This window comes from Streptomyces sp. NPDC000404 (assembly GCF_040300365.1).
Taxonomy (GTDB): Bacteria; Actinomycetota; Actinomycetes; order Streptomycetales; family Streptomycetaceae; genus Streptomyces; species Streptomyces ramulosus.
This window is the reverse complement of the sequence record NZ_JBEPDN010000006.1, coordinates 54,720-110,664: the sequence shown is the minus strand read 5'-3', so window position 1 is coordinate 110,664 and position 55,945 is coordinate 54,720. Positions and strand designations below refer to the sequence as shown.

Annotated in this window: 51 protein-coding genes and 1 pseudogene (2 of these 52 only partly in view); 24 read left to right on the top strand and 28 right to left on the bottom strand. The window is 72.9% G+C overall.

Features of this window, described 5'->3' with window-relative positions; translation table 11 throughout:
• Window positions 1-375, bottom strand: the beginning of a protein-coding gene (arsB, locus tag ABT345_RS12860; protein ID WP_345078219.1) for an ACR3 family arsenite efflux transporter. 747 nt of this gene lie to the left of the window's left edge; only the first 375 of its 1,122 coding nucleotides appear in the window; its start codon is at window positions 373-375; its stop codon lies beyond the left edge, outside the window.
• Window positions 375-686 (bottom strand): ArsR/SmtB family transcription factor, encoded by a 312-nt coding sequence (locus tag ABT345_RS12855; RefSeq protein ID WP_345078222.1) that lies wholly within the window; start codon window positions 684-686, stop codon window positions 375-377. Before ABT345_RS12855 ends, arsB begins: the two co-directional genes overlap by 1 nt.
• Window positions 687-763: 77 nt before the next feature.
• On the opposite strand from ABT345_RS12855, the pseudogene ABT345_RS12850 reads away from it, so the two are divergent.
• Window positions 764-957 (top strand): annotated as a pseudogene (locus ABT345_RS12850) (low molecular weight phosphatase family protein); the annotation flags it as partial.
• Between the two features lie 5 nt (window positions 958-962).
• Here the strand turns inward: ABT345_RS12850 and ABT345_RS12845 are convergent.
• Window positions 963-1,310: an ArsR/SmtB family transcription factor gene (locus ABT345_RS12845; RefSeq protein WP_345078225.1), complete on the bottom strand. Its 348-nt coding sequence runs from the start codon at window positions 1,308-1,310 to the stop codon at window positions 963-965.
• A gap of 182 nt (window positions 1,311-1,492) precedes the next feature.
• Here ABT345_RS12845 and ABT345_RS12840 point away from each other — a divergent pair, with 182 nt between their 5' ends.
• On the top strand, window positions 1,493-2,905 hold the full coding sequence (locus ABT345_RS12840; protein ID WP_345078228.1) for an NAD(P)-binding domain-containing protein: 1,413 nt from the start codon (window positions 1,493-1,495) through the stop codon (window positions 2,903-2,905).
• 205 nt (window positions 2,906-3,110) lie between these two features.
• Here ABT345_RS12840 and ABT345_RS12835 read toward each other — a convergent pair whose 3' ends face one another.
• On the bottom strand, window positions 3,111-3,734 hold the full coding sequence (locus ABT345_RS12835; protein ID WP_345078231.1) for a type III effector protein: 624 nt from the start codon (window positions 3,732-3,734) through the stop codon (window positions 3,111-3,113).
• Window positions 3,735-3,862: 128 nt separating this feature from the next.
• Between ABT345_RS12835 and ABT345_RS12830 the strand changes: the two genes are divergently transcribed.
• Entirely contained in the window at window positions 3,863-4,294 is a 432-nt protein-coding gene (locus ABT345_RS12830) for an Hsp20/alpha crystallin family protein (protein WP_345078234.1), read from the top strand.
• 98 nt (window positions 4,295-4,392) lie between these two features.
• Window positions 4,393-4,797: a DUF2267 domain-containing protein gene (locus ABT345_RS12825; RefSeq protein ID WP_345078237.1), complete on the top strand. Its 405-nt coding sequence runs from the start codon at window positions 4,393-4,395 to the stop codon at window positions 4,795-4,797.
• A gap of 121 nt (window positions 4,798-4,918) precedes the next feature.
• Here ABT345_RS12825 and ABT345_RS12820 read toward each other — a convergent pair whose 3' ends face one another.
• Window positions 4,919-5,596 (bottom strand): TetR/AcrR family transcriptional regulator, encoded by a 678-nt coding sequence (locus ABT345_RS12820; protein WP_345078240.1) that lies wholly within the window; start codon window positions 5,594-5,596, stop codon window positions 4,919-4,921.
• 225 nt (window positions 5,597-5,821) lie between these two features.
• Between ABT345_RS12820 and ABT345_RS12815 the strand changes: the two genes are divergently transcribed.
• Complete coding sequence (locus ABT345_RS12815; RefSeq protein ID WP_345078243.1) at window positions 5,822-6,997, top strand: MFS transporter; 1,176 nt, start codon at window positions 5,822-5,824, stop codon at window positions 6,995-6,997.
• Between the two features lie 191 nt (window positions 6,998-7,188).
• Window positions 7,189-7,632, top strand: a complete 444-nt coding sequence (locus ABT345_RS12810) for an acyl-CoA thioesterase (RefSeq protein WP_345078246.1) — start codon at window positions 7,189-7,191, stop codon at window positions 7,630-7,632.
• 6 nt (window positions 7,633-7,638) lie between these two features.
• Here ABT345_RS12810 and ABT345_RS12805 read toward each other — a convergent pair whose 3' ends face one another.
• Window positions 7,639-10,323, bottom strand: coding sequence for an AAA family ATPase (locus ABT345_RS12805; protein WP_345078250.1), 2,685 nt, complete (start codon window positions 10,321-10,323; stop codon window positions 7,639-7,641).
• A gap of 281 nt (window positions 10,324-10,604) precedes the next feature.
• Between ABT345_RS12805 and ABT345_RS12800 the strand changes: the two genes are divergently transcribed.
• A complete protein-coding gene (locus tag ABT345_RS12800; RefSeq protein ID WP_345078253.1) occupies window positions 10,605-13,379 on the top strand; it encodes an ATP-binding protein in 2,775 nt (924 codons plus the stop codon).
• Window positions 13,380-13,399: 20 nt separating this feature from the next.
• Here ABT345_RS12800 and ABT345_RS12795 read toward each other — a convergent pair whose 3' ends face one another.
• Window positions 13,400-16,264, bottom strand: coding sequence for an ATP-binding protein (locus ABT345_RS12795; protein WP_345078256.1), 2,865 nt, complete (start codon window positions 16,262-16,264; stop codon window positions 13,400-13,402).
• A 362-nt stretch (window positions 16,265-16,626) separates the two neighbouring features.
• On the opposite strand from ABT345_RS12795, the gene ABT345_RS12790 reads away from it, so the two are divergent.
• Window positions 16,627-18,615: an AfsR/SARP family transcriptional regulator gene (locus ABT345_RS12790; protein ID WP_345078259.1), complete on the top strand. Its 1,989-nt coding sequence runs from the start codon at window positions 16,627-16,629 to the stop codon at window positions 18,613-18,615.
• Here ABT345_RS12790 and ABT345_RS12785 read toward each other — a convergent pair.
• On the bottom strand, window positions 18,609-19,055 hold the full coding sequence (locus tag ABT345_RS12785; RefSeq protein ID WP_345078262.1) for a hypothetical protein: 447 nt from the start codon (window positions 19,053-19,055) through the stop codon (window positions 18,609-18,611). The genes ABT345_RS12790 and ABT345_RS12785 overlap by 7 nt on opposite strands.
• Before the next feature lie 164 nt (window positions 19,056-19,219).
• Between ABT345_RS12785 and ABT345_RS12780 the strand changes: the two genes are divergently transcribed.
• Together ABT345_RS12780 and ABT345_RS12775 are read left to right on the top strand one after the other, a co-directional pair.
• Window positions 19,220-19,915 (top strand): DUF4232 domain-containing protein, encoded by a 696-nt coding sequence (locus ABT345_RS12780; protein ID WP_345078265.1) that lies wholly within the window; start codon window positions 19,220-19,222, stop codon window positions 19,913-19,915.
• A gap of 185 nt (window positions 19,916-20,100) precedes the next feature.
• Window positions 20,101-20,544 (top strand): cupin domain-containing protein, encoded by a 444-nt coding sequence (locus ABT345_RS12775; RefSeq protein WP_345078268.1) that lies wholly within the window; start codon window positions 20,101-20,103, stop codon window positions 20,542-20,544.
• A gap of 78 nt (window positions 20,545-20,622) precedes the next feature.
• Here ABT345_RS12775 and ABT345_RS12770 read toward each other — a convergent pair whose 3' ends face one another.
• The 9 genes from ABT345_RS12770 to ABT345_RS12730 all read right to left on the bottom strand — a co-directional run bounded on the left by ABT345_RS12770 (window position 20,623) and on the right by ABT345_RS12730 (window position 28,442).
• Entirely contained in the window at window positions 20,623-21,042 is a 420-nt protein-coding gene (locus tag ABT345_RS12770; protein ID WP_345078271.1) for an SRPBCC family protein, read from the bottom strand.
• 45 nt (window positions 21,043-21,087) lie between these two features.
• Entirely contained in the window at window positions 21,088-22,098 is a 1,011-nt protein-coding gene (locus ABT345_RS12765) for an aldo/keto reductase (RefSeq protein WP_345078274.1), read from the bottom strand.
• A gap of 603 nt (window positions 22,099-22,701) precedes the next feature.
• Window positions 22,702-23,475 carry an SDR family NAD(P)-dependent oxidoreductase gene (locus tag ABT345_RS12760; protein ID WP_345078276.1) on the bottom strand — a complete coding sequence of 258 codons (774 nt, stop codon included), beginning with the start codon at window positions 23,473-23,475 and terminating at the stop codon, window positions 22,702-22,704.
• A 126-nt stretch (window positions 23,476-23,601) separates the two neighbouring features.
• Window positions 23,602-25,047 carry an NADP-dependent phosphogluconate dehydrogenase gene (gnd, locus tag ABT345_RS12755; RefSeq protein ID WP_345078279.1) on the bottom strand — a complete coding sequence of 482 codons (1,446 nt, stop codon included), beginning with the start codon at window positions 25,045-25,047 and terminating at the stop codon, window positions 23,602-23,604.
• 85 nt (window positions 25,048-25,132) lie between these two features.
• On the bottom strand, window positions 25,133-25,564 hold the full coding sequence (locus ABT345_RS12750) for a DUF7144 family membrane protein (RefSeq protein ID WP_345078282.1): 432 nt from the start codon (window positions 25,562-25,564) through the stop codon (window positions 25,133-25,135).
• Window positions 25,565-25,774: 210 nt separating this feature from the next.
• Window positions 25,775-26,473 (bottom strand): scabin-related ADP-ribosyltransferase, encoded by a 699-nt coding sequence (locus tag ABT345_RS12745; protein ID WP_345078286.1) that lies wholly within the window; start codon window positions 26,471-26,473, stop codon window positions 25,775-25,777.
• A 221-nt stretch (window positions 26,474-26,694) separates the two neighbouring features.
• Window positions 26,695-26,997 (bottom strand): hypothetical protein, encoded by a 303-nt coding sequence (locus tag ABT345_RS12740; RefSeq protein ID WP_345078289.1) that lies wholly within the window; start codon window positions 26,995-26,997, stop codon window positions 26,695-26,697.
• A 246-nt stretch (window positions 26,998-27,243) separates the two neighbouring features.
• Window positions 27,244-27,756 carry a hypothetical protein gene (locus tag ABT345_RS12735; protein WP_345078292.1) on the bottom strand — a complete coding sequence of 171 codons (513 nt, stop codon included), beginning with the start codon at window positions 27,754-27,756 and terminating at the stop codon, window positions 27,244-27,246.
• Window positions 27,757-27,773: 17 nt separating this feature from the next.
• A complete protein-coding gene (locus ABT345_RS12730) occupies window positions 27,774-28,442 on the bottom strand; it encodes a hypothetical protein (RefSeq protein WP_345078295.1) in 669 nt (222 codons plus the stop codon).
• Between the two features lie 175 nt (window positions 28,443-28,617).
• On the opposite strand from ABT345_RS12730, the gene ABT345_RS12725 reads away from it, so the two are divergent.
• Window positions 28,618-29,262, top strand: a complete 645-nt coding sequence (locus ABT345_RS12725; protein ID WP_345078298.1) for a hypothetical protein — start codon at window positions 28,618-28,620, stop codon at window positions 29,260-29,262.
• A 40-nt stretch (window positions 29,263-29,302) separates the two neighbouring features.
• On the opposite strand, the gene ABT345_RS12720 is transcribed toward ABT345_RS12725, so the two are convergent.
• Entirely contained in the window at window positions 29,303-31,384 is a 2,082-nt protein-coding gene (locus ABT345_RS12720; RefSeq protein ID WP_345078302.1) for a serine/threonine-protein kinase, read from the bottom strand.
• Between the two features lie 489 nt (window positions 31,385-31,873).
• On the opposite strand from ABT345_RS12720, the gene ABT345_RS12715 reads away from it, so the two are divergent.
• The 3 genes from ABT345_RS12715 (at window position 31,874) to ABT345_RS12705 (ending at window position 33,799) form a co-directional block, all read left to right on the top strand.
• Window positions 31,874-32,464 (top strand): TetR/AcrR family transcriptional regulator, encoded by a 591-nt coding sequence (locus ABT345_RS12715; RefSeq protein ID WP_345078305.1) that lies wholly within the window; start codon window positions 31,874-31,876, stop codon window positions 32,462-32,464.
• 174 nt (window positions 32,465-32,638) lie between these two features.
• A complete protein-coding gene (locus ABT345_RS12710) occupies window positions 32,639-33,250 on the top strand; it encodes a TlpA family protein disulfide reductase (RefSeq protein WP_345078308.1) in 612 nt (203 codons plus the stop codon).
• 252 nt (window positions 33,251-33,502) lie between these two features.
• Window positions 33,503-33,799: a helix-turn-helix domain-containing protein gene (locus tag ABT345_RS12705; protein WP_345078311.1), complete on the top strand. Its 297-nt coding sequence runs from the start codon at window positions 33,503-33,505 to the stop codon at window positions 33,797-33,799.
• 138 nt (window positions 33,800-33,937) lie between these two features.
• Here the strand turns inward: ABT345_RS12705 and ABT345_RS12700 are convergent, their stop codons facing one another.
• The gene (locus ABT345_RS12700) at window positions 33,938-34,312 is read right to left on the bottom strand and encodes a hypothetical protein (protein WP_345078315.1); all 375 of its coding nucleotides are present in this window, start codon (window positions 34,310-34,312) and stop codon (window positions 33,938-33,940) included.
• A 197-nt stretch (window positions 34,313-34,509) separates the two neighbouring features.
• Window positions 34,510-34,788, bottom strand: coding sequence for a hypothetical protein (locus ABT345_RS12695; protein WP_345078318.1), 279 nt, complete (start codon window positions 34,786-34,788; stop codon window positions 34,510-34,512).
• 266 nt (window positions 34,789-35,054) lie between these two features.
• On the opposite strand from ABT345_RS12695, the gene ABT345_RS12690 reads away from it, so the two are divergent.
• A complete protein-coding gene (locus ABT345_RS12690; protein WP_345078321.1) occupies window positions 35,055-36,239 on the top strand; it encodes a hypothetical protein in 1,185 nt (394 codons plus the stop codon).
• 94 nt (window positions 36,240-36,333) lie between these two features.
• Here the strand turns inward: ABT345_RS12690 and argG are convergent, their stop codons facing one another.
• Both argG and ABT345_RS12680 read right to left on the bottom strand, forming a co-directional pair.
• Complete coding sequence (gene argG / locus ABT345_RS12685) at window positions 36,334-37,779, bottom strand: argininosuccinate synthase (RefSeq protein ID WP_345078324.1); 1,446 nt, start codon at window positions 37,777-37,779, stop codon at window positions 36,334-36,336.
• A 160-nt stretch (window positions 37,780-37,939) separates the two neighbouring features.
• Window positions 37,940-38,446 carry a hypothetical protein gene (locus tag ABT345_RS12680; protein ID WP_345078327.1) on the bottom strand — a complete coding sequence of 169 codons (507 nt, stop codon included), beginning with the start codon at window positions 38,444-38,446 and terminating at the stop codon, window positions 37,940-37,942.
• Between the two features lie 611 nt (window positions 38,447-39,057).
• Here ABT345_RS12680 and ABT345_RS12675 point away from each other — a divergent pair.
• The 5 genes from ABT345_RS12675 to ABT345_RS12655 all read left to right on the top strand — a co-directional run bounded on the left by ABT345_RS12675 (window position 39,058) and on the right by ABT345_RS12655 (window position 43,140).
• Entirely contained in the window at window positions 39,058-39,222 is a 165-nt protein-coding gene (locus ABT345_RS12675; RefSeq protein WP_345078330.1) for a hypothetical protein, read from the top strand.
• 58 nt (window positions 39,223-39,280) lie between these two features.
• On the top strand, window positions 39,281-39,574 hold the full coding sequence (locus tag ABT345_RS12670; protein ID WP_345078333.1) for a Dabb family protein: 294 nt from the start codon (window positions 39,281-39,283) through the stop codon (window positions 39,572-39,574).
• 311 nt (window positions 39,575-39,885) lie between these two features.
• A complete protein-coding gene (locus ABT345_RS12665) occupies window positions 39,886-40,695 on the top strand; it encodes an RNA polymerase sigma factor SigF (RefSeq protein ID WP_030286018.1) in 810 nt (269 codons plus the stop codon).
• A 200-nt stretch (window positions 40,696-40,895) separates the two neighbouring features.
• Window positions 40,896-41,732: an RNA polymerase sigma factor SigF gene (locus ABT345_RS12660; protein ID WP_345078343.1), complete on the top strand. Its 837-nt coding sequence runs from the start codon at window positions 40,896-40,898 to the stop codon at window positions 41,730-41,732.
• Between the two features lie 1,108 nt (window positions 41,733-42,840).
• On the top strand, window positions 42,841-43,140 hold the full coding sequence (locus ABT345_RS12655) for a hypothetical protein (protein WP_345078346.1): 300 nt from the start codon (window positions 42,841-42,843) through the stop codon (window positions 43,138-43,140).
• 247 nt (window positions 43,141-43,387) lie between these two features.
• Here the strand turns inward: ABT345_RS12655 and ABT345_RS12650 are convergent, their stop codons facing one another.
• On the bottom strand, window positions 43,388-43,606 hold the full coding sequence (locus tag ABT345_RS12650; RefSeq protein ID WP_345078349.1) for a hypothetical protein: 219 nt from the start codon (window positions 43,604-43,606) through the stop codon (window positions 43,388-43,390).
• Window positions 43,607-44,118: 512 nt separating this feature from the next.
• Between ABT345_RS12650 and ABT345_RS12645 the strand changes: the two genes are divergently transcribed.
• From ABT345_RS12645 to ABT345_RS12635, 3 genes are all read left to right on the top strand, one after another.
• The gene (locus ABT345_RS12645) at window positions 44,119-44,592 is read left to right on the top strand and encodes a MarR family winged helix-turn-helix transcriptional regulator (RefSeq protein ID WP_345078352.1); all 474 of its coding nucleotides are present in this window, start codon (window positions 44,119-44,121) and stop codon (window positions 44,590-44,592) included.
• Window positions 44,593-44,681: 89 nt separating this feature from the next.
• Window positions 44,682-47,177: an MFS transporter gene (locus ABT345_RS12640; protein ID WP_465270459.1), complete on the top strand. Its 2,496-nt coding sequence runs from the start codon at window positions 44,682-44,684 to the stop codon at window positions 47,175-47,177.
• A 182-nt stretch (window positions 47,178-47,359) separates the two neighbouring features.
• Window positions 47,360-48,205: a YceI family protein gene (locus ABT345_RS12635; protein ID WP_345078358.1), complete on the top strand. Its 846-nt coding sequence runs from the start codon at window positions 47,360-47,362 to the stop codon at window positions 48,203-48,205.
• A gap of 155 nt (window positions 48,206-48,360) precedes the next feature.
• On the opposite strand, the gene ABT345_RS12630 is transcribed toward ABT345_RS12635, so the two are convergent.
• The 3 genes from ABT345_RS12630 to ABT345_RS12620 form a co-directional block, all read right to left on the bottom strand.
• The gene (locus ABT345_RS12630) at window positions 48,361-49,137 is read right to left on the bottom strand and encodes a TetR/AcrR family transcriptional regulator (protein ID WP_345078361.1); all 777 of its coding nucleotides are present in this window, start codon (window positions 49,135-49,137) and stop codon (window positions 48,361-48,363) included.
• A gap of 58 nt (window positions 49,138-49,195) precedes the next feature.
• A complete protein-coding gene (locus ABT345_RS12625) occupies window positions 49,196-50,773 on the bottom strand; it encodes an MFS transporter (RefSeq protein WP_345078364.1) in 1,578 nt (525 codons plus the stop codon).
• A 635-nt stretch (window positions 50,774-51,408) separates the two neighbouring features.
• On the bottom strand, window positions 51,409-52,227 hold the full coding sequence (locus ABT345_RS12620) for a response regulator transcription factor (RefSeq protein ID WP_386461009.1): 819 nt from the start codon (window positions 52,225-52,227) through the stop codon (window positions 51,409-51,411).
• Between the two features lie 875 nt (window positions 52,228-53,102).
• On the opposite strand from ABT345_RS12620, the gene ABT345_RS12615 reads away from it, so the two are divergent.
• Window positions 53,103-53,684, top strand: coding sequence for an NADPH-dependent FMN reductase (locus tag ABT345_RS12615; RefSeq protein WP_345078370.1), 582 nt, complete (start codon window positions 53,103-53,105; stop codon window positions 53,682-53,684).
• A gap of 261 nt (window positions 53,685-53,945) precedes the next feature.
• Here ABT345_RS12615 and ABT345_RS12610 read toward each other — a convergent pair whose 3' ends face one another.
• The gene (locus ABT345_RS12610; RefSeq protein ID WP_345078573.1) at window positions 53,946-54,965 is read right to left on the bottom strand and encodes a DUF2797 domain-containing protein; all 1,020 of its coding nucleotides are present in this window, start codon (window positions 54,963-54,965) and stop codon (window positions 53,946-53,948) included.
• A gap of 256 nt (window positions 54,966-55,221) precedes the next feature.
• On the bottom strand, window positions 55,222-55,945 hold the 3' portion of the coding sequence (locus tag ABT345_RS12605; protein WP_345078576.1) for a GlxA family transcriptional regulator. It continues 446 nt past the right edge of the window; only the last 724 of its 1,170 coding nucleotides appear in the window; its start codon lies off the right edge, out of view; its stop codon occupies window positions 55,222-55,224.

Below are 55,945 nucleotides of genomic sequence, written 5' to 3'. Positions count from 1 at the left end.
GGGCAGGTCGGGCAGGAAGATCCAGGCGAGCGCGAACATGACCGCCGGGCCGACGAGCCAGTTGATCACCAGCGAGGAGATCATGAGTTTCTTGTCGCCGGTGACGGTGTCGAGGCGGTCGTAGCGGACCTTGGCGAGGACCGGGTACATCATCACCAGCAGTCCGATCGCGATCGGCAGGGAGATGCCGCCGATCTCGACCTTCGCCAGTGCGTCGCCCATGCCGGGGATGACGCGCCCGAGGCCCAGACCGATGACCATGGCGAGCAGGATCCACACGGCCAGGTAGCGGTCGAGGGTGGAGAGCTTCGCGACGATCGACGCCTCCGCGCCTGCCTGCGCGGTCTTCGTCGCGGGTTCGTTCGCCGTCTTCATCAACAGGCTCGCTTCCGGCCGGTCTCGGCAGTCGTACGGGCGGTTTCGGCGAGGTCGGAGAACTGGCCGGCCAGGCGCGCGAGGACGTCGGGCCGGAGCCGGTAGTAGGTGAAGCGCCCGCACGGCTCCGTCTCGACGACTCCGGCCTCGCGCAGCACCTTGAGGTGGTTGGAGAGGTTGGTCTGCCGCGCGCCGGTCTCCTCGACCAGGTGTGTGGTGCACAGGGTCTCGTGGGCGAGCAGGTTCACGATCTGGAGCCTGAGCGGGTCGGAGAGCACCCGGATCAGATCAGTGTCGACTGATGTCAGCATGCGCTGACACTCTCACATCATTGGCAAGTGATACCACTGGAGGCTGATGCGACGGGTGTCCGCCCCGCCTGAAGTAGTCCGACGTCTGCATCACCATGGGCTGCGGAGACGCCTGCCCGATCCCCCCGGCAAGCGCTATCCGGACTGGAAGCTCGACGACCCGGCAGGCCAGGGCGTCGAGGCCGTCCGCCCGATCCGCGACGAGATCAGGAAGCTGATCGAGGGGCTGATCGAGGAGATCGCCCCGCGGGGGCCGCGGCCCGCCGGGTGAGTGCGTTACCTGGGGGCCGGCGGGCCCAGCAGGCTCCCCATGGCCGCCAGGACCGACGGCTCGACGCGGTAGTAGACCCAGGTGCCGCGCCGCTCGGAGGTCAGCAGCCCGGCCTCCTTGAGCTTTTTCAGGTGATGGGAAACGGTCGGCTGGGACACGCCGACATCGGAGATGTCGCACACGCACGCCTCGCCGCCCTCGTGCGAGGCCACCGCGGAGAACAGCCGCAACCGCACCGGATCGCCGAGCGCCTTGAACATCCGCGCGCCCGTCTCGGCTTCCTCGGCGGTGAACGGCCGCTCCGTCAGCGGCGGGCAGCACGGGATCACCGGCAGCGGCTTGGCGTTCGACATACGCCTATGTTCACACATGTCGAATCAAGCGAATCAAGCCTTGGTGCGGTTCGCGGGGCGGGGTATCCCGTGGGCCAGGCGTGGACCAATTCGATGAATATCTATGTTGACGATTATCGAATTGCTTTGTCATGCTGGCCGTGCAGCCCATCGACGAACGTCGAAACACGCAAGGAGTCGCCGTGAACGTGCCCCCCACCGCTGACCTGCCCGTCGTCGTGATCGGAGCCGGGCCCGTCGGCCTGGCCGCTGCCGCCAACCTGGTCGATCGCGGCATCGAGCCTCTGGTGCTGGAAGCGGGCCCCACGGCCGGCGCGGCGGTGCGGGAGTGGGCGCACCTGCTGCTGTTCTCCACCTGGAGCGAGGTCACCGACCCCGCGGCCGAGAAGCTGCTCGCGCCGACCGGCTGGACCAAGCCGGACGCGGGCGCCTACCCGTCCGGCGGGGACTGGGTCGAGCGCTACCTCCGGCCGCTCGCCGATGTCCTCGGCGAGCGGGTCCGCACCGGCGCCCGGGTGACCGGCGTCTCCCGCGTCGGCCGGGACCGGATCGTCGACGCCGACCGCGAGAGCCAGCCCTTCGTCGTCCACGTCACCCGCGCCGACGGCACCGAGGAGCAGTTGCTCGCCCGCGCCGTGATCGATGCCTCCGGCACCTGGGCCACGCCCGGCCCCGCGGGCGGCAGCGGCCTGCCCGCTCTTGGCGAGCGTGCGGCCGCCGACCGCGTCGCCTACCGCGTGCCCGACCTCAAGGACCCGGCCGTCCGGGCCCGTTACGCGGGCAGGCGCACCGCCGTCATCGGCTCCGGCGCCTCCGCGTTCACCGCGCTCGCCCACCTCGCCGACCTGGCCAAGGCCGACGACGGCGCCGGCACGAAGGCGGTCTGGGTCCTGCGTCGCGGTATCTCCGGCGCCACCTTCGGCGGCGGCACCGCCGACCAGCTCCCCGCCCGCGGCGCCCTCGGCCTCGCCGCGAAGGCCGCGGTCGACGACGGGCACGCGGACGCGGTCACCGGCTTCCGTACCGAGGCCATCGCACGCGACGGCGACGGGCGTCTGGTCCTCGTCGCCGAGGACGGCCGACGGCTGGAGAACGTCGACGAGGTGATCGTGCTGACCGGCTTCCGCCCCGATCTGTCCTTCCTCTCCGAGATCCGCCTCGGCCTCGACGACCGCCTCCAGGCACCGGCCGCGCTCGCCCCGCTCATCGACCCCAACCAGCACTCCTGCGGCACGGTTTACCCGCACGGCCACCGCGAACTGGCCCACCCCGAACAGGGCATCTACCTGGTCGGCATGAAGTCCTACGGCCGCGCCCCCACCTTCCTCGCCATGACCGGCTACGAGCAGGTCCGCTCCGTCGCGGCCGCCCTCGCCGGTGACCTGGACGCCGCCGACAAGGTCGAACTCACCCTCCCCGAAACCGGGGTGTGCGGCGGCGCCGGCCTCTTCGACACCCCCGAAACCGACCAGGGCGGCGGCTGCTGCACCCCGGCGCCGCAGCTCGTCCAGCTCGGCGCACCGGCCACCACGGCCACGGCCACGGCCACGGCCACGGCCGAGGATGCCGCGGAAGGCGGCTGCTGCGGCTCCTGATCCGCCTCGGCACCTGACAGGGCATCTCGCCGACCACGACGAGCCCGGTCTCCCCTACTTCCGGTCCTTGCGCCGCGGCGTTCGGCTGCCGGGTGGCGGTCCGCCGGGGCGGCACACCGGCCCCGGAACGACCGGGGTCCAGCTCTCCCCTCGTTTGCCCGGGGCGGACGTTGACGGGGTTGCTGTTGCGGTGCGCCGGGCGGGGTCAGGGAGGCGTGAGGGTGTCGAGCCGGGCGGTGAGGTCGGGGTGGGCGGCGGCCAGGTGCGGGCGGGCGGCGGTCAGGGGGGCGATGAGGTCGGCGGGATCGTCGTGGGCGAGGGCCGCGTGGAGTTCGCCGATCGGGCGGCGGGCGGCGGGGGGAAGGTCGGTGAGCGCGGTGATCTGGCCGGCGAGGCGGCGCAGGTCGGCCGCGTTGCGGCGGGCCCAGGCGGCGGTGCTGCGGTCGGCGGCCCGGGCCTGACGGGTGGCCTGGACGCGCTGCTCGCCGGTGGTCCCGGCCGGGCCGGGACGGCCGCGCAGGTAGCGGCGTTCGGCGGCCTGGCGGCTGGCGACGCCGAGGGGGTGGGCGAGGTCGGCCCAGCTGGCGCCCGCGTCGCGGGCCGTTTCGATCAGGCCGGTCTCCCATCCGGCGAGCTGCTCGCGCACCTGCCGCAGCAGCGACAAGGAGGCCAGGGCCTGTTCCGGACCGGGCGCCGGGGCGGTCGGGGCTTCGTGCCGGGCCTCGCGCAGGGCGGCGTCTATGGCGTCGAGAGCCGCCGCGGCGGCAAGGAACGACACCGGACCGTGGGCGTCGGTGCGGGACGAAGACGGCTGGTCGGCCGGGGTCACGGGCACCCCTCTCGGGTTGTCATCAGATTGATGACATCACGTTTGTCATCCATTGGATGACATGCTACAACGGTTGCAGTGAGGCGCATTGGCAGTAACTGCCTGAACCTGCTGGAGGTGTTTTCACGATGTTGATGCGCACTGACCCCTTCCGTGAGCTGGACCGGCTGGCACAGACGCTGGTGGGCCCGGGCACCTGGTCGAAGCCGTCGGCGATGGCGATGGACGCCTACCGCGAGGGCGACGAGTACGTGGTGGCCTTCGACCTTCCCGGCGTCAGCGCGGACGCGATCGACATCGACGTCGAGCGGAACATGCTCACCGTCAAGGCCGAGCGGCGGCCGGCGGCGAAGGCCGACGACGTGCAGATGGAGCTGTCCGAGCGGCCGCTGGGCGTCTTCTCCCGCCAGATCGTGCTCGCCGACACCCTCGACACCGAGCGCATCCAGGCCGACTACGACGCGGGCGTGCTCACCCTGCGCATCCCGATCGCCGAGCGCGCCAAGCCCCGCAAGATCTCCATCGGCGTCGGATCCGGACACAAGGAGATCTCCGGCTGACACCGGACGGACGGGTGCGGAGGGCACCTGATCTCCCCCTCAATCCGCCCTCCGCACCCCGTGGGCAGTCCGAAGGACAAGAAGGGGTGGCGGTTGACATGGCTCTGCGGCACGAGGCGTTCCTCGGCCACGTGAAGGAACGCGGCGAGTACGGCACGGTGGAGGAAGCCGAGCGCGCGGCTCGCGTGGTGCTGGCCCTGCTCGGCGCGCACCTGGTCGGCGAGGTCCGCGCCCAGCTCGCGGCACGCCTGCCGGAGGACTTCGCCCTGATCCTCCTCAACCCGCTCCAGAGCGCCGAACCGCTGTCGCCGGAGCGCTTCGTACGGGCGACAGCGGCCTGGATCGAGGGCGCCACCGAACAGACCGCGACCTGGGACGTCAGCGCCGTACTGTCCACGGTCGCCGACACGGCCGGCGACGACCTGCTGGGACAGATCCTCCTCCAGCTCCCCGTCGGCTACGACCTCCTCTTCGGTCACCCCCAGCACTCCTCCGACCACTGAAAGCGCAAGGCCGCGGGCCGCCGCCCGCGGCCCGCGCCGGCAGTCATCGATTCGGGCCGAGCAGCCGTGCGCCGACCGGCCGGGACCCGCCGGATGCGGTAGCGGTGCGTCTTCCGGACGTTCAGGCCGGTACGCCCGATGCCCGTTCGGGCGTCGGGAGGCCGGTGTCCAGTGCCTGACGGGCCGGGGCGAGGAGGGCGGGGTCGCCGAGGGCGCGGTGGGTGAGTTCGAGGACTTGGGCGATGACCTGGTCGGTGTCGATCGGGTCGCCGGTGGAGATGAGGTCGTCCAGGAGGCCGTGGGTGGCGTGGTAGATCATGCGGAACGCCGTCCCGGGGTCGGTGGCGTGGAAGGCGCCGGCCTGTGCTCCCCGGGCGACGAAGTCGCAAATGGCGTCGATCACCCGCCGGTTGGCCTGCTTGCAGATGTCGAGGGCCGTGGCGTTGGCCTGCCCGTACACGATGCGGTGAAGGTCCGCGTTGCGGACGGAGTGCCGGATGAGAGTGCCGAGCAGGCGGTCGATGGTCGGCCACCAGGCGGATCCTTCTTCCAGGATGTCCTGCGCGGTGGTGACGATGGCGTCGGTGTAGCGGTCCCACAGGGCGCCGAGCAGGTGGTCCTTGGAGTCGAAGTACAGGTAGAAGGTGCCCTTGCCGATCTCCGCGGCGGCGGCGAGATCGGTGATGGTGGCGCGGTCGAAGCCGATGCGCGCGAAGACCTTCTCGCCTGCTCGCAGGATGTCTTCGCGGCGGTCTTCCCGCTTCTTGGTGACCCTCTTGCGTCGCGTGCCCGGTGGCATCGGCGCCCCTCCGTCCGGTTTTTGCGCACCCTATACGGCTGACCGCCGGTCAGTCATCCGTTGACCTCGTACGACCTCCGCTGATTGACTGACCGTCGGTCATTCGGTGGTTCACTGCTGCCGAGGCGGCCCTCGGCCGGTCCGTTCCCCGGGGCCGGCCGGTTTCATCACCCGCTCCGTGACGACGAGGACGAGATGACAACCGCGCAGACAGCACCTCCCGCCGTGGCTGCTCAGCCGGCCGGGAGCCGCGGCAGGTTCTGGGCCATCGCCTACACCCTGCTGTTCTTACTGACCGGGACGAACGTCCCCACCCCCCTCTACCGCGGCTTCCAGGAGAAGTTCGGCTTCTCGCCGCTCATGGTGACGCTGATCTTCGCGGTCTACGTGGCGGCCCTGGTCCCCTCTCTGCTGATCTTCGGGCCGCTCTCCGACGCCATCGGCCGACGCAAGGTCCTGGTCCCGGCCGTCGTCGTGGCCGCTCTGGGCTCGCTCGCCTTCGCCCTGGCGACCAACGTCACCTGGCTCTTCGGCGCACGCCTGCTGCAGGGCCTGGCCGTCGGCGCCGCCTCCGGCGCCCTGACCGCCGCGCTGAACGAGGCCGAGCCCACGGGCAACCGCCGCCGGGCCGCCCTGGTCTCCACCGTGGCATCCGTCGGCGGCCTCGGAACCGGACCGCTGCTGGCCGGCGTCCTGGCCCAGTACGCGCCCGCTCCGTACGAGCTGCCGTTCCTCGTCGAGATCACCCTTCTGGTGCCGGCGTTCCTCGCCATGGCACTCCTGCCCACGACCCTCCCCACGGTCAAGTGGCGGCCGCGGCGGCCGTCGATCCCGCCGTCCGTACGCGGCGTCTTCGGCACCAGCGGCACGGCCAGCTTTCTCGCCTTCACCGTCGTGGGCCTCTTCCTGGCTCTCGTACCGGCCTACGTCACCAAGCTCTCCGGCAGCCACAACCTGGCCCTGGCCGGCGGCGCCGTCACCCTGATGCTGGCCTGCTCCTGCCTGGCCCAACTCGCCGCGTACGGCGGGAAGGCGCGCACCCTGCAGATCACGGGGCTCGCCCTGCTCGCCGTCGGCCTGGTTCTGCTGGCCGTCGCGGGCGGCATCTCCAGCCTGGCGCTGCTCCTGGTGGCCACCGTCATCGGCGGAGCCGGCCAGGGCATGGCCTTCCTGGGCAGCATCACCGAGGTCAACCGCACGGCACCGCCCGGCCGTCACGCCGACGTGATCTCCAGCTTCTACGTCGTGGTCTACCTCGGCGTCGGCGTCCCGGTCATCGGCGTCGGTTTCCTGGCCCGGGTGATCAGCCTGCTGGAGGCCGTCCAATGGTTCAGCGCGGTCGTGGCCGTGCTGTGTCTGATCGACCTGATCGCTCTGTCGCGCCGCGCCGGGACGTCCTGAGGAGGGGCCGTGCGGCGGCGCCTCTGCCGAGGTGCCGTCCCGCCTGGCCACCGTCAGCCGGGCGATGGACACCGCCGGTTTTGTGCGGCGTACCGCGTATTCAGCGCGGGGCGGAAGTGTGCGGTTCCGGGGTGGTCGGGGGGCGGCCTAGCTTGGCGGTGTCGATGTGCCGCGTTTTCAGGGAGAACCAGGTGAGCACCGTGAAAGACCCCGGACAGTTCGAGCAGCTCTCGGTCCACCTCGATGATCTGGACCCCATGGGGATGCTCCACAACTCCCGTTACGTGGCCCTCGCCGAGCGGGCAATCAATGCGTACTGGAGTCGGCGCGGGTGGTCCCCGGATGCCGCGGTGTCCACGTTCCCGGACTTCTTCATGACCATCCGCGAGGTCAAGGTGGTCTTCCACCGGCCGATCACCGGAATGTGCGCGCCGGTCGTCCACTTCTGGATCGAGCGGGTGGGCACGACCAGCTGTGTGCACGGCTTCCGCGTCCTGTCCGAGGACCGGTCGGTGGTGCACGCGGAAGGCCACCGGGTGATCGTCAACCTCGATCCCCAGACGCTGCGTCCCGCCCCCTTCAGCGAGGCGTTGCGAGCCGCCGCCGGGCTGGAGCCGCAGCCGCAGGCCGCGTGACGGGCCTCAGCCCGCCGTCTCTTCGGCCCGCATCGCGGGGGCCAGCCCGGCGCGCCCCGCGATGCCCAACTTCCGGTAGGTGCGCGTCAGATGCTGTTCGACCGTGCGCGGCGCCAGATGCAGCCGGGCACAGATCGCCGCGTTGGTCAGCCCGCCGGCCGCCAGCTCGGCCACCGCCCGCTCGCCGCGGGTCAGCGCGGTGACCGGTCGGGTGCCCGGGCGCCGGCCGTGGGCGCGCAGCGCCTCACGGACCGCGGGGGCGACCGCACCCCACCCGTTCCGCTCGGCGAGCCGCAAGGCCTCGGTCAGTGCGTCCGGTTCGTCGAGCGCCAGCAGCGCCCACATCGACGCGGCGCGGGCCGGGGTGGAGCGGGTGATCTCGACGGCCTCGCGCAGCGGCGCCTTGTCGCCGTGGACGATCCCGGCCGTGGTCAGCGCGAGGCCCAGGGTGTGCGGGGTGCCCCAGCGGCGGGCGAGGTGCAGCTCGGCGTCCGCCAGCCGCTGCGCCTGCTCGGCGTCGCCGAGGCCGTGCGCGGCCAGCGCCGCGAGGGGGCGCCACGGTGCGATCAGCGGGTTGGCCACCGTGCCGGGCAGCAGCCGGCCGCACATGAGCGCGTCCGCGAGCGCCTCCTGCCAGCGGTGCTGCGCCAGCCGCAGGGCGGCCCGGGTGGCCGCCGCGATGAACTGGTCCGCCGCGCGCAGCTCGCCGTGGGCGAGCGTCCCCAGCGCCGCTTCCGCCTCCTCAAGGCGGCCCGCCGCGAGGAGCGCGCCCGCGACGTAACCGTGCGAGTAGGGCAACGGCTTGCCGCTGCCCAGGGCGACGCCGGACGCCTCGAAGTCCCGGGCGGCGGCCAGCGCGTCATCGGTGTGCCCGGTCAGCAGCGCGCACGCGTACCGCGTCCAGGCCGCGCCCCGCAGCACCTTCGGCCAGCCGCGGCGGGCCGCGAGCTCCTCCGCCCGCGCCGCCCAGGCCAGGGCCTCGTCGAACCGTTCGGCCACCAGCAGGCCCTGGACCGCCCCGAGCGGGATGGACATGTCGGCGGCCTCGGGTTCGCCGGAGTCCCAGAAGAGTTCCAGCGCCCGCGTCGCCTGATCGGCGGCGGCCGAGGCGTCCGACATGATCTCCCCGGCGAGCTGGGCCCGGGCCGCGGCGACGATCGCCGGGCCGTGCTGGTGGCTGCCCGCCACGGTCTCCACCCGGGCGAGGAGCGCGCGGACCGGGCTGTCGGACAGCCAGCCCGTGCCCATCGAGCGGGCGATCAGCGGCAGGGCGGCGGCCGGATCGTGCTCGGCCACCTCGTCGATGACGCTGCCCACGAGCTTCGTCCCGGCGATGAACCCCTCGGTGTTCAGCGTGGCGAGGAGCAGATCGGAGGCCACCTGGGCATGCAGCCGGCCGCTGGTGCGGGGCAGTACCTCGGTCAGCATCTCGCGCGAGGCCGCCGCGTCGTCGAAGATCAGGGCGGCGCCGAGCCCGGCGCGCAGCCGCAGCCGCAGGTCGCCGGGGAGGCCGGGGGCGCTCAGCGCGTGCCGCAGCAAGGTGGCGGCCGACTCGAACGCGCCCATCCGGTGGGCGGCCTCCGCCTCTTCGGCCAGCACGTCGACCTGCCAGCGGGCGCGGGGCGGCCCGGCCTGCAGCAGATGGGCGGCGGTCCGCTCGCGCCGGAGGAAATGGCGGTGGCTGAGTTCCGCCGCCTTCGCGTGCCAGGCCCGGGTGCGCAGCGGGTTGAGCGTGGCGGCCACCGCCGAGGCGACGAGGGAGTGCACGAAGACGACCGCGTCCCGTTCGTACCGCACCACGCGGCCGCGCAGGAGCGCGTCCAGGGCCGACGCGGCCTGCTCCGTGCCGAGCCCCGCGACCTCGACGGCCAGTTCGAGACGATCGTGATCGCCGGTCACCGTCAGCGCCTGCGCCAGCTCCAGGGCGCCGTCCACGGTCCGCAGCCGGGACGCCGTGCGGTCGACGACGGCCCGCGAGGTCACGGTCGCCACGTGCGAGGCGTCGTCCTCGGTGGGGCGTACGCCCTGTTCGCGCAGGACGGCCAGCGCCTCGTTGACCAGGAACGGGTTACCGCCGCTCGCCGCGTGGCAGGCCCGCGCGAACGCGTCGGCCACCGCCTCGTCGAAGACCCGCCCGGCCAGTGCCGCGACGTCGGCCACCGTCAGGGGCGCCACCCACACCTGGTGGGCGCGCGCGGTCAGTTCGGCGACGAGCGGCTCGCCGTTCGTGTCGTCCAGGCGCCGCCCGGCCAGCAGGGTGACCGGCAGGGTGCCGATCCGGGTCGCGACGTAGTTGAGGAAGCGCAGCGAGGCGGCGTCGGCCCATTGCAGATCGTCGACGACCAGCAGCACGGGCCCGGCGGCCGCGATCTCCCCGACCCGGGCGAAGAGCGCCTGCACCGCCTCGAACGGCGCCTCGGCCCGCGTCTTCGGCAGGATTTCGTCCAGCTCCGGAAGCAGCTGGCGCGCGAGGCCGAAGGCGAACTCGCGCTCCAGGACACTGCCGTTGGCCCGCAGCACCCGCACGCCGGCGGCGCATGCGAGGTCCTCGGCGTGGCGCAGCAGCGTCGTCTTGCCGATGCCGGTCTCGCCCGACAGCACGATCACCTGACCCCGGCCGCGGGCCGGCGCCCCGACGGCATCGGCGAGCACCCGGAGTTCCGCGCCGCGCCCCGGCGGCGGCCCCGCCATGCCCGGAATCACCCCCGGACCTCCCCTTGTGATCGTGCAGCCGGTCAAACCCTAACCCTGCCGGACCGGGGCCTTCCGCGGGCCGAACGCCCGCCGGAAGCCGTGCCGGGCGGCGGCACCGGGCACGCCGGCGAAGCCAGGCGGCCCGCGGGCCCGGGGCGAGCGGCGGGCCGGTCCGTATGCTCCAGATGGCGCGGGAGGGGGCGGTGGTGGGCGCGGGGCCGGGGCGGTCCCGGTGCCGCCGGTGCGGCGGGCGGTCCGCCGGCCGGAGCGGGGGAGGCATGGAGCTGTTGGTCGGCCGCGAGGCCGAGTGCGGGGAGTTCTCGGGGCTGTTCGCGGCCGTCGCCGGGGATGGCGCGGCGACGCTGGCCTTCACCGGGGAGCCCGGTATCGGGAAGACCGCGCTGCTGCGCGAGGTGGAACGCCGGGCCCAGGAACGCGGTTTCCTCGTGCTGCGGGCGCGGGCCGGCGCCCTGGAGCGGGACTTCGGCTTCGGCGTCGTACGGCAGCTGTTCGAGCCGCTGCTGCGCGCGGGCCCCGGCGACGGGCGGCGGCGCATCGCCGCCGAGCAGGCGCGGGCGCTGCGGTGGCTCGCCGACGATCCGCTTCCGGAGACCGGCGGCGGATCGTTCGCGGACCGGTCGCGGGAGGCGGCCGAGCTGGTGACGGCGCTCTGCCGCCGGGAGCCGGTGCTGCTGTCGGTCGACGACCTCCACGAGGCGGACACCGCCTCGCTGCGCTGGCTCGCGTACCTGTCGGAGCGCATCGCCCCGCTACCGCTGGCCCTGGTCGTCGCGACCTGTACGGGCAGCCCGGCCGAGGGGGCGCTCGGTGAGCTGCTGGGCCGGCTGCGCACGATGCGGCTGGGCGGGCTCGGCACGCAGGCGGTGCGCGCGCTGGTGGAGGCGGCGCTGCCCGGCCCCGACCCGGACGCGCTCGCCGCCGCCTGCCGGGAGGTCAGCGGCGGCAATCCGTACCTGCTGCGGGAGATGCTGCACGCGCTGCGCGGGCGCGCGCAGGTGACGCCGGACGACGTCCACCGGCTCGGTCCGGCGCCGGTCGGCCGCGCCGTGCTCGCGCGGCTGCGCCGGGCGCTGCCCGCCGCGCCCCGGCTCGCGCGGGCGGTCGCGGTCCTCGGCGACGGCGCCGATCCGGACGCGGCGGGCGCGCTGGCCCGGCTCACGGAAGAGGAGACGGAGCGGGCCCGCCGGGTCCTCGTACGGCTGGGTGTGCTGGGCGACGCGGGCGCACTGCGCTTCACGCACCCCGTCGTGCGCGCCTCGGTCGCGGCGGAGATGACCGTGGTGGTCCGGGGACTGGCCCATGCCCGCGCCGCCGAGCTGCTGCACGCGCGGGGCGCGCCGCCGGAGCGGATCGCCGATCAGCTGCTGTCCGCGCAGCCCTGCACCGCTCCGTGGGCGGGCGATGTGCTGCGCGCGGCCGCCGCCGCGGCGTCGCTGCGGGGCGCGCCCCGGGCCGCGGTCGCGTATCTGCGCCGGGCGGTGCGGCTCGCGGCCGGTCTGGAACTGCGCATCGCGCTGGCCGAGGCTGAGCAGGAGGCCAATCTGCCCGAGGCCGAGGTCCGGCTCGCGGGCCTGCTGGCCGAGGCCGAGGATCCCCGGCTCAGGGCGCGGGTGGCCTGGTCGCTCGGCCGCTCGATGCTGCTGCGGGACGGCTTCGAGGCCGGTATGGCCGTACTCGGTCCGGAGCTGCGGCGGCTGGCCGGGATCGCGCCCGAGGAGGCGGCGGCCGAGGGCGGGCGGGCCGCCGCCTGGGCCCGCAACCTCAACCTGCCGCCCCGGCTGATCCGGGCGTGGCACGGCGGCCCGCTGCGGGCAGCGGCCGGGGAGAACCCCTGCACCGCCGCCCTCCTCGCCCACCAGGAAGCCGAGTCCGGCGGCTCTCCGCGGCGGGCCGTGGAGCTGGCCCGCCGGGCGCTGGCCGACGGGCTGCCCCTGGGGCGCGACGAGCGGATCGTTGCCTGGACCGCGGTGGGTGCCCTGCTCGCCGCCGAGCGGCTGGACGAGGTCGAGGCGTACTGTGCCGCCGCCCTGCGGATGGCGGCGGAACGCGGCGCCACCACGCTGGAGTTCCTCGCCCACTCCCACCTCGCGCGGGCGGCGCTGATCCGCGGCCGGCTCGCCCAGGCCGTACGCAGTGCCCGGGCCGGGCGGGCGGCGCTCGCCCGGCTGCGGTACCTGCCGGCCGACCGGCACGACCTCGGGTTCACCCTCGATGTGCTCACCGAGTGCCTGGTCGAGCGGGGCGACCTGGACGAGGTCGAGGACCTGCTCGCCCGGCACGGCTTCGGCGACGGCCACCCGCTGGCGCGGCCCGAGCAGCACCGTCTTGCCCATGCCCGCGGCCGCCTGCGGCTCGCCCGCGGGGACGCCGGGGCCGCCCTGACGGACTTCCGCACCTGCGGCGGACAGCACGACGACACCACCGGCCCGGCCGTGGCAGGCCCCTGGCGCGGCTACGCGGCACTCGCCCACCTCCGCCTGGGCCGGCCGGACGAGGCGGCCCGCCTCGCCGCACGCGAGCTGGACCTGGCCCGCCGCTGGGGCACCCCGTACGTGCTGGGCAACGCGCTGATCACCGCGGCGGAGTGCCTGCCCGGCAGGCGGCGGGAGCTGCTGGAGGAGGCGGTGGCGCTGCTCGCCCCCTCGCCCTGCCGCTACACCCTGGCCGCCGCCGTGACCGCCCTCGGCGAAACCGTCCTGGACGGCGAGCACGCACGCGGAGTGGAGCTGCTCTACCAGGGGTTCGAGCTGGCCACCGCCTGCGAGGGCGCCCCCGTCCTGGGGCGGGCCCGGGCCCTGCTGCGCGGCGCCGGGCTGCGCCCCAAGAGGCCCCGCAACGGCGCGGCGGCGCTCACCGCCCGGGAGCGGGAGATCCTGGAGTTCGCGCTGCGCGGCCTGTCCAACGGGCAGATCGCCGACCTGCACTTCCTCACCCGCCGCACGGTCGAGCAGCATCTGACCCGGGGCTACCGCAAGCTGGGCATCACCGGCCGGCGCGAGCTGACCGACGCCCTGCTCGACGGCGCTCCCTGAGCCGCCGGCGCCCCGGGAGGTCAGCCCGCCGGCGGCACCAGGCCCGCCGCGGCCAGCACCGGGCGCAGGCCCGCGCGGCCGTCGATGCCCAGCTTCCGGTAGACGTGGGTCAGATGCTGCTCGACCGTGCGCAGCGTGAGCAGGAGTTCCTCCGCCACCTCCCGGTTGGTGGCGCCCTCGGCGGCGCGGCAGGCGATCAGCCGTTCCTGCCGGGTCAGCGCGGGGACACCGGTGAGGCGCCGCGGACGGGCGCCGGCCGCGGCCAGGGCGGCGGCAGCCCGGGCGGCGTGCAGCCCGGCGCCGCAGCTGACCGCGGTGTCGTAACCGCGCATCAACTGCCGTACGGCGTCGTCGCGGTGGCCCCGCTCCCCCAGCGTCTCGCCCAGCAGGACGAGCCCGTGTGCGCGGTGGCACTGCGCACGGCGGTCCGTCAGCAGCGCGAGCCCCTCCTCGACGGTCTCCGGCTCGCCCAGGACGCGGCCGTGCCGGACCAGCGCCTGGCTCAGGGTGAGCGGCGCGCCCCAGCGGCGGGCCCGCGCCACCTCCTCCTCCGTCAGGTCCCGCGCGGCCTTCCGCTCCCCCAGGGCGAGCCGCACCAGCGCGGCCTCCGAACGCCAGGGCATCAGCGACGGGTTGTCGGTGTGCCACCGGGTCGCTAGCGCACCGGCCCGCTCGATCAGCGCCAACGCCCGGTGGTGCTCGCCGAGGGCCGCGAGGTTGCGGCCGCGCTGGAGCAGGAAGGGCTGGTAGTCGTCCAGGTGGGTCAGGGCGGAGCGGCCGCGCGGGGAGTCCCGCAGCTCAAGCAGGTGCGCGTGTTCCCCCTGGGTGACCAGGGTCTCGACGTACAGGGTGACGCGGACCGCGTACCAGGCGGTGTTGGCCTCGCCGGATATCTGGGCGTAGCGGATGCCCGCTTCCAGTTCGTCCCGCGCCTCGCGCAGCGCACCGGCCCGCAGGTGGGCCAGACCGCGGATGTACCGGCGGCTCGCCTCGGCCGCCCCGTGTCCGAACCGGCCGTCGGTGAACGCCTCGTGGGCCACCGCCGCCAGGGCCTCGTCCGGCTCGTCGGCGTGCAGAAAGGTCCAGGCGGCCTGGCCGAGGACCATCTGGGCCATGCCGCCGGGGCGGCGGAGGGCGGAGCCGGCGGGGATGGCCCGGTAGCGGTCCGAGCCGAGCAGGTCCGCGACCGCGCGCCGCGCATGGGTGAGCGCCCTCGCCGCCGGACCGCCCTCCATCAGCGTGAGGGCGGCCGTGGCCATGGCGGACAGCGGCCGCTCCCAGGGCTCGTCGCGGATCCGGGCGCGCAGGAACGCGGCCCTGGCCCGGTGCTCGGGGCCGGGCTGGAAGCGCATCGCGCGCCCGGCCAGGGCCAGTCCGTAGTAGCAGGCCACGTCCGCCTTCTGGTCCGCGTCCGCCTGGTCGAGCGCCTCCGCGAGCACCCGCATACCGTCCGGCGGCGGCTCGGGGCACCAGGCCAGGTGCGCCACCGCGCCGGAGCGGCCCACCGGGTCGCGGGCCAGCGCGAGGGACTCGGCCAGATGGGCCGGGCCCTGCTCCCCGCCGGTGTAGGCCTCCAGCAGGCCCAGGTAGCAGAGCAGCGGGGAGCGGTCCGGGTGCGGGCCCGTCAGGGCGTGGCGCAGGAAGCCCAGCGCGACGTCGGGAGCGTCGAGGGCGTGCGCCGAGGTGGCGGCGGCGGCGAGCGTCCGCGTCATCCACGGTTCCCCGGGCGGCCCCGCCTTCACCAGATGCGCGGCCACCGCCTCGGTCGGCGCGCCCGTCCCGCGCAGCAGGGCCGCCGCCCGCGCGTGCGCGGCCCGGCGGTAGGCCGGATCGAGGGTGCCGTCGACGGCGTTGCGCAGCAGGGTGTGGCTGAAGCGGATGCGGGCGGTGTCGGCGACGATGCCGGCGGTGACCAGTTCGGCGACCGCGTGGGCGGCGGCCGGCACGTCGAGATCCGCCAGCGCCGCCAGGGTGGCGATGTCCAGCTGGTCGTCGGCCACCGTCAGCGCCCGGGCCAGGGCGCGGGCGCCGTCGGACGCGCGGGCCAGGCGCCCGCGGATCCTGCGGGTGAGGCCCTCGGCGGTGAACCGGGCAAGGGCCGCGGTGTCCGCCGGTACGCCGTGCCGGGCGAACGAGGCGACCAGTTCCGTCAGCAGGAAGGGGTTGCCGTGGGTGAGCCGGTGGCAGGTCTGCCGCAGGGCCGGGCCGGTGCCGGCCAGGGCGGAGCGCAGCCAGGCGTCGGTGGCGTCCGCGTCCAGACCGCCGATCCGCATCCGGCTCCCGGCCCGGCACACGGCGTCGACCAGCGCGGGGTCGGCCGCGGGCTCGGATTCGTTGAGGCAGGTCACGATCGTGATCGGGGTCTGCTCGATGCGGTGGGCGAGGTAGCTCAGCCACCGCAGCGAGGCCGCGTCGCACCACTGGAGGTCGTCCACCGCGAGCAGCGCGCCGTCGTCGGCGCCGAGCCGGGCCACCGTGCGGAACAGCGCGTGCAGCACGGGCTGCGGCACTTCGGCGCCGGGGCCGTCGCCCCGGGCGGCGGGTGCCCGCGCGGGCCACGCCGGTCCGCCGGGATGCGGCGTGCCGTCGGGATGCGGCGTGCCGCCCGGGCTTCCGGCGGGCGGGCCGTACGTGCGCGTGCCGGGCGGCTCCGGCGCCAGCAGGCGGTGGGCCGTGCCGAAGGGGATCTCCGCGTCCAGCGGGCCGTTGTCCGCGCTGCGCACCGCCAGCCCGCGTGCCCGCGCGTGCGTACGCGCCTCGGCGAGCAGCGTGCTCTTGCCCACCCCGCTGCTGCCGCGCAGCACGAGCAGCCCGCCCTGTCCGCGGGCGGCGCGGTCCACCACGTCCCGCAGCGCCCGGAGTTCCGGCTCCCGGCCGAAGATCATCGCGTCTGCGCTCCCCCGTCGCCCACTGTCGCGGGCACGGTAAGCGAGCGGTCACATGTGCGCAAAAAGGAGGCGATGAGGAATTTCCTCGGTACCCCGCCGCCGATGTCTCGGAGGGGGACGGCCGCCCTGTTCCTAGCGTGGTGGCGGCGGCCCGGCGCACACGGGAGGAGCCGGGCCGCCGCCACCACGAGGGGACACACATGACCGACGAAGACCCGACGGAGCGCGGCACGCTCCGTCCTGCGACCGGAGCCGGTACGGCGGCGGCCTGCGGGGCCGGCGCCCCGCCCTGCGGGTACGGCGGAGTCCGGCACCGGGCCGGCCGCGCCACGGCCTCCCGCTGACCGGTGGAGGCCGTCGTGCGGGAAGAAGTGCGGTGCGCCGTGCTCGGCGCGGTCCGCGTGTACCGAGGCGGGCGGGAGCTGCCCGCGGGCCCGCCCCAGCGGCAGGCCGTGCTGGCCGCGCTGGCGCTGCGGCCGGGGCGCACGGTGTCCCTGGCGCGGCTCGTCGACGCGGTGTGGGGCCAGGACCTGCCCAACGGTCCGACCTCGACCATCCGGACCTACGCCTGGCAGCTGCGGAAGGACCTCGAAGCGGACCCGTCCGCGCCCGGCGTGCTGCTGTCGTCCGGCGACGGCTACCGGCTGGCGGTGTCGCCTGCCCGGGTGGACGCCCTGCTCGCCGAGTCGCTGGCCGGGCAGGCGGCGCGCGCCCGGACCGCGGGCCGTCCCGAGGAGGCGCGGGGGCTGCTGGCCGACGCGCTGGCCCTGTGGCGCGGCCAGCCGCTGTCCGGGGTGCCGGGACCCTTCGCGCACGGTCGGCGCGCCCGCCTTGAGGAGCTGCGGTTGGCGTTGCTGGAGGAGCGTCTGGAGCTGGACGTCGCGCTGGGCGACGCCTCGTCGGCCCTGCCCGGTCTGGCCGAGCTGACGGCGACGCATCCGCTGCGGGAGCGGCCGCACGCCCTGTTGATGCGGGCCCTGTGCGCGGCGGGTCGGCGGGCGGAGGCGCTGGCGTTGTTCGCCGCGTACCGGGCGCGCCTCGACGAGGAGTTGGGCGTCGCCCCGACCGCCCAACTGGCCGATCTCCATCTCGCCGTCCTCCGGGACGAGGTGCCGCCGCCGCGGCCACGACCGGTGCCGCCGGCGCCGCCGCCCGGCCCGGAGCCGGTGGACCGCGATCCGGCCGTCCGGCACACCCCGAACGTGCCGGGTGCCCGCCGGCTCCGGCGGGCACCCGGCCGGCGCACCGGCCTGCCGCGGGCGCGGCCGCGGCTCCGTCCGCCGGCGCAACTTCCCGCGCCCCCCGTGGACTTCACCGGCCGCGCGGAGGCGGCCTCCCGGCTGTGCGCCCAGCTCACCGCGGACGCCCGCCTGGCGCCTGCGCTCGTCCTGATCAACGGGATGGCCGGGACCGGCAAGAGCGCGCTGGCGCTCCAGGTGGCGCACCGGGTCCGGGCCGCGTATCCGGACGGTCAGCTGTACGCGGATCTGGCCGGGCAGGCGGAGACACCGGCCGATCCGGCGGCGGTGTCGGCGGCGTTCCTGACGGCGCTGGGCGTCGCGCCCGGCGCGGTTCCCCCGGGGCCGGACGACCGGTCCCGGCTGCTGCGGTCGGAGCTGGACGGCCGGCGCATGCTGATCGTGCTGGACGACGTGCGCGATGCCGCGCAGCTCAGGCCGCTGCTGCCGGGCTCCGCGAGCTGCGCGGTCGTCGTGACGAGCCGGGCGGGTCTGGGGGGTCTGGCGCTGACCGGCCGGTGCGCGCTGGACGTCTTCCGTCCCGAGGAGTCGCTCGCGCTGCTCGGCGCGGTCGCCGGCCTCGCCCGTGTCTCCGCGGAACCCGAGGCCGCGCTCGCCGTCGCCGAGGCCTGCGGCCATCTTCCGCTGGCCGTACGCATCGCGGCCGGGAGGATCGCGGCCCGGCCCCACCGGACGATCGGGGACCTGGCCGGCCGGCTCCGCGACCCGGGGCGCCGGCTGAGGGAGCTGCGGCTGGACGGCCTGGAGCTGGAGACCGCGTTCCAGGCCGGCTACCGGCGGCTGACCGCCGGCCAGGCGAGGGCGCTGCACGCGGTGGCGGCGGTGGCGGCGCCGGAGGTGTCCCTCGCGGCGGCCGCCACGGCCCTGGGCACGGGGCGGGACGCCGCCGAGGAGCTGCTGGAGTCGCTGGTCGACGCCGCGTTGCTCCAGTCCCCCAAGGAGGGCCGCTACCGCCTGCACGGCCTGGTGCGGTGCTTCGCCCTGCACCGGGCGGACGGGATCGGCGGCGGGGCGGGCGTGATCAGCGGCGGTCGGCCCGATGCCACGGGGCGCCCGCCGCTGATCCGGGTGCGGCCGGTGCGTCAGTAGGTGATCGAGGGGCTGACGGTGGTGTCGTAATGGGCACCGCCGTCCCAGCTCACCTGCACCTCGCCCCGGTAGACGTGGCCCTTGGTCGGGGTACCGAGCGAGGGACCCGCGTGGAAGAAGCCGCTGCCGCGGCCCTCGGTGTCGGGCTGGCCGGAGCCGCAGCCCTCCGAACGCGTCCAGGTGGTGTTGGTCGTCATGTCCTTGAGGACCACGTTGACCGTGCAGGAGTTGTCGGAGTAATCGGTGAAGCCGTGGGCGCTCAGCGACCCGTCGGCCTCCCACTGGACGCAGGCGTAAGCGGGGGCGTCCCAGTTCTGCTCGCTGCACTCGCCGTTCCCGCCGGCGACCGCGCTGGAGGCGCTCGCCAGTCCGACGACGCCCGCCAGCATCGCGCCCGCCCCCAGCATCGAGGCAGCCCGCTTGAACGTGTACCGACGCATCTCTTCACCCATCGTGCGAGCCGCCCGCCCGAGTGGCCGGCGGCAGTCACGAGCATCCTGGCCGGTGCCGATCACTACGGGATCAGTACCGGCTGAACGGCCGCCCGGCACCACATTCACCCGCTGCTGACCGGCTCTGGATCCCGCTCCCCGACCATCTGCGCATGCACTCTCCGATCCGAACGGCCGCACTGGCCGCCACCGTCCTCGTCTCGGCCCTGACGCTGACCGCCTGCCAGGACGCCGGCGCGACGGCCTCCCGGCCACCCGCCGACGCCACCACACCGGCCGCCACGGCACCCACGGCACCCACGGCACCCACGGACACCGCCCCGCGCTCGTCGGACTCGTCGAACTCGTCGAACTCGTCGAACTCGTCGGATTCTTCGGGCGGGAGCGGCGGGTCCGGCCAGGGCGAGCAGACCGGCGCGGCCGACGGGGACAAGAGCGGGTACGGCCAGGTCTGCGGCAGCAACGACCTCGTCTTCGACGCCCCCGTCGAGCCCCGCGCCAACTACATCCTGATCAACGTGAAGGCCCGGCCGGGCATCACCTGCAGCCTGGAAGGCCTGCCGTCGGTCGCCTTCGGCTCGGACGGCACCGCGGCCTCCGGCGCCGAGCAGGCGGTCGGCGAACCGGTCGTCCTGAGCGGCTCCAAGAAGGCGTACGCCGGGGTCAACCCCAAGACCACCAAGGACAACGGCGGCAAGGAGCTGCGCTCCCTCATCGTGTCCGTCAGCAACGACGACCCCGACCCGGTCTCCCTCGACGTCGGCCCCTTCACGGTCGACGACCCGATCGTGACCAACTGGCACACGGACTCGGGGAACGCGATCCCCGGCGACGGCACGGACAACTGACGGCCGGGCGAAGGGCCGATCCCGTCGGGGCGTCTCAATTCCCTTGCGTGCAAGGAGCGTTGAGGAGCCCGCGGCATATTGCCATTCCAGCAACGCTAGTTGCCGCTCCCCGCGCGCCCGACGCAGCCTGGTATCCGACCGCAGGTCAGCGAAGACCACCAGGAAGACCATCAGGAGGCCGCGCAATGAGCACCCACGAAGGCGTCGGGACCGCGCCGGGCAACGACGACAGCGCACTGCTGGGCAACCGTGTCCGCCACGTTCGCGCCGGGGAGCTGGACGGTTACGCCGCGATCAGCGGCGGCACGGTCGGATCCAGGAAGCTCTGGATGGGGATGGTGGAGAACCCGCCGCTGAGCGCGACGGACAACCACCACCACGGTGCGTCGGAGGCGGGGATCTACGTGGTCAGCGGCCACCCGGTGTTCGTCTTCCACGACGGCACGGGCGAGGTGCGGATCACCGCGGGCCCCGGTGACTTCCTGCACGTCCCGCCGTTCGTCCCGCACCGCGAGGAGAACCCCGACCCGGAGGAGCCCGTGGTCGTCGTGATCGCCCGGACCACACAGGAGCCGATCAAGGTCTCGCTGCCCGAGCTGTACCAGCTCGATACGGCGCAGGCGCAGTAGTCCCGCCGCCCGGGCTCGCACTGCCGCGGCCCGGGCACGCATCAGGCGTGTCCGGGCCGCGTGGCGGCGCACCGCGGGTCAGGCGGCGAGGGTCTTCTGCAGGGCATCGAGGCCGTCGGCGTAGATGCCGGTGAAGAGGTCGACGACCTCCGCCTCGGTGGCGTTGTCGGGGTTGAAGCGGCCGGACCACTGGACCTCGGCGACGTCGTCACGGCCGGGGATCGTGTGGACCCGGATCGTGGAGACGTAGCCGTTGACCGGGAACGGGGCCTGGAGGATGGCGTAGCTGTAGTGGCGCTCGGTCTCGTTGAAGTCGACGAGGCGCTCGATGATGACGCCGCCCTCGTCGTTCTTCAGCCGGCGCACCCGGCCGCCTTCGAGCGCGGTGCTCTCGGGGATGTAGGGGAGCCAGTCGGGCAGGGCGTCGAAGCCGCCGATGAGGCTCCAGACCTTCTCGGGGGAGGCGGCGACGGTACGGCTGACGGTTGTCGAAGCCATGAGGGGTTTCTCCTGGTTCTGGTGGTGCTGTGGGGGGGGTGCGGGTCAGGCGCCGTTGGGGAGGGGGGCGGCGGGGCTGACCAGGTTGGCTGCGCGCAGGTCCTGCCAGAACGCGGCCGGGATCTTCTCCCCCAGGGCGGCGATGTCCTCGGCGATGCGGCTGGGCTTGGTGGCACCGGGCACGACGGCGTCGGCCACCGGGTGGGCCAGCGAGAACTGCAGGGCCGCGGCCTTGATGGAGATGCCGTGCTTCGCGGTCAGCTCCTTGAGGCGGTTGACCTTCGCGACGATCTCCTGCGGGGCCTGCTGGTACTCGAAGTGGGCGCCGCCGGCGAGGATGCCGGAGCTGTAGGGGCCGCCGACGACCATGCCGACGCCCTGCTCCTGGGCCATCGGCAGCAGCCGCTGCAGGGCGTGCTCGTGGTCGAGGAGGGTGTAGCGGCCGGCGAGCAGGAAGCCGTCGGGCTGCGGCTCGTCCAGCGCGAGGGTCAGCTCGATGGGCTCGGTCTTGTTGACGCCGAGGCCCCACGCCTTGATGACGCCCTCGTCACGCAGGCGGGACAGGACCCGGAAGGCGCCGGTGCGGGCCTCCTCGAACTTCTGCAGCCACGCATCGCCGTGGAAGTCCTGGGCGATGTCGTGGACCCAGACGATGTCGAGGCGGTCGGTGCCCAGGCGCTTGAGGCTGTCCTCGATGGAACGCTCGGTGGCCTCGGCGGTCCACTCGTGGACGATCTTGTTGGGGTTGCCGTGCTCGAAGATGCCGCCCTTCTCCCCCAGGTCACGGGCGCCCTCCTCGACCTCGTCGAGGATGACGCGGCCCACCTTGGTGGAGACGACGAACTCATCGCGCGGCTTGGTCGACAGGACCTCGCCCAGGCGCTGCTCGGAGAGGCCGGCGCCGTAGAAGGGAGCGGTGTCGAAGTAGCGGATGCCCTGGTCCCAGGCGGCCTCGACGGTGGCGCGGGCCTCCTCGTCGGGGATCGCGCGGAACATGTTGCCGAGCGGGGCGGTGCCGAAACCGAGTCGGCCGGGAAGGATTTCCTTGAGCGACATGGGGGGTGCCTTTTCGATCGATGGCTCCGCGTCCGGGATTCCCGGAACGGAGGGGAGTTGCAGGGGAGGTACCTCTGCGAGGGCGACTCCGTCGGCGGGGCCGCGTCAGGGGATGCGCGGCGGCGTCTCGTGGGAGCCGGTCGTACGGCGCGGACAGATGCAGAAGCAGACTTATGCAAGAGCGCCTTACGAGTGATGACAATAGTTGCATACGCGGGCTAATGCAAGGGGGTGCCCCTCGGGTTCGCTCCAGACCCGCCGCCGAGCCGCGAAATGGCACCGCCCCTTCCACCACACTGCGGCCGCTCACGGCCTGCAAGGCGAACGGGTGACAGCGCTCCGCACCTGCGATGATGCGGGGCGCTGTCACCTGTGGAACGCGTCGGCGGCGAGGCGGGAGCAGGTCGGGGAAGGACCGGCCGGCTCGGGCGCGAGCCCGGTCGATGGCCGGCCGGCACGGGCGCGAGCCCGGTCGGCGGGCGGCCGGTATCGGGCAGCGGGCGGCCGGTATCGGGCAGCGGGCGGCCGGCGGCGGACGGCCGACGGCGCTCGGCTCAGAGCTCAAGGCTCAGGCCTCAAGGCTCAAGGCTCAAGGCTCAAGGCTCAAGGCAGGATCGTCGGGACGAGGCCGCCGTCGGCGCCGAGGGCCCGGCCGGTGGTCGCCGACGCCTGCTCCGACGCCACGTAGGTGATCATGTTCGCCACCTCGTGCGGCCGGATCAGCCGCCTGAGCAGGGACCCGGCCGCGCGGTTCTCCGCCAGGTAGCGCCGCTCCTGCTCCTCGGGGTCGAGGCCCGGATACAGCTCCTCGAACATGGCCAGCACGCCGCCGCTCATCGTCGGCCCGGGCAGCACGCAGTTCACCGTGACGCCGCTGCCGGCGACCTCCTGGGCCATACCGCGGGCGACGGCCAGCTGCGCCGTCTTGGTCATCCCGTAATGGACCATTTCCGTCGGCGGCTGGACGCCCGCCTCGCTGCTGACGAAGATCACCCGGCCCCAGCCGCGCCCGGTCATCCGCGGGGTGTAGTGGCGCGCCAGGCGTACCCCGGAGACCACGTTGACCTCGTAGAAGCGCAGCCAGTCCGCGTCGGGGATCTCGAAGACCGGCCGGGTCTCGAAGATGCCGGTGTTGTTGACGAGGATGTCGACGTCGGGCAGTTGGCGGATCAGTTCGGCGGTGCCGTCGGCCGTGCCGACGTCGGCGGCGATGCCGCGCGCGCCGAGCCGTTCCGCCGTGGCGGCGACCCGTTCGGCGTTGCGGCCGTTGACGACGACATCGGCTCCGGCGGCGGCCAGCGCCTGCGCGCTCGCTTCGCCGATGCCCGCCGTCGACCCGGTGACCAGCGCGGTCCGTCCGCTGAGATCGATCTGCATCGGCGACTGCCTCCTCCGGGAGTGGGCCCACCGGCGGCGGGCCGGGTGGGGCGCGGCTACGCCGCCCAGGGGGTGTCTTTTCGGTCTTCGTGGGTCACGGCCCCACGAAGACCGGAAAGACACCCCCTAGGTGTCGGTCCGCACCTCGGGGCGGCCGGGCTCGGCCCATTGCGTGTGGAAGCTGCCCTCGCGGTCGGTGCGGCGGTAGGTGTGGGCGCCGAAGAAGTCGCGCTGCCCCTGGATCAGGGCGGCGGGCAGCCGGGCGCTGCGCAGGGTGTCGTAGGAGGCCAGCGCGGCGGAGAACGCCGGCACCGGGATGCCGTGCTGGGCCGCGGTGGCCACGACCGCCCGCCAGGCCGGCTGCGCCTCGGTGATCTCCGCCGCGAACCCCGCCTCGGCCAGCAGGCTGACCAGATCGGGGTTGGCGGCGTGGGCGGCGCGGATCCGGTCGAGGAACGCGGCCCGGATGATGCAGCCCCCGCGCCAGATCTTCGCCACCGCCCCGAGGTCGATGTCCCAGCCGTACTCGGCCGCGGCATCGCGGATCATGGTCCACCCCTGGTCGTAGGCGATGACCTTGGACGCGTAGAGGGCCTGCTCGACGTCCCGGGTGAAGCGCTCGGCCTCGTCCGGGCTGAGCTTCTGCCGGACGCCGCCGGGCAGCGGCCGGTAGGCCGCGCGCAGCTCCGTGCGGGCGGAGGCGACCCGGGCGAAGGTGGCCTGGGCGATGGCGGTGACCGGGGAGCCGAGGTCGAGGGCGGTCTGCACGGTCCAGCGGCCGGTGCCCTTCTGCTCCGCCGCGTCCTGGACGATGTCGACGAAAGGCTTACCGGTGCCGGGGTCGGTGTGGGCGAGGACCTCGGCGGTGATCTCGATGAGATACGAGTCGAGCCGCCCCTCGTTCCAGCGCCGGAAGGTCGCGGCGATCTCGGCGGGCGTGCGGCCGCCGACCTCCCGCAGCAGGTGGTACGCCTCGGCGATGAGCTGCATATCGGCGTACTCGATGCCGTTGTGGACCATCTTGACGAAGTGGCCGGCCCCGTCGGTGCCGATGTGGGTGCAGCACGGCTCGCCGTCGACATGGGCGCTGATCCGCTCCAGCATCGGGCCGAGGACGGCGTAGGACTCGGCGGAGCCGCCGGGCATGACCGACGGGCCGTGCAGGGCGCCCTCCTCGCCGCCGGAGACGCCGGTGCCGACGAAGTGGATGCCGCGCTCGCGCAGCGCGCGCTCGCGGCGGCGGGTGTCGGCGAAGTGCGCGTTGCCACCGTCGATGATCATGTCGCCCGCCGCCAGCAGCGGGGCGAACTCCTCGATGACCTCGTCGGTGGCCGGGCCGGCCTTCACCATGATCAGCAGTCGGCGGGGGCGCTCCAGCGCGGCGACGAACGCCGCCGGCGACTCCGCCGGGACGAACGCGCCCTCCTGGCCGAACTCCTGGATCATGTCCCGGGTCCGGCGCGGCGTGCGGTTGTGCACCGCGACCGTGTAGCCGTTCCGGGCGAAGTTCCGCGCCAGGTTGCGGCCCATGACCGCCAGCCCCGTCACACCGATCTGTGCAGACGCCTCCATGCCGGATGCTTCCTTCCTCGGGGAGTTGGGCCGTTCAGCGGCGTCGGGCGGTGCGCTCGCGGCCCCCGCCGGCCGCACCGACGGCTCAGCGGGGACTTCTGGTCCCCGGGTGGAACGCCCTGCTCAGGCTCCACACGATCAGCAGGTCGAAGACCATCACGATGATGGACCACACGGGGTAGTACGGAACGAACATGAACTGGGCGACCAGGCTGATGCCCGCGAACGCGATACCGGCGCCGCGCGCCCACGCCTTGCCCAGCAGGACCCCGATGCCCGCGGCGAGGAGGAGTACGCCGATCACGAGGTGGATCCAGCCCCATGCGGGCAGGTCCCACCGGTAGGCGTAGCCGGGCGGGGAGAACACGTTGTCCTCGGCGATCCCGGTCGCGCCCTGGAGGACGCTGAGGGTTCCGCTCACCGTCAGGGCCACTCCGGCGAACACGGCGCCGCCGTGCATGGCCCATTCGCCGACGTGGCCACCTTGCTGCCGCCCCGTTTCCGGCATTCCTGCCATGCCGCTGCCTCCCTGTCGGGCGCGGTCACCGACGCACACGGCCTGTGTGAGGCGAGCCGCGCTCTCCTCACAGCGTCGCGGCAATCCCCCGCCGCCGCGACCGCAGCCGCGCCCGGGCCCCGCCGTGCGGCACACCGCCCGGACACACGAAACGGCCCGCACGCCCCGGGCCCGGCATGCGGGCGCGGGCCGTGCGGGCCGCCGGTCGCGTCAGGCCGCTGGTGTCAGGGCCCCGGCGAAGTGCCGGTTGGTGCGGCAGCCGAGGTTCTCGTACGTGTTGACCTTGGTGACGGGGTCGGTCCGCACCAGGTGGTACTTGCAGGCGCGCTTGATGTACTCGCCGCGGATGCCGCCGGGGAAGTCGATTTCCTTGTTCCACAGGTACGGCGACTCGTAGCCGTTGCGGTGGGCGGTGGCGTTGACGTCGATGCCGCCCGGGGCCTCGATCTCGTAGACCCATCCCGTCTTCTTCGCACCGTAGGTGGCGAACTTCTCGGCCACCCACTTCTCGCAGCTGGTGCTGAGGTGCGCGGTGTGCTGGCCGCCACCCTTGACGATGTACTCGTTCAGCGGTGAGAGGTGGGGGCCGCGCGGGGTGAAGCCCTCGTCGAAGATCTGCTGGGTGTCTTCCCGGCCGTCACCGCGCCACAGGGTCTGGTGGTCGTCGCGCCACTGCCACCTCTCCTGGCTCTCGGCGCGCTGCATGTCCGGGAAGAGGCCGGGCGAGGTGGTCGTCCGCCACCAGTCGAAGGAACGGAAGGCGCGGACCGGGCCGCACGGGCCGGTGTCGGGGCCCGCGGCCTTCGCGGCCGCCGCGCGGTCCGTGGTCGCGTCGGCGGGGGCGGTGACGGTCAGGGTGGCGGCGGCGAGAGCCGTGGCGGCAAGGACGCGCAGAGCGGCCTTCAACATGGTGAGAGCCCATCAGCTGAGGTAACAGGACGGGCCCTTTATAGAGTTCGCGGCGTCCCGGCCGCCGGGAATGGCATACCGCACCACCCCCAAGGGCGAACGCTCGTATCTGTGCGCCCTTGGGAGCGGCGGAAATCCTCACGCCCCTTGGGAGAAAGGGTTGTTGGCGGATTCGCACCTCGTGCCCGTCATGCCGTCGGCCGCCGTGGCGACGGGATGCCTCAGGCCGAGAAGGAGCCCGCGCCGCCCGGTACGTGGACGCCGTGGCCGGGCGGGACCGACACCGACGGGCCCACGCAGAACGGGTTCCCGTAGACCTTCACCGGGTGGTCCGTGAGGTTCGACAGCACATGGGCGGTGAGGGGGAGCTGCTGGCAGCCCTGCGGGTCGCGGTAGACGTGGAGGGGCTGCACCTCGGTGGAGAAGACCACCACCTCCCCGGACTCCGGCTCGGCCGCGGACGCGGGGACCGCCAGCCCCAGCGTCGCTGCCGCCGCCACCAGGCACACCGTGATTGCTCGCATGTTCTTCCTTTGGACACGTACCCCGCTTCCGCGCGGGCTCGCGCCACATCTATCGCCCCTGCCTCACCAACTTCTCCGAAAATCATTCTTGTTCACTCGATCCGGGGAACCCGGGGCTACCCGGCGACCTCCGCGGTCGGCCGCGGAGCGACACGGAGGTGCGGGCGGGGCCGCAGCCGCCCCGCCCGCACACCGGGAGGCACCACTCCACCGGCCCGCCGACCGGCAGTACCTCCGCCCGTCCGCCTACCGCCGTCCGGCCTCCGCGGCGAACCCTTCGGCCTCCGAGCTGAACCCTTCGGCTTCCGATCCGACGCGCCGGCCGTGCCGGGCCCGATCCGGCCGGCTTCGCCACCAGCCCCAGATCGTGATCCTGTTCAGCCCGCGCCGGCGGCGCGCGCAGCTCCCGCACTCCTGGATCCGGGCGCGGCGGGTGAGCGCCGCGATCGCGTCTCCGAGACCGACCGGGCGCCGGCGGATCGCCTGCGCAGCCATATCCGGGATCTGACTCTCCAGGCTTTCCCAGGTCACCGGGAGTCCGGGAAGCGGCTGGATTTTCTCCCTTTCGACCGGGCTCAGCTCTCGTACGTCGGGATGGGCGAGGAGTTGCGCCGTCATGCGCTGATCCGCAATTCCTACATACGCGGTATGCGTCCCGTGGACGAGCACCGCATTTCCGACCTCGTACTTCGTCACCCGGGCGAGATTCTCGCCGGTCGGCGGTTGAATCGGAACTTCCAGCCAGTGAATGGTGCTCACGTGACGTACTCCCCCTTTCAGTTGTTGCAGCAGCCGGCAGCGATACGGCACCACCACGTGCAGTCGCAGGTGGCGCAGGCCGCGCACTTCACGACGCACAGGCCGCACCGCCCCGCGAGGCAGGCGAGGTATACGGCCCAGGTGGCGGGCGGGCAGGTCAGGGCGGCGGTGATGCACTGGCCCCCGCAGTCCGAGGAGCTGAGACACGACTTCAGCGCGTCCCACCAGCCGTCCACGACGGCCAACTGCCCATCGCTCCCGGTGACGTGCTCGGTGACGCCGGTGAGGAAGTTCTCGGTTGTCGTGGTGAGGACGAAGACGTGGTCCACGCTGATGCCGGCGGGGTTGCCCTTCACCGTGGCCACGCACTCCGCCACCTGCTGATCTTCGACGGTGTGCGACTGCACCAGCAGGCTGGACTCGATTTCGCGCACCTCTTGGGCGGGCGGGGTGGTGACTTCCGGGGGCACCGGAACCGCGCTGCTGAGTTTGAACGTTCCACTGGTGCCGAAATGCTGGGGTGTGGGCAGGTCGTCGGCGCTGCTCAGGCCGAGACGGTCCAGCAGCGCGCTGTGCATACGCGCGACTTCCGGGTTTCCACCGGCCAGGCGATTCCATCCCTGGCTTGCCTGTTCGGCGGAGAGAATCGTCAGCTGACTCTCCCTCACCGTTGGATTATCCGTCATGGAAACCTCCTCCTCCATGCCCAGCCGGGCGGTTTCGGAGCGCCGGTGATTCCGACCTCTTCCTCAGAATGCCTCCGCCCCGAACACGCCGCATTTCGAACAACTCCGCTCCACCGCCAGGTACTTGGGGAACGTAATTTGCAAACCAACTTTTCGCTGATCAGGTCATGACGCCATGACGGGTGCGGGCACCGTTCCGGTGACCGTGCGCCTGGCGTACGGCACACGGGCACGACTGCGCGAGCTGTTGTGCGGTCAACGACAGTGGCGACGCGAGCTGGCGGCCGGCGAACGGTGGAGCACCAAGGGGCTGGGCCGCCGCGAGGCGTCCGCGGTACGCGCCGCATGGCGGCAGGAACTGGCGGGGCTGCGGGAGCGCGGTCAGCTTCTGGACTCCCTCGACGCCCTGGCCACCCTGGGCGTGCGGCGCGAGGTGGCGCACCGCGGCTGGGACCGCCCCTGGCCCGCCTGCCCGCCGCAGGCCCGTGACCTCGGGCGGTGGCCGGGATCGGCGGACGGCGGCTTTCCCGAGCAACTGTCGCTGCGGCTGCCGGCGAGCCTGGAGAACCAGGTGCGGGCCGCCTGCTGGTACGCCTCGTACGAGGCGATCGAGGCGCTGGAGGAGTGGCGGCTTCGGTATCCCCAGGTCATGCCGCGCCGGAGATGGGCGCCGACCGGACTGGAGAGCGCCCTCGCGGCGTATGACCGGCTGGCCGCACGGGTGATCACGACCGGCGAGATCTGGCGCGCGGGGATCAGGCACGGCATGGCCACCGCGGCCGGGCACCGGGCCGTCGGCGCCGGCGGGCACCCGCCGTGACCCCGCCCGGCAGCGGTGCGACGCGGGCGCCGGACGGCTCTCAGGCGCGCTTGTAGTAGTAGCCGCTGCCGCTCGCGGGGCCCACGTTGTGCTGGATGCCGCTGCCGTTGACGGTGAAGTACGAGGCGTCGAGGCTGTCGTAGCAGTAGCCGGGGTTGGGTCCGACGCGCTTGGCGGCGCCGACGGTGATGCGGCCGGCGGTCCGGGAGGTCACCCGGCCCTCGTACAGGCAGCTGTTGTAGGGGAAGTCGGTCAGGCTCACGGTGCCCGACCGGGAGATGCGGATGGTGCCCGGCTGCCCCGGGTTGTACGTGTCGCCGAAGGCCCAGCTGCCGACGAAGGGCGCGGGGACGGCGCCGCCACCGGAGCCACCGGTCGAGCCGCCGGAGGACCCGGAGCCGCTGCCGCCGGACGCGCCGCTGCCGCCGCCTCCGCCGGATGGTCCGGACGCGCCGCCGGAGCCGTCGCCCGCCGATGTGCCGCCGCCCGCGGGCGCGTCCGCGCCGCCCGTCGCGTCCTGGCCGTTGCGGCCGTCCCGCCCGTCCTTGCCGTCGGCGCCCTTCGTCCCGTCGGCCTTGCCGTTGTCCTTGCCGTGGGGCGCCTCGGAGCGCTTGCCGTGCCCGGACGGGTCGCCGTTCGGAGCGGACGGGGACACCGGCGCGGTCGAGTGCGGCGCCCCGGCCGCGGGCGGCGGGGTGACGGGCCGGCCGAACGGCTGGAGCACGGCGAGCGTTCCGCCGCCCACCGCCAGCACCAGCACCACGGGCACGGAGACGCCCCACGACCGACGCCGCCGCTCCGGGTCGGGCTTCTTACCGGCAGGCTTCCTGTCCGATGCGGCGCCGGATCCCTGGGAGGGCTTCTCTCCGGCAGGCTTCCTGTCCGTTTCCCCGACGGCCGCCTGGCTGCGGTCTCCCACCGGGCCCGGGCCCTGCCCCGGTTCCCGTGCGGTCGCCGCGTCCGGCGGGGCAGGTGCGGGCGCCGCCGGACGGAGCCCGACGGTCTCCCGGTCCGGAGCCTCCTCCCGTACCGGCGCCGCCTCCGCGTCCAGCAGCCGGGCCGACTGACGGGCGAGGCGGCCCAGCACCTCCGGCGGCAGCCACGACGCCCCGGCCGGCGGACGGGACACGAATCCGGCACGAGGACCGGAACGGGAGCGGGAGCGGGGGTCCGGGCCGGAGCGGGGGTCGGCGCCGGAACGGGGGTCGGCACCGCTGCCGTCACCGGCCCCCAGTTCCGCCAACAGCTCGTCCACGGACGGCCGTTGACCGGCATCCTTCGTCAGGCATCGGCCGATCAGCGTGCGCAGGGCGGCGTCCCGGACCTCGTCCAGATCGGGGGCGTTCTCGACGATGTGGAACATCACCGCGTGCTGGTTGCTGACCCCGCGGCCGAACGGGAGCGCGCCGGTGGCCGCGTACGTCAGCACGCAGCCGAGGGTGAAGACATCGCTTTCGGGGCCCGCGGGGTCGCCGAGGATCTGTTCGGGCGACATGAAGCCCGGGGAGCCGATCACCATTCCCGTGCTGGTCAGCAGGGATTCGACGGAGGTGCCGACGGCGCGGGCGATGCCGAAGTCGATGACCTTGGGGGCGTCGGCGGTGAGCATGACGTTGGAGGGCTTGAGGTCGCGGTGGACGATGCCGGCGGCGTGGATGGCGTCCAGGGCGTGCAGCAGTCCGTCGGCGAGGGCGAGCACCGAGGCGGCGGGGAGCGCGCCGTGACCGCGGACGACCTGGTCGAGGGAGAGCCCGGGGACGTAGCCGGTGGCGACCCACGGGAGCGGTTCGTCGGGGGCGGCGTCCAGTACGGGGGCGGTGTGGCGGGCGTTCACCCGGCGCGCGGCGTCGATCTCGCGGCGGAAGCGGGCGCGGAACTGCGGGTCCGCGACGTGTTCCTCGTGGACGACCTTGACGGCGACGGTGCGGCCCGCGGCGGAGCGGGCGAGGTAGACGCGGCCCATGCCCCCGGCGCCGAGCCTGCCGAGCAGCAGGTAGGGGCCGATGCGGGCGGGATCCGCGGCGGTCAGCGGGGCGAGGCCGTCGTCGTGGGCCTCGTGGGCGTCGTCGCCGTTCCCGCTGCCCTCGTTGTCCTCGTGCGCGCCGTTGTGGACGTCGGTCATGGCCGTTGTGTTCCCCCGGGTCGTCCCCGCCACCGGCATCGGCGGTAGGACGGATGGTCGTCGATGGAGCAGTGGAGCAACGGTGGAGCGGTGGAGCAAGGGTGGAGCGGTGGAGCAAGGGTGGAGCGGTGGAGCAGTGGTGGAGCGGAGCAGCGGTGCGGAGAGTGGCGGTGCGGAGAGTGGCGGTGGAGCGGAGGACGCCGTGCGGAGCCATGGGGTTCCGCACCGCGGCGCTCCGTACCGGCCCGGTCCCGCGGCGTCCGGTGGTGCGGGCCGGGCGGCGCGGGACGTACGGGACGTGCGGACGCGTCCCGGGGGTCCGGTGCGGACGCCGGGCCCCCCGCCGCGCTGCGTCCGCACACCGCAGTGTGGAGCACGCACCCGGCTTTCCGGAATAACTTCCGGAAAAAATTCCAGAAAATTCTCCTATGCTGGTCCGCGAGGTGCCCGCGGGGCGCCGGACCCCGAACCGGGAGCGAGGCGACGGCGATGAGTCCGAAGCAGCAACGCGGCGCGGCCACCGCCGCGCAGGTCCTCGACCGCGCGCTGGAGATCTACGCGGCCCAGGGCGAATCCGGCCTCACCCTGGGCGCGATCACCGCGGCCAGCGGCGTCAGCGCGGGCAGCATCTACCACCACTTCGGCAGCCTGCCGGGCGTCCTGACCGCGCTGGCGCAGCGCTGGCTGGCGCGGCTGCTGGAGGAGCTGACCGCCGCGCTGGAGCAGGTCGACGACGCGCGCTCCGGCGTCCAGGCGGTGGTCCGGGTCTATCTCCGCTTCGTCCAGGACCACCCGGACGCGTCCCGGCTCATGCACTCGGCACCCGTGGACCGCGAGGTGATGGCGCGAGCCCCGCAGCTCCGGGGCTCGCAGGAGGCCCGCCTCGCCCCGCTCGCCGCCTGGCTCCACACCCGTCAGGAGGCGGGCGAGCTGGCCGCCCTCCCGCTGCCCGTCCTCGAATCGCTGATCCTGGGCCCGGTCACGGGCATCGCCCGCCGCTGGCTCTCCCTGGGCGACATCGACCTCGACGAGGCGGTACGGGAGACCCCGGAACGCATCTGGCGGTCCGTCAGCCCGTAGCCGTACGGCGCCCCATGGGTCCACCGGCGGGCAGGCGTACGGAGCGACTCGGCGCCCATTTGCGCTTGCGTCGTCCCGGCCGCCGCCCGGCTCGCGGGCCGGCATCCGTGCCGGTCGGGGAGGCAGGATCGGGCCGGACGCGGCGGGCGCAAGACCCCGTGCCAGACTGCCGGCATGTCCCTCCGGCCCCTCTCCCCCCGCTCCCGGCACGGACGCCGCCTCGCCGTGCTGATGACGACGAGCGCCGCGGTGGCAGGCTTGACCAGCTGCGGTGGCGATGATTCCGGTAAGGCGGCGCAGTCCACGTTCACGCGGGGAAAGAACGGCGTCGGCACCGTTCCGGTCGCCCGCCGTGAGCCCGCACCGGACCTCTCCGGCACGTCGACCACCGGCAAGAAGCTCGATGTCCGCGACTACCGCGGCAAGGTGGTCGTCGTGAACATCTGGGGTTCCTGGTGCGGCCCCTGCAACGCGGAGGCGCCGCACTTCGCCGAGGTCGCCAGGGACACCGCCGGCCAGGGGGTGCGTTTCGTCGGGATCAACACCCGCGACAGCACCACCGCGCAGGCGGTCAGCTTCGAGGAACAGCACCGCGTCCCTTACCCCAGCCTCTTCGACCCCACGGGCAAACTGCTGCTCCGCTTCCCCAAGGGAAGCATCAACCCGCAGCTCATCCCGACCACCGTCGCCATCGACCGCCACGGCAGAACCGCCGCACGCGCCATCGGCCCACTCAACGAGAAGGGCCTGCGGGAAATGATCAGGCCGCTGCTCGCCGAGAAATAGCGGCTCCCCTATCAAGGCCGCCCGTAGCACACAAGACCGCGATGTGAGTGCGGATGCTCATTTCCCGCCCGCGCCGCTGTGCGACGATTGACTCAGGGACCGGGGGAGCAAGTCTCTTGACATTGCGCGTCCTTCCGCCTGACCAAGCGGTAGAGGACCTTCACCCCGGCGACAACATCGACAGCGTCCACTCCGGCGCCGCGGTCCGAGGTGCCCGCGGTCGGGGTGAGCCGCAAAGGGGGAACGATCGATATGGACCCGGTGCGCCCGACGCACACCCGCGCCTGCCCCGCGGCAGACCTGCGCGGCCCCTTGCACGAACCGGTGGAACTCGACCGGCTGACCCAGCGGGAGCGGCAGGTTCTTCTGCTGCTCGGGGCGGGACTTTCCAACAAGGAACTCTCGGAGAACTTGGGAATATCCGAGCGGACGGTGAAGGCTCATCTCTCCAGGATTCTGGAGAAATTGGAGAAGTCCTCCCGGCTCCAGGCGGCCATGGTGTCCGTGCTGCACCACCGTGACCTGTGCCCTTCCCCTGCGTGCCAGTAGGGGGCCGGCCATCCCTCCGGCTCTCGGCAGGACCGGGCCTCCGCCGCCTGAGGTGACGGGCAACGGCCGATGGGCCCGCCGCTTTCCGCAAGCAGCGGGCCCGTCCCCGGTCCGGAGAAACCACCGGCCGGCGGCTTTCTACTGCACGCCGCCGAACGCCTTCTTCCCCTTCTTCGGGTAGCTGAAGGTGAAGTAGTAGGTACCGGCGGAGAGCTTCTTGTACTTACCCATCCAGTCCTGGCCGCTGTCCTTCCCCTTCACGGTCTGGATCAGCGGGTCCTTGCCCTTGACCTTCTTGTAGAGCTTCGCGGTGAAGCGGGTCTTCCCGTTTCCGGAGACGCCGACGTGCAGGAAGTGCTTGCCCTTGGAGACATGGGCCGCCTTCGAGGTCTGCTTCTTCCCGCTCGTCTTCCAGTGCGTCTGCCAGGCAAATGCGTCTGCCGCCCCACCGAATCCGAGCGCCGCCACCATCACGGCGATGGCCGCCGCCTTCGTCGGCTTCCGCATCTTCATGATTCCCCCATGGTCGGTCTGTTGCGGCCCCGAACCGGACCGGCAGGGAAATTCAAACGCAGCCGACGCGCCCGCACCATGTCCCTCCGGGAGGTGTACCGAAGGGAATGGCGCATTTCTGGCCACCGGACCCGCGCCCGGCGCCGCCGGGAGATACGGCCCCGAACTCCTCCCCTACGTACACCGAACGCCGTTCCTCACATGCTCAGGGCAATCATGAGGTAGACGGGATAAAGAAATCCCACAGCGCCGCCGACCAGGCCGATCACGCACTTCCCGCGGTTCGTCCCGTTCACGAGGCCGAGTACCCCGAATGTCACCGCGAGGCATCCCGCGAGCAGCGGAACGGCGATACCGAGGTAGCCGCTGAGGACCGTTGCCAGGAACGCCACGACGCCGAGGGAAAGCGAAGCGGGACCGTAAAGGGACGCCGGGCTGTCGGTCGAACCACTGGACACGATGCGCTCCTTGCTCATCGGCGACAATGCCGCGGGACAGGCAGGTCCCCGCAGGTCACATCATGACACCAGGGCTCCGCGCCTTTTCACGAGGCCGAGTGCGGAGCCCTCCGCGGCCGCATCCACACGCGTCGGCCAGGCGCCTGACGATCCATCGGCGCGCACCTCGCGATTGTCCGGAAGGGCGATTGTCCGGAAGGGCAATGCCCGAAGGGCCAATATCGCCCGCCCTCCGCACCTGCCTATAGTGCCCGTCGTTCCACCGAAACAACGGGGAGAGAAATATGAAGCCGGCCCGTTCTGCCGCGAGGGTGACGTCCCTCGCCGTCCTTCCGCTCGTCCTCCTGACGACCGGTGTCCAGGCATCCGCCTCGCCCGCGAAAGACGCCGGCGACCCCGCGTCCGCGTTCTCCCTTTCCGCGCTGCGCGCGAACGACATGACCGACGTGAGCGGATTCAGCGCGCGGAGCGCACAGGGCAAGGCGCTGGACGCACAGGGCATCGGCGTCATGCGGACGGAATCCGGCCGCACCGCGGTGGTGGACCGTTCGATGGCCGACCAGGGAATCGTCTCGGCCACGGGCCGGGGCTTCGTGGATCTCTCCTGGCAGGGATACGCGCCGGACGCCCGGTACGTCATCACGCGTGACGACCGGGAAATCGCCACGCTCGCACCGGGGGTGACGGCCTACCACGACACCCAGGTCACCCCGGGCGCCGTGCACCACTACCGGGTCGCGCCCGTGCTGCCCGCGGAGGGCTCCCCCAAGGCGCGCGTCTGGGGCATGCAGGTCTCCGTCCCCGCCGCCGGCAAGAACGAGAACACCGTGGCGGCGCTGCGCAAGCAGGCCGTATCCCACGCCACTGCCGCGGCGGCGGCGAAGACGACCACGCTCACCTGGATGACGTTCATCCCGCAGAAGCGGATCAACGCCCCCGCCGCGGGCTGCGACTACGGCAAGGGATATCAGTTCGCCGGTGACGGGCACTCGAAATTCGACTGGAAGTCCTCGAAGTACCGCACCGCGCTGCATGCCATGATCACGTGGAAGTCCAAGTCGGTGAAAGGTTACAAGGACGTCCACGCGAGCCACGTGTACAAGAAGAGCACCGGAAAGCGCGTCGCCACCAAGACCGCCACCGCCAAGTACATGAAGGCGAAGAAGCTGGGCTCCGGAAAGAACTACGTCGACGTACGGATGGTCACGCACGCCGCGAATCCGTTCTGCAAGGGCCTCGGCGGCGTCAAGGGCGCCATCGACGGGGCGTTGTCCATGCATCTGACGAAGAGCGGGAACTACTCCATCATCTCCGGTAAGCACCGGCTGATGCCGAATCACTACATCTACCTCTACAACGGCGGCAAGGTCACCTCCGTGTACAAGCGGAAGTACGCGAGCGCCGCCTGCCTGATCGGCTCCGTCGCCTGCCCGGAGGCCGACCTCACCGGCTACCGCGGCAAGTTCTGACGGCACCGCCGGCCGCCGCGGCTTCCGGGACAGGCACCCGCACGCACAACGGGCCCCGCGGACGAGAAGTCCGCGGGGCCCGCTGCGGGGATGCTCAGTCCGTGCCGGACTCCATCGCGGCGCGGTCCAGCGCCTCGTCCTCGGCGGAGACCTCACCGCGCGAGGCGATGGCCTCGGCGCCGCCCTCGGGCATGGAGCCGATCAGACCGGTCGCGGCGGCCTGGGCGGCGCCGACGGCGGGGCTGGTCGTGCCGATCAGGCCGATGCCGGCGTACTGCTCCAGCTTGGCGCGCGAGTCGGCGATGTCGAGGTTGCGCATGGTGAGCTGGCCGATCCGGTCGACGGGACCGAACGCCGAGTCCTCGGTGCGCTCCATGGACAGCTTGTCCGGGTGGTAGCTGAAGGACGGGCCGGTCGTGTCGAGGATCGAGTAGTCCTCACCGCGCCGCAGCCGGAGGGTGACCTCACCGGTGACGGCGGCGCCGACCCAGCGCTGCAGCGACTCGCGGACCATCAGGGCCTGCGGGTCCAGCCACCGGCCCTCGTACATGAGGCGGCCCAGGCGCCGGCCCTCGTTGTGGTACTGGGCGAGGGTGTCCTCGTTGTGGATCGCGTTGACCAGGCGCTCGTACGCGGCGTGCAGCAGGGCCATGCCGGGGGCCTCGTAGATGCCGCGGCTCTTGGCCTCGATGATCCGGTTCTCGATCTGGTCGGACATGCCCATGCCGTGGCGGCCGCCGATGGCGTTGGCCTCCATGACGAGGTCGACGGCGGAGCCGAACTCCTTGCCGTTGATCGTCACCGGGCGGCCCTGCTCGAAGCCGATCGTGACGTCCTCGGCGGGGATCTCGACCGACGGGTCCCAGAACTTGACGCCCATGATCGGCTCGACCGTCTCCAGCGAGACGTTCAGGTGCTCCAGGGTCTTCGCCTCGTGGGTGGCGCCCCAGATGTTGGCGTCGGTGGAGTACGCCTTCTCGGTGGAGTCCCGGTAGGGGAGGTCGTGGGCGAGCAGCCACTCCGACATCTCCTTGCGGCCGCCCAGCTCCGTGACGAAGTCGGCGTCCAGCCACGGCTTGTAGATCCGCAGGTTCGGGTTGGCGAGCAGACCGTAGCGGTAGAACCGCTCGATGTCGTTGCCCTTGTACGTGGAGCCGTCGCCCCAGATCTGGACGTTGTCCTCCAGCATCGCCCGGACCAGGAGCGTGCCGGTGACGGCGCGGCCGAGCGGCGTGGTGTTGAAGTAGGGGCGTCCGCCGGAGCGGATGTGGAACGCGCCGCAGGTCAGCGCGGCCAGGCCCTCCTCGACCAGGGCGGCCCGGCAGTCGACCAGACGGGCGATCTCGGCCCCGTAGGTCTGCGCGCGGCCGGGCACCGAGGCGATGTCGGGCTCGTCGTACTGGCCGATGTCGGCGGTGTAGGTGCACGGGACCGCGCCCTTGTCGCGCATCCACGCGACCGCGACCGAGGTGTCGAGGCCGCCCGAGAAGGCGATGCCGACGCGCTCACCGACGGGGAGGGAGGTAAGGACCTTGGACATGGCACGAGTATGCAGTGTTGCGAATTTTTATGCAAGCCCGGCCCCCGCCCCATCACCCCAATGCCTGCCACGCGGCCCTGACCTGCACCAACGCGACCGCCCGCCGTCCGGACGGTTCCGGGCGACGGGCGGCACGACGGCGTGAACGGCGGTGCGGCGATCAGCCCCGGCCGCGGCGGAACGCCTTGCGGATGAAGTGGACGATCAGCCAGATCACCAGCACCACGATGATCAGGAAGACCACGAAGATCACGATCAGGAAGATGCCCAGCTTCTTGAAGAAGCCCTTTTTCTTCTTCTCCTTCCCGTGCGCCAGGTGCACCTTCTTGACCTTCGAAGCGGTCACGGCGGTGCCCTGCCCCGCCTCACCGGAGACCGCCGCCGCGGCGGCGACGGCCGCGCGCGGCGAACCGGCGGCAACCGCACCGGACTTCGCCCCGTCCACGGCCACGGTGTGCTGGGCGACGGCCGCGGCCGGACGGGCCACGGCGGCGGTCGCGGGCGCGGCGGCCCCGGCGAAGAGGCCCACGAGCAGCGCGAGAACCGTCGCGGCCCGGCGGCGGGCGCGGCGCGAACTCCCCGGCCGGTGCGCGGAGTCGGAGCCCGCGGCGCTCGCCGTCCCCCCGGCCGCGCCGGCTCCCGGTATGTGGCGTATGTCGTTGTCCATGTGTGCTCCCCCTCGGGCGTACGTCGGCGCTGTACCGCGGTCCGGAGACCGTCCGCGGCGTACGCCATTATCGGCGGCGCGGACACCCGCTCGGCCCCGCGCGCACGCACCGTACCGCCCACCGCCCCACACCCGTACGGCCCGGTCCGCGCACGGCGACGCCTCCGTACAGCGACGCCTCCGTACAAGGAGGAGGGCGTACGGGGAGAGAAGAAGGAGAGCGGCGAGGAGGAAGAGGGTGAGAGGAGAAAGAGGGGAAGCGGCCGGGCGGGGGTTCCCGGCCGCTTCCCCTGGGGGCCGGGCCTCCGAGTCCGCGCCGCGATCGGGGGAGCACGCGGCAAGGACCCCGCAGTGAGGCCCGGCTCGCCCCGGGGCTCCTGCCGGGCTCCGGGACGCATCTCCATACTGCCTCCACCGGACGCCCCCGCGGCGGTCCAAAGGGCCCCCGTCGGCGGGGCTTTGGTCCCGTTCCCGCGCGAGCGGCGGGGTGGCGGGCGGCCGGGGGCCGGCCCGCGGAACCGTCTCCGGCCGGTGCGCGGGGCGCCGGAATGGTTACACTCGGCCGGTCGCACAGGGGAGCGGGCAGCACTGCCCAGGGGGAGACGGGTTCGATGGCGCAGGCGAGAAAGATCGCGATGTACGTGCTCATCGTCTTCGTGCTGTACACGATCATCACCTCCCCCGACCGGGCCGGCGACCTGGTGAAGATAGGCTTCGAAGGCGTCTCGTCCGCCGCGAAGGGCGTCGGCGAATTCATGACGCAGCTGGTCAGCTGACCGCCCCCGGCACCGCCGGCCGGTTTGGCCACGCACCGCCCGCCGCACGGAGGCCCCAGTGATCCGCCACCTGGTTCTGTTCCAGCTCAACGACGGCGTCTCGCCCGACGAGCCGCGCGTCCAGCAGGCCGCACGCGCCTTCATGGAGCTGGGCGGCAAGATCCCGGAGCTGACGCACTGGGAGTGCGGCTGGAACATCACCGACCGGCCCATCGCCCGCGACTTCGCGATCAACTCCGCCGTCGCCGACCGCGACGCCCTCGCCCGCTACCTCGCGCACCCGGCCCACCAAGACGCCGCCGCCCAGTGGCGCGCGTTCGCCACCTGGGTGATCGCCGACTACGAATTCTGATCGCCTGCGGCACCTCCTGACGCGCCCCTCGCCCCCGGCCACGACCCCGGGCGGGGGGCTTTTGCGTACCGGCGTGGCGAACGGGGCGCGGGCCGTCCCCACCTGGGCCACCCGCGCGGGTACCGGCGTACGCGCGGGCGCCCGGCGCGCGCGACCGTACGCCATTCGGGGCCGTCCGAACGTGCAGCGACGCACCGCGTTACGGAGATCAACTCGCCGCCCAACACGGAGTAATGCGGTACTTGCACACACTGCGCATGTCTTGTGATGCTATGACCGCTTTGCCGGATACATGCATTGTGAAGGGTGGCGTGACCGTGACGGCCCGTACTGCGCCCAAGGCGCCATCCCGCGAGAGCCGGAGCGCGGACACCCGGGCGCTCACACAGGTGCTCTTCGCCGAACTGGCCGGGCTCGAATCCGGCACCCCCGAGCACACCCGCGTCCGCGCCGCCCTCATCGAGGCCAACCTCCCGCTCGTCCGGTACGCCGCCGTACGGTTCCGCAGCCGCAACGAGCCGATGGAGGACGTCGTCCAGGTCGGCACCATCGGCCTGATCAACGCCATCGACCGCTTCGACCCGGACCGGGGCGTGCAGTTCCCCACCTTCGCGATGCCCACCGTCGTCGGCGAGATCAAGCGGTACTTCCGCGACAACGTCCGCACCGTCCACGTACCGCGCCGGCTCCACGAGCTGTGGGTGCAGGTCAACGGCGCGACGGAGGATCTGACGGTGCTCCACGGGCGCTCGCCGACCACCGCCGAGATCGCCGAACGCCTCAAGATCGGCGAGGAGGAGGTGCTGGCCTGCCTGGAGGCCGGGCGGTCGTATCACGCCACATCCCTGGAGGCGGCCCAGGAGGGCGACGGGCTGCCCGGACTCCTCGACCGGCTCGGCTACGAGGACCCCGAGCTGGCCGGCGTCGAGCACCGCGACCTCGTCCGCCATCTGCTCGTCCAGCTTCCCGAGCGCGAACAGCGGATTCTGCTGCTGCGTTACTACAGCAACTTGACGCAATCTCAGATCAGCGCGGAGCTGGGGGTGTCGCAGATGCACGTCTCGCGGCTACTGTCCAGGAGCTTCGCCCGACTGAGATCCGCAAACAGGATCGAGGTCTAACCGGCGGGGGCGACACGGACCCCGCGTTCCTGCGCAGATATGTCGACATGACGCTACAGCGCGTTGCCGACATGTGACATTCTGCTGGAACCGCGTTTGCCGCGGCGCCGCCTCCGGTATTCAGGTGGAGGTATCACTCTCCGGTCCGCCTCGGTCCGGGGACGCCGCAGCGACCCGACCCGCGACCTCAAGGGGGTGGCATGTCCGTAGAACTGGACAGCTCAAAGGTGCTTCCCGCGATTCCCGCGCCCGCACCGCCCGTGCACGACGACGACGCCATCAACACCCGCACGCTCTCCCGCTCCCTGTTCCTGCGGCTGGCCACGCTCGACAAGGACTGCGCGGAGCGTACGTACGTCCGCGACACCCTGATCGAGCTGAACCTCCCGCTGGTGCGGTACGCGGCAGCCCGGTTCCGCAGCCGCAACGAGCCGATGGAGGACATCGTCCAGGTCGGAACGATCGGTCTGATCAAGGCGATCGACCGTTTCGATTGCGAACGCGGGGTGGAGTTCCCGACGTTCGCAATGCCAACGGTCGTCGGCGAGATCAAGCGCTTCTTCCGTGACACCTCCTGGTCGGTGCGGGTGCCGCGCCGCCTCCAGGAGCTGCGGCTCGCGCTCACCAAGGCCAGCGACGAGCTGTCGCAGAAGCTCGACCGCTCGCCGACCGTCCCCGAACTCGCCCGCGCGCTCGGCGTGTCCGAGGAGGACGTCGTCGACGGTCTCGCCGTCGGCAACGCCTACACCGCCTCCTCGCTCGACTCGCCCTCCCCCGAGGACGACGGCGGCGAGGGCTCGCTGGCGGACCGGCTGGGCTACGAGGACACCGCGCTGGAGGGCGTGGAGTACCGCGAATCCCTCAAGCCGCTGCTGGCCAAGCTGCCGGCGCGAGAGCGGCAGATCATCATGCTGCGCTTCTTCGCCAACATGACGCAGTCGCAGATCGGCGAGGAGGTCGGCATCTCGCAGATGCACGTCTCCCGCCTCCTCACCCGCACCCTCGCACAGCTGCGGGAAGGGCTGATCGCCGAATGAGGACGGGTCCGCCGAGCGGTCGTTGACCTCCCGCGTCATCGCACCACCCGCACCACGCGCACCACCGTTCGCACGATGCGCACCACTCGGCGGACTGCGAAGAGGAACACCCACCGGTCCGACCCCCGTCGACCGCCGCCCTCTTCCCGGTCACCTCCCTCGCCTGCCGCGTCTTCGAGCCGCGCTCCCCTCGCGGCTCCCTTCGCATCCCTTCGCGACTCCCGTCGCGACTCCCGTCGTGGCTCCCTCCTCCCCTGCCCGGCGCGCCTTTCTCGCGGGCCCCTTTCGCCGTCCCTCGGCCGGCGCGCCTTCCTCGCGCGCTCCTGCGCCGCCTCTCGGCTTCGTGTGCCTCTCACACCTCAGTCCCCGCCCTTCGTGCCGCCGGGGGCTAGGAATCTGACGACTCGTCATCAACACTGGGCCGATGCGACAGTCACCCCGCATGGCCGCCCGTGACACGTCCCCGCACCCCGCCCGCGGCTCCGCCCGCCCGCCGGGACCCGCCGCGGCGCCCCACCGCCTCCGTCCCGCCCGTACCGCCTCGGCGGTCGCCGCCTGCTGCCTGGGCGGCGCGCTGCTCGCGGGCTGCGGGAGCGGGGCCGGCCAGGGGTACGCGGCGGTCGGCGCCGCCGGGGAGAGCGTCGCGACCGGCGCGCCGTCCGGACAGGGCGTCGAGCTGACACCACTGGACGGAACCGGCACATCCGGCGGGGACGGCAGCGACGCAAGCGGGAATTCCGGCGAAGGGAAAGATCCGGCCAACCCCGCGCCAGGGAAAGCTGGTTCAGGCATTCCAGATCATTCAGGGAAGGACCCTGATAGTTCCGGCACCCCCGATGTGCCCAACGCTTCGGGAGGCTCAGGTATGCCGGGGGGCTCAGGCACTCCGGGCGGACCCGGCCCGTCCGCCTCGCCGCCCGCCCGGCCGGGGACGCCCGGCTCACCGGACCCGTCGGGCACCCCCGGCTCACCGGGCTCACCATCGGCGCCCGGACTCCCCTCCCCCACCGTTCCCGCGGGCAAGGACGCGCCCGCCGGGCTGGTGATCGGGAAGCCGGTGCGTGCGGACGGCGGGGAGCGATGGTGCGAGAAGGTCAGGTTTCCCCTGGTGAACGCCGGTACGCAGCCGGTCACCGTCGGCCGGGTCACGTTCGGGACGCACATCATCGGCGCCCTCGGCATCGACTGGGACACCCGCACCTCAACCCGGAAGCTGCCACTCCCCCTCCCGCCGGGCGCCCGCCGCACCGCGTCGTACCGGATCTGCGTGGACGCCTGGCGGGTCCCACTGGGCATGCACCTCGACACCAAGGACGTGTCCTTCGACTGGACCCGCCACCCCGAGGACACCCCCGCGGACACCTCTGCGAACGCCCCCGAAGAAAAGACGCAGCGGAAGCCCGGATAACGCACCCGGCCGCCGCACTCGGCCCGGAGCCCGACCCCTCGGCGCCCCCCGGAAACCCGACCGGCGCTCCGGCAACCACGGCCCCGCCCCCAGTACCGCGGCCACCCCGGGCGGCACCGGAAACACCGCCGGAACCGGCACCGAAAGCCGCGCCCCACACACAAAGAACGCGCCCCACACAAAAAACGGGGCCCGGAAGCATTCCGGGCCCCGCGCCGTACGGAGGGGAGAAGAGGTCGTGCCGGGGTCAGGCGAAGGCGAGCCAGACCGCTGCGGCGACGACCACCACGGCGACGACGACGCCGACGATCAGACCGACGCGGGGGCCGGCCGACTGCGCGGGAGCCGGGGCTCGGCGGCTGCCGGCCTGCGGGGTGCCGCCCTCGTCGACGAAGGCGCGGAACATCTGCGTGCTGCCCGCCGGGTCGTAGTTGCCCTCGGCCTGGTTCTGCGGGTTGGTCGCCATGGGCAAGGACCCTAGCGAACCGCGCCCTTCGGAGCACCCCTGGGCCGCGCGCGAAGCGGCGCCGGAACGGCCCTGGGACCTCGCCGAACGGCACCGCGAACACACCGCCCGGCCACCCCTCCCGCACCGAGAACGCCCGCCCACCCGGCACGTAAGGGAGAGGAGGGGAGGAGGGAGGGCGAAAGGTGTTCTTGGCGCGGAGGGGGCGAGGCGGGGCGGAAGGTGCGGAACGGCGGCCCGCGCGTCGCACCGCGCGTCGTCATCGGTGCCGTCGGGGCGGTCCACGCAGCCACCGAGGCGCCCCGAAGTGACGCTGGCCACATTCCGGAACGCCCCGGACACCCCGGGCGACCGGCCCTGACCTGGAGCTTCCTGGCGATCACCAATTCCCTTGACCCCGGCCTGAGATCGCCTTTCCTTCCCCTTTACCGTAGGGCCCACCTATTCGTTTGCCTTCAGCAACCAACCGACCCTATGGTTGCCTCAAGCAACAAAACCGCGTGGAGGAGCCCATGGCCGCCCAGAGTCAGTACGAGGAACTGGCCAGGCAGCTCAGCGCCATCGGAGCCGTCAAGCGTGAAATGGGGCGGATCCTGCCCCAGGACTGCCCGCCCGCCTCGGCAGGGCTGCTCACCCTCCTCGACCGCCACGGCGAGATGCGGATGAGCCAGCTGGCCGAGCTGCTCGCGATCGACATGTCGGTGACCAGCCGGCACGTCGCCCACGTCGCGGAGCGCGGCTGGATCGAGCGCAAGCCCGACCCGGCGGACAAGCGGTCACGTCTGTTGCGTCTGACCCCGAGCGGCAAGGAACTCCTGACGGAGCTGTCCGAGCGCTACACCCACACACTCGCCCGGTACCTGGACGACTGGTCCGACAGCGACGTCGGCCACCTCGTCGAACTGCTCACGCGACTGCGGACGAGCTTCGGCGACTGCCGTACCCGGGCACATCACGACTCCACCACCCGTACACCCGCAGGATGAAAAGGAACTACATGGCTACGACCACACCAGCCGGTGTGCGGGGCGGCCACGCCAAGCACGGGGGCATACCCGCCTCCGGACAGCCGCCCATGACGCACCGTCAGATCATGGAGGCACTCTCCGGGCTGCTGCTCGGAATGTTCGTCGCCATCCTGTCGTCGACCATCGTGTCGAACGCGCTCCCCGAGATCATCCACGACCTCGACGGCGGCCAGTCCGCCTACACCTGGGTCGTCACGGCGTCGCTGCTCGCGATGACCGCGACCACCCCGCTGTGGGGCAAGCTCTCCGACCTGTTCAGCAAGAAGCTGCTGGTCCAGGTCGCGCTGATCATCTACGTCGCGGGCTCGGTCGTCGCCGGTCTGTCGCAGAACGCCGGCATGCTGATCGCCTGCCGCGTCGTCCAGGGCATCGGCGTCGGCGGTCTCTCCGCCCTGGCGCAGATCGTCATGGCCGCGATGATCTCCCCGCGTGAGCGCGGGCGGTACAGCGGTTACCTCGGCGCCACCTTCGCCGTCGCCACCGTCGGCGGCCCGCTGCTCGGCGGCGTCATCACCGACACCAGCTGGATGGGCTGGCGCTGGTGCTTCTACGTCGGCGTGCCCTTCGCGGTGATCGCGCTGATCGTCCTGCAGAAGACCCTGAAGCTCCCCGTCGTCAAGCGCGAGGGCGTCAAGGTCGACTGGGCGGGCGCCTTCTTCATCAGCGCGGCGGTCTCGCTGCTGCTGGTGTGGGTGACGCTGGCCGGCGACAAGTACGACTGGATGTCGTGGCAGACCGCCGCGATGGTGGGCGGCTCCGTCGTCCTCGGCGCGATCTTCGTCCTCGTCGAGTCCAAGGCGAAGGAACCGATCATCCCGCTGCGGCTGTTCCGCAACAAGACGATCACCCTCGCCTCGCTGGCCTCGCTGTTCGTCGGTATCGCGATGTTCACCGGCACGGTCTTCTTCAGCCAGTACTTCCAGCTGGCGCGCGGCAAGTCGCCGACGATGTCCGGTGTGATGACGATCCCGATGATCGGCGGTCTGTTCATCTCCTCGACCGTCTCGGGCCAGATCATCACCAAGACCGGCAAGTGGAAGGCGTGGCTGGTCTCCGGCGGCGTCCTGGTCACCGCGGGTCTGGGCCTGCTGGGCACCATCCGCTACGACACCGCCTACTGGCACGTCGCGATCTTCATGGCCCTGATGGGCCTGGGCATCGGCATGATGATGCAGAACCTGGTGCTCTGCACGCAGAACCAGGTCGCCCCGCAGGACCTCGGCTCCGCCTCGTCCGTCGTCACCTTCTTCCGCTCCCTCGGCGGTGCGGTCGGCGTCTCGGCGCTCGGTGCCGTGATGGCCACCCGGGTTACCGACTACGTCAAGGACGGCCTGGCCGAGCTGGGCCCGAAGGCGGCCCAGGCGGCCCAGGGCGCCGGTGGCGGCGGCATCCCGGACCTTGACGCGCTCCCGGCCCCGATCCGTACCGTCATGGAGAGCGCCTACGGGCACGGCGTCGCCGACATCTTCCTGATCGCGGCCCCCTGCGCCCTGCTGGCCTTCCTGTTCACCCTGTTCATCAAGGAGGTCCCGTTGAAGACTCGCGGCGGACTGGACCAGAACGCGGACGGCGCGGAGCCGGCGGCCACCGAGGCCACCTCCCCCGCGGCCACCCCGGCCCCCGCGGCCGCAGCTGCCGCGCAGGAGCGGGAGCCCGCCCTGGTCGGCGCGGGTGCCCCCGCCGACGAGCACACGCCCACCTGGGCGCAGCCCGCCGCGGCACAGGCCACCCAGCCCCTGGCGGCGTTCGCGTCGGCCGGCGGCGGTGACGCCCCCGCCGGACCGTCGATCACCGGCTTCATCCGCAACCCCGAGGGCCACCCCGTGCCGCGCTCCGCGGTCACGCTGATCTCCCTCAGCGGCCGCCAGCTGGGCCGCGCCGCCGCCCAGGCGAACGGCGCCTACGAGCTGACCGCCCCCGGCGCCGGTTCGTACGTGCTGATCGCGGCGGCCGACGGGCACCAGCCGCAGGCCTCGACGGTGATCGTCGGCGACCAGCCGCTCGGCTACGACATCCTCCTCAGCGGCACCAGCGGCCTCGGCGGCCAGGTGCGCAGCGCGGTCACCGGGCAGCCGGTGGCGGGCGCGATGGTCGTCGTCACCGATGTCCGCGGCGAGGTGCTGGCCACCGGCACCACCTCCGCCGAGGGCTACTTCTCCTTCGACGACCTGGCTTCGGGCTCCTTCACCGTCGCGGTGAACGCCGCGGAGTTCCGCCCCACGGCCGTGCCGGTCGAGGTCGGCGGTCAGGGCACCACCCGCATCGAGGTCGAGCTGCTGTCCGGCGCGAAGGTGGAGGGTGTCGTGCGGGCCGGTTCCGCGCGGCGGCCGCTGCCGGACGCCCGCGTCACCCTGGTCGACGCGGCGGGCAACGTGGTGGCGACCTCCACCACCGGTGAGGACGGCGCGTACGCCTTCACCGACCTGGACGCCGGCGACTACACGGTCATCGCGAGCGGCTACCCGCCGGTCGCCAACGGCCTGCAGGTCGACGCCCGCGGGGTCGACGGCTACGACGTCGAACTCGCCCACCCCGGCGACTGACCCGGACCCCGGGCAGCTCGCCCGGGGGACGATGAACCCCGGACCGCGGCGCGCTTTTTGAGCGGAGACGCGCCCCGGACCGGACCCCAGGGCTCCGGCAGCGGTGCTGCGCACAGGCAGGGGACGGCCTGCAGGCCGCTGCCGGAGCCCGATTACGTACCAGGCAAGAAACGGGAGTGGGAATGACTTCGACGGGCGCGGGACCTGCGGGCGTACGGGCGCAGGTCCGCACACGCGACGGCTGGGCGGTGCAGCACGCCGTGCTGACCGTCACCGACATGACCGGTGCGCAGATGCTGCGCGCCACGGCCGACGAGGACGGCGTCATCCGCAGCACCGACCCGCTGCGGCCCGGTCCGTACACGGTGATCGTGACGGCCGTCGGCTACGCGCCGGTCGCCTCCAGCGCGATCGTGACGGCGAGCGGCCGGATGGACGTCGGCAACGTCGTGCTGGCACGGCAGGGCGGCACGGAGCTGCCGCCGCCCGGCACCTGGACGATCGACCCGATGCACTCGACGGTCGCGGCGACCGCGCAGCACCTGGGCATCACCAGCGTGCACGGCCGGTTCACCGAGTTCAGCGGGCGCATAGAGATCGCCGAGGACCTGGAGAAGTCCGGGGTCGAGGCGGTCATCGCGGCGACGTCGATCGACACCGGCAACGGCATGCGCGACGGCCACCTGCGCTCCGACGACTTCCTGAACGTCGCGGAGTTCCCGGAGATCACCTACCGCAGCACCGGCCTGGAGCCGGCCGGCCCGGACCGCTGGACGGTCCACGGCGATCTGTCGCTGCACGGCGTCGTCCGCCCGGTCGACCTGAGCCTGAGCTACCTCGGCACCGGCCCCGACCCGTGGGGCGGCGTGCGGGCGGCGTTCAGCGCCACCGCGGAGCTGCGCCGCGAGGACTTCAAGATGAACTACAACCAGGTCGTGGCCGCCGGCATCGCGGCGATCGGCACGACCCTGCGGGTCCAGCTCGACATCCAGGCGGTGCAGGGCGACTCGCTGCCGATGGCGGGCTGAGCAGGGCCGTCGGACGGCGGCCGGGCGAGCGGCGCGGCGGCGGGACGAACGGCGTACGGGACCGGGCCGGGCGCGGGCACCTTGGGGGGTGCCTGCGCCCGGCCCGGTTGCGTGGTGCGGGTGAGCCCCGGCCCCCTGCCGGTCAGCTCCGCGGGTCAGCTCCCCGTGCCCCGGCCCCGGTCCCGTAGCGTCTCGATGCCCGCGATCTGCAGGTCGAGGGCGAGGGTGAACTCCCGGTCGAGCATCTCGACGACGCCGTGGCCCTGGCGGGCGTAGCCGGCGCGGGCGGACAGCTCGCGGGTCTCCGCGTACTCGGGCCGGTCCGCCATGGCCGCGCTGACCTGCGCGAAGTACGCGTCGAGAGAGATCCCGGCGGTCCGGCAGCGGGCCTCGTGCAGGGCGCGGATCGTCGCGAAGCCGTAGACGAAGTGGAAGACCGTGGCGAGGGCGCCGGAGGCCCGTACGGGATCGAGCCCGCTGGCGCCCATCACCCGCAGCGTGGCGTTGGAGAAGGCCAGCGAACGGGGGCCGATGTTGAGGTACTCGCCGAGCAGCCGCGCCACCCACGGATGGCGCAGCAGCATGTCGCGGTAGGCGGTGGCGAGCGCCCGCAGCTGATCGCGCCAGTCCGTGCCGCCGTCCTCGTCGGGCAGCCGCATCTCGCCGGCGACCGCGTCCATGGCCAGCTCCAGCAGATCGTCCTTGGTGTCGACGTACCAGTAGACCGACATCGCGGTGACGCCCAGCTCGGCGGCGAGGCGGCGCATCGAGAACTTCGCCAGACCGTCGGCGTCCAGCAGCCGGACGGTCGCCCCGACGATCTTGTCGAGGTCGAGCCCGTCCGGCTGGTCCGCCTTCCGCTTGAGCGGCCCGCGCCCGGCCAGCCAGACGCTCTTCGGCCGCCCTCCGGCGCCCTCTCCTGCCGCTGCCATGACGCCTCTCCCCTCGCGCTTCGCCTCCCGCCGAGCGGGACGTGCTCCGCTTTCGATGCTATTCCGCCGCGGCGGGCACCTCGTCTGCCGCCGGCGGTCCCGACGGCTCCCCGGACGACCGCTCGGCCCGCCGCAGCAGGACGGCGGCGAGCAGCCCGCCGAGGAACACCGCGACGGCGCCCGCGAGTTGACCGGTGCGGATACCGGCGGCGAACGCGTCGTGCACCACGGTGCGTTCGGCCGCCGAGCCGGTCCGCGCGAGCGCCGCGGCCAGCGAACCGGCCCCGGCGGCGGCCACCGGCAGCAACGCCTGGAAACGCGCGGTGAGCACCGCGCCGAGCACCGCGACGCCCAGCCCCTGGCCGAACTCCATCAGCGTGCCGTTGACTCCGGCGCCGACACCAGCCTTGGCCGGCGGGATGGCCGACATGATCGCGTTGGCCATGGCCGGCATGGCGAGCGCGACGCCGGCACCCATCACGATCAGCCCGGCGAGCATCCCGCCGTAGCCGGAACCGCCGAGCGTGGCGATGAGGGCGAGGCCCCCGGCCAGCAGCGACATCCCGGAGACAATCATTCCGGGGGTGCCGAGGCGAGGCAGCAACCGGGCGCCGAACCCGGTGAAGTTGATCAGTACGACGGTGACGGCGAGCGGCGCCATCCGCAGCCCCGCCTCCAACGGTTCGTAGCCGAGGACGAGTTGCAGGTGCTGGGTGAGCAGGAACATCGAGCCGCCCATGCCGAAGGCGACGAGGATGCCGCCGGAGACGGCGCCGATGAACCGGCGGTTGCGGAAGAAGTGCATGTCCAGCATCGGATGCGGGGTGTGCAGCTCCCAGAGCGCGAAGAGCGCGAGACCGGCGAACCCGATGGCCGCGGAGATCAGCACCTTGCCGGAGAGCCAGCCGTCGACCGGCCCGGAGATGATCGCGAAGACCACCCCGACCATGCCGATCATCGACAGCACCGCACCGAGCGGATCGGGCTTCTCGGCACCCGGACTCCTCGACTCCGGCACGAGGGCGATCACCGCACAGAGCGCGAGGACCGCGACCGGCAGGTTGACCAGGAAGAGCGAGCCCCACCAGAAGTGGTCGAGCAGCACCCCGCCGATGAGCGGACCGGCGGCGAACCCGAGGGAGCTGACGGAGCTCCAGATGCCGATGGCCTTGGGCCGCTCCGCGTCGTCGAAGATCTGCATGACGACCGCGAGCGTGGTGGTGACCAGCAGCGCACCGCCGACGCCCATCCCGGCGCGGGCGGCGATCAGCATCCCGGGCGAGGTCGCCAGGGCCGCGCCGAGCGAGGCGAGCCCGAACAGCGCCAACCCGATGGCCAGCATCTTCTTCCGCCCGTAGCGGTCGGCGGAGTTCCCGGCGGTGAGCAGCAGCCCGGACTGGACGAGCGAGTACGCGTTGATCATCCACTGGACGTCGGCGGTGCTGGCCCCCAGATCCACGGTGAGGGAGGGGATCGCGACGCTGAGGACGGTGTTGTCGAGGATGACGGTCAGCTGCGCGAGACAGATGACCCCGAGGACCAGCCAGCGCGTGGCGGCACGACCGGGAGCCGCGGGCGGACCGGAGGACGGGGCGGACGACGGCGAGGGCGCGGCGTCAGGGGCGGAAGGGGGCATGTGCGGCTCCCGGGAAAACTGGTGAGCGGAAAGGGACATGCCGCCCGGAACCCGTGGCGCTGCGGATGCGCTCCCCGGACCGGCACCCGGACCGCCGGTGGGACCCGAACTGCCCGGCGCCGGTGAAGCGGTGCGGTCGCCCGGCACGGAACTACGGACACCGGACACCAAGGTGGGCACGGAGCCCGCGGCGGCGTCGTAGAGCGTACGAGGGCAAGCTATACGCTGTACAACACATTTCCGTGAGCCGACGCGAAAACCCCCGGCCGGATTCACGCGAAACCGACCGGGGAAGCCCGTTTCACGTGAAACGGGGGGCCTGTGGGGGGAGTTCGGGGGCGTTGGGCTCTGGCGGGGGAGTTCGAAAGCGTTGAGTTCTGCGGGGGCCTGCGGCCTGGGCTTTGGGGGCTGGGGCTCAGACCTCGGCGTCGGGCCTGGGTTTGGGCCACGAGGGTCGGGGCTCGGGTGTCCGGGGATGGTCAGCAGGGCAGGGACCGCATCCGTATGCGCGCCCGTATCCGTACTCGGGCCGCATCCGTATCTGGCTCGCGCCCGGACTCGCGTCCCCGCCCGGACTCGCGTCCCCGCCCGGACTCGCGTCCATCTCCGCGCCTGCGTCTACGTCTACGTCCGCCTCAGCCCGCCGCCTTGATCAGATATCCCGCGCCGCGCCGGGTGTGGATCATCGGCTCCCGGCCGGCGTCGATCTTCCGTCGCAAATAGGAGATGTACAGCTCGACGACGTTGGCCTGTCCCCCGAAGTCGTAGCTCCAGACCCGGTCCAGGATCTGCGTCTTGCTCAGCACCCGCCGCGGGTTCCGCATCAGATACCGCAGCAGCTCGAACTCGGTGGCCGTCAGCCGGATGTCGTCCTCGCCCCGCCTCACCTCGCGGCTGTCCTCGTCCAGCGTCAGATCGCCGACCGTCAGTACCGAGGCGCTCTTCGCCGCCGCGGCCCCCGCCCGGCGCAGCAGCCCCCGCAGCCGGGCCACCACCTCTTCCAGGCTGAACGGTTTGGTGACGTAGTCGTCGCCGCCCGCGGTCAGCCCGGCGATCCGGTCCTCGACGGAGTCCTTGGCCGTCAGGAACAGCACGGGAACGTCGGGCAGTTCGCGCCGCAGCCGGGCCAGCACCGCCAGGCCGTCCATGTCCGGCAGCATCACATCGAGCAGCACCGCATCCGGCCGCCACTGCCGGGCGCAGCGCAGCGCACCGGCGCCGTCGCCCTCGGCCCGGATGTCCCAGCCCTCGTAGCGGAGCGCCAGCGACAGCAGATCGGCGAGCGAGGACTCGTCGTCCACCACCAGCACCCGAACCGGGCTCCCGTCGGCCCGCCGCAGCCCCGGCTCCCCACCGGGCGCCCGGGCCTCCCCGCCGCCCCCCACGGCGGACCGGTACGGCCGGGCACCCGAAGGCCCCGCGGATACAGCGGACGGCGATGAAGTCACGGTCATGCCCCGAACGTGCCCCTCCCCCGTGAGAGCCCCCTTTCCCCTTTCTGTGAATCCCCTGAGAATCCCCCTCAACGTCTCACCCGGCCGAGCCCCGACACCCCTCGGCGGCACTCCTCGGCGGTTGGCCTCGACGGTTGGCCTCGCCCCTTGGCCTCAGCACGCGGCCTCACCACTCGGCCTTGGCGCCAGGCCCCCGCGCCCATCCCCAGCGCTCGGCTGCCAAAGGTGCCGCTCCCACCATCTCGCTGCCTCACCGCCCCCAGCGCCGTCACGACCTGCGCATCAGGTACCCCATGCCTCCTCCCCCCGTCCTCGTCCCCGCCCCCCGCACAGCGCCCGATTCGGCCGACGCTTCGTCCGCTGAATCACCGCCCTCGCTCCTGCACCCGTTCCGCTCCCCCCTTCTGCCCACGGTGTCCGTTGCCCGTCCCACCCTCGCGGCGCCCGCCGGCCCTCCCGGCTCAGGCCCGTCACGACCTGTGCGCCGCTCCCGCCCCCTGCCCCAACCTGGACGTCGCCCTCTCTCCGCACCCCCACTCACCAACTCCCCCGCCACCAACAAGCCGGCCACGACCGAGCTGGGCCGCCCCCCGCACGGCCCATCCCGATCACTGCAACCCACCATCTCACCCCCCACTGACAATCGCCCTGACCTGCAACAATGCGACTGACGCCACGTCCTGACACCCCGTCCGTACCGTGGCACGTCCGAACCGTGGCCCGTCCGCGCCGTGGCCCCTCCGCCGGCTCCCGCTCGTCCGCCCCCGAGCGCCCGATCACCGGCCTCCCCCGGCCGGCGGGCCCCTTGGCCATCAGAAGCTCGGCCCCGGGCATCCGGCCGCACCGCCGCCCAACTCCCCGCGTACGGTCGCCCCATGAGACTCGTCGCCCTGTCCGGCAGCCTGCGTGCCCGCTCCTCGAACGGCGCCGTGCTGCGTTCCGCGCTGGCCTTCTTCGACGGACCGGCCACCACCGCCGACATCGCCGCCCTGCCGCACTTCAACCCCGATCTGGACGGCGAGGGCGCGACGCCGCCCCCGTCCGTCGCCGCCCTCCGCACCACCGTCGCCGCCGCCGACGCGCTGCTCATCGTCAGCCCCGAGTACGCCCACGGCATCCCGGGCGCCCTCAAGAACGCGCTCGACTGGCTGGTCAGCAGCGGCGAATGCGTGGACAAGCCCGTTGCCGTGATCACCGCGTCGCCGTCCCCCGCCGGCGGCGATCACGCCAACGCGCAACTACGGGAAGTCCTGCGCATGATGACGGGCCGTGTCGTCACGGGCGCCTGCCGCGAAATCCCCGCCATCAGCACGAAGATCGACCCCACCGCCGAGCGCGTCGCCGACGAGGCAACCCTCAACGAGCTACGCACCGCCCTCCACGCCCTCACGGCAGCGGCGACAGCAGCAGCGACGTATGGGACAGCCGCAACGGTGCCCACGGCACCGACCACCTGACCACCCACCCCAAACACCGGGCAGTGAGCAGTGAGCACCGGGCGCTGGGCACCGCCCACCGCCCACCGGGCACCACCCCAGGCCAACCCCACGCCGAATCCGCCGGACTCTCCCCCACGCACCCCAGACTCGGCCCCGTCCCCCTCCCCGGAGCCGCCCGCTCCCGGATGCCCGAGCCGCCGCCTCACCCAACGCGCCCGCACGCCCCCGCCGTCCCCATCCCGAACTTCCCCGGACGCACCCGAGAAAGGGCCCCCAACCTCAGAACAACCCCTCCTGCCCGCCCTCCCCCTCCGCTCCACCACGACGCGCCCCTCTCCCGTACGGGGCCTCCCGTACGGGCACCGTCGTCACTCCACCCCGCGCAGCCCCCAACACCCACCCGGACAACAACCGCGCATCAAGCACCGCCACCACCTCGCCAACCCCGTCCATCCCACCGGAACGCACCGGCCCCCCACCGGCCCCAGCCGCCCCGGACGCGGGCGGCGCAGAGGGCACCGCGCCCCCGGGAAACACCGGGGACGCCGGGGACGCCGAGGCCCCCGGGGACACCGCAGAAACCCCACTCACCCGAATCCGCACATACACATCCGCCCCGACCCCCGTCAGGACCTCCCCCACCACTTCCGCGTCCGCCGTCATCGCGCCCAGCTCGGCGGCGTCCGCCGGAATGCGGTCCAGCCCGAACAGCTCGGTGTGATCGCCGAACGCGAAGCCCACCGGCTCCAGCGTCTCCGGCCATCCGGGCAACCCCCGCGCCCGCGCATGGAGTTCCGCCAGCTCTGCGCGCCGCTCCGCCACCGCGGGCAACGCGCCCCGCGCCGCCCGCTTGGCCTCCTTGGCGAACCGGTCCGGCACCGCGAGCGCGCTCCCCAGCACCGCCTCCGCCCGCCGCGCCGCCATCAGGGGCCCGCGCCCCAGCCAGGCGTACGCCACCGCCCCCTGCTCCACCAGCCGCGCCGCCCCGCGCTCGGCCGCCGTGATCCCGACCTTCACCAGACCGGGCCCGAAGTACGCGAGATAGACGCCGTACGGACGCGGATCATCGGCCATGGTGTCCGCCGCGACCGACCGCGAACGGTCCAGCCGGGCACACGCCTCGCACTGATCCCGGGCAGCCGTCCCCGTGATCACCGCCTCGTACGGGCAGACGATCCGCCGCCCACCACGCCGCACCCCCAGGCACCGCCGCTCCCCCACCACGGAGAACGCCAGTCTCTTGCCCGCGGGCAGCGCGCTGACCCGCTCCGCGCCCCGCTCGGCGCAGTACCCCCCCAGCCCCTGCCGAAACCTCCGCTCCCCTCCTGCTTCCCCCTCCAACGACCACCGCGGACCCGTACATCGCCACACCCCGCAAGCGTACGACCACCCACTGACATCGCCCCGGCCCACGAACCCGCCCGGCCACCCAACCCACCGAGCCGGCACCGGCACCCGGCCGGCTCCGGCACCCGTCCGTCCCCGGGGCCGGAAGCCCGCCCCACCTCCCCGCGCCCCCGGGCAAGCCACCCCACCGGCCCAGGCCCGAACGCCTTCACACCCCCCGGAACGTCCGCCGGTACTCCCGCGGCGACACCCCCAACACCGCCTGCACATGGGCCCGCAGCGACGCCGCCGTCCCGAACCCGGCCTCGGTCGCGATCCGTTCCACCGTCAGATCCGTCTCCTCCAGCAGCTCCCGGGCGCGTTCGACCCGTTGGCGGGTCAGCCAGTGGAGCGGCGAGACGCCCATCTCCTCCCGGAACCGCCGCGTGAACGTCCGGACGCTCATCGCCTCGCACTCCGCCAGCTCGCGCAGCGTCACCGGACGGTCGAGATGCTCCAGCGCCCAGGTGCGGGCGGCCACCGTCGACGAGATCCGCGGGGCGGGCACGGGCCGCCGGATGTACTGGGCCTGCCCGCCCTCCCGGTACGGCGGGACGACCGTCCGCCGCGCCACGTCGCCCGCGACCGCGGCCCCGTGATCGCACCGGACCATGTGCAGACAGAGGTCGATCCCCGAGGCGACCCCGGCGGCGGTCAGCACCCCGCGATCCTCCGTGTAGAGCACGTCGGGCTCCAGCTGCACCCCGGGGAAGAGCCGCCGGAAGTCGTCCACCGACTTCCAGTGCGTCGTCGCCCGCCGCCCGTCCAGCAACCCCGCCGCCGCCAACACGAAGGAACCCGTACAGATCGACGCCACCCGCGTCCCCGCCCGCATCCGCCGCAACGCCCGCACCATCGCGCCCCGCTCCGCCGCCAACCGCCCGGCCGTCTCC

Bases quoted from the DNA above. Each gene is read 5' to 3' on its own strand.
- ABT345_RS12740 (WP_345078289.1), bottom strand. From the start codon at position 26,997: ATGCGAGCAATCACGGTGTGCCTGGTGGCGGCGGCAGCGACGCTGGGG.
- ABT345_RS12620 (WP_386461009.1), bottom strand. From the start codon at position 52,227: ATGACCGTGACTTCATCGCCGTCCGCTGTATCCGCGGGGCCTTCGGGT.
- gnd (WP_345078279.1), bottom strand. From the start codon at position 25,047: ATGGAGGCGTCTGCACAGATCGGTGTGACGGGGCTGGCGGTCATGGGC.
- ABT345_RS12695 (WP_345078318.1), bottom strand. From the start codon at position 34,788: ATGAGCAAGGAGCGCATCGTGTCCAGTGGTTCGACCGACAGCCCGGCG.
- ABT345_RS12770 (WP_345078271.1), bottom strand. From the start codon at position 21,042: ATGGCTTCGACAACCGTCAGCCGTACCGTCGCCGCCTCCCCCGAGAAG.
- ABT345_RS12650 (WP_345078349.1), bottom strand. From the start codon at position 43,606: ATGGCGACCAACCCGCAGAACCAGGCCGAGGGCAACTACGACCCGGCG.
- ABT345_RS12630 (WP_345078361.1), bottom strand. From the start codon at position 49,137: ATGGCAGCGGCAGGAGAGGGCGCCGGAGGGCGGCCGAAGAGCGTCTGG.
- ABT345_RS12805 (WP_345078250.1), bottom strand. From the start codon at position 10,323: ATGGCGGGGCCGCCGCCGGGGCGCGGCGCGGAACTCCGGGTGCTCGCC.
- ABT345_RS12745 (WP_345078286.1), bottom strand. From the start codon at position 26,473: ATGTTGAAGGCCGCTCTGCGCGTCCTTGCCGCCACGGCTCTCGCCGCC.
- ABT345_RS12730 (WP_345078295.1), bottom strand. From the start codon at position 28,442: ATGACGGATAATCCAACGGTGAGGGAGAGTCAGCTGACGATTCTCTCC.
- ABT345_RS12825 (WP_345078237.1), top strand. From the start codon at position 4,393: ATGGCTCTGCGGCACGAGGCGTTCCTCGGCCACGTGAAGGAACGCGGC.
- ABT345_RS12715 (WP_345078305.1), top strand. From the start codon at position 31,874: ATGAGTCCGAAGCAGCAACGCGGCGCGGCCACCGCCGCGCAGGTCCTC.
- ABT345_RS12800 (WP_345078253.1), top strand. From the start codon at position 10,605: ATGGAGCTGTTGGTCGGCCGCGAGGCCGAGTGCGGGGAGTTCTCGGGG.
- ABT345_RS12855 (WP_345078222.1), bottom strand. From the start codon at position 686: ATGCTGACATCAGTCGACACTGATCTGATCCGGGTGCTCTCCGACCCG.
- ABT345_RS12820 (WP_345078240.1), bottom strand. From the start codon at position 5,596: ATGCCACCGGGCACGCGACGCAAGAGGGTCACCAAGAAGCGGGAAGAC.
- ABT345_RS12635 (WP_345078358.1), top strand. From the start codon at position 47,360: ATGACTTCGACGGGCGCGGGACCTGCGGGCGTACGGGCGCAGGTCCGC.
- ABT345_RS12780 (WP_345078265.1), top strand. From the start codon at position 19,220: ATGCACTCTCCGATCCGAACGGCCGCACTGGCCGCCACCGTCCTCGTC.
- ABT345_RS12845 (WP_345078225.1), bottom strand. From the start codon at position 1,310: ATGTCGAACGCCAAGCCGCTGCCGGTGATCCCGTGCTGCCCGCCGCTG.
- ABT345_RS12625 (WP_345078364.1), bottom strand. From the start codon at position 50,773: ATGCCCCCTTCCGCCCCTGACGCCGCGCCCTCGCCGTCGTCCGCCCCG.
- ABT345_RS12785 (WP_345078262.1), bottom strand. From the start codon at position 19,055: ATGCGTCGGTACACGTTCAAGCGGGCTGCCTCGATGCTGGGGGCGGGC.
- ABT345_RS12720 (WP_345078302.1), bottom strand. From the start codon at position 31,384: ATGACCGACGTCCACAACGGCGCGCACGAGGACAACGAGGGCAGCGGG.
- ABT345_RS12765 (WP_345078274.1), bottom strand. From the start codon at position 22,098: ATGTCGCTCAAGGAAATCCTTCCCGGCCGACTCGGTTTCGGCACCGCC.
- ABT345_RS12640 (WP_465270459.1), top strand. From the start codon at position 44,682: ATGACGCACCGTCAGATCATGGAGGCACTCTCCGGGCTGCTGCTCGGA.
- ABT345_RS12710 (WP_345078308.1), top strand. From the start codon at position 32,639: ATGTCCCTCCGGCCCCTCTCCCCCCGCTCCCGGCACGGACGCCGCCTC.
- ABT345_RS12725 (WP_345078298.1), top strand. From the start codon at position 28,618: ATGACGGGTGCGGGCACCGTTCCGGTGACCGTGCGCCTGGCGTACGGC.
- ABT345_RS12750 (WP_345078282.1), bottom strand. From the start codon at position 25,564: ATGGCAGGAATGCCGGAAACGGGGCGGCAGCAAGGTGGCCACGTCGGC.
- ABT345_RS12705 (WP_345078311.1), top strand. From the start codon at position 33,503: ATGGACCCGGTGCGCCCGACGCACACCCGCGCCTGCCCCGCGGCAGAC.
- argG (WP_345078324.1), bottom strand. From the start codon at position 37,779: ATGTCCAAGGTCCTTACCTCCCTCCCCGTCGGTGAGCGCGTCGGCATC.
- ABT345_RS12775 (WP_345078268.1), top strand. From the start codon at position 20,101: ATGAGCACCCACGAAGGCGTCGGGACCGCGCCGGGCAACGACGACAGC.
- ABT345_RS12690 (WP_345078321.1), top strand. From the start codon at position 35,055: ATGAAGCCGGCCCGTTCTGCCGCGAGGGTGACGTCCCTCGCCGTCCTT.
- ABT345_RS12680 (WP_345078327.1), bottom strand. From the start codon at position 38,446: ATGGACAACGACATACGCCACATACCGGGAGCCGGCGCGGCCGGGGGG.
- ABT345_RS12645 (WP_345078352.1), top strand. From the start codon at position 44,119: ATGGCCGCCCAGAGTCAGTACGAGGAACTGGCCAGGCAGCTCAGCGCC.
- ABT345_RS12830 (WP_345078234.1), top strand. From the start codon at position 3,863: ATGTTGATGCGCACTGACCCCTTCCGTGAGCTGGACCGGCTGGCACAG.
- ABT345_RS12795 (WP_345078256.1), bottom strand. From the start codon at position 16,264: ATGATCTTCGGCCGGGAGCCGGAACTCCGGGCGCTGCGGGACGTGGTG.
- ABT345_RS12675 (WP_345078330.1), top strand. From the start codon at position 39,058: ATGGCGCAGGCGAGAAAGATCGCGATGTACGTGCTCATCGTCTTCGTG.
- ABT345_RS12660 (WP_345078343.1), top strand. From the start codon at position 40,896: ATGTCCGTAGAACTGGACAGCTCAAAGGTGCTTCCCGCGATTCCCGCG.
- ABT345_RS12700 (WP_345078315.1), bottom strand. From the start codon at position 34,312: ATGAAGATGCGGAAGCCGACGAAGGCGGCGGCCATCGCCGTGATGGTG.
- ABT345_RS12760 (WP_345078276.1), bottom strand. From the start codon at position 23,475: ATGCAGATCGATCTCAGCGGACGGACCGCGCTGGTCACCGGGTCGACG.
- ABT345_RS12615 (WP_345078370.1), top strand. From the start codon at position 53,103: ATGAGACTCGTCGCCCTGTCCGGCAGCCTGCGTGCCCGCTCCTCGAAC.